This is a genomic window from Mycobacterium sp. SP-6446 (assembly GCF_001954045.1).
Lineage (GTDB): Bacteria > Actinomycetota > Actinomycetes > Mycobacteriales > Mycobacteriaceae > Mycobacterium.
In genome coordinates this window covers 1-42,835 of record NZ_MBEM01000143.1, presented here as the reverse complement: position 1 = coordinate 42,835, position 42,835 = coordinate 1, and the positions used below count along the sequence as shown (strand labels likewise).

44 protein-coding genes and 2 pseudogenes are annotated in these 42,835 nt (G+C 67.5%); 30 read left to right on the top strand and 16 right to left on the bottom strand.

Going from position 1 to position 42,835, the window contains the following annotated elements; all coding sequences use genetic code 11:
- Positions 1-175: 175 nt before the first annotated feature.
- The 8 genes from A5736_RS13685 to prfB form a co-directional block, all read right to left on the bottom strand.
- Positions 176-1,021 (bottom strand): maleylpyruvate isomerase family mycothiol-dependent enzyme, encoded by an 846-nt coding sequence (locus A5736_RS13685; RefSeq protein WP_076246782.1) that lies wholly within the window; start codon positions 1,019-1,021, stop codon positions 176-178.
- Positions 1,022-1,046: 25 nt separating this feature from the next.
- A complete protein-coding gene (locus A5736_RS13680) occupies positions 1,047-1,796 on the bottom strand; it encodes an EamA family transporter (RefSeq protein ID WP_175611265.1) in 750 nt (249 codons plus the stop codon).
- Between the two features lie 92 nt (positions 1,797-1,888).
- Entirely contained in the window at positions 1,889-2,398 is a 510-nt protein-coding gene (smpB, locus tag A5736_RS13675; protein ID WP_076060733.1) for an SsrA-binding protein SmpB, read from the bottom strand.
- Between the two features lie 5 nt (positions 2,399-2,403).
- Positions 2,404-3,297 (bottom strand): permease-like cell division protein FtsX, encoded by an 894-nt coding sequence (ftsX, locus tag A5736_RS13670; RefSeq protein WP_076246779.1) that lies wholly within the window; start codon positions 3,295-3,297, stop codon positions 2,404-2,406.
- Positions 3,298-3,987, bottom strand: coding sequence for a cell division ATP-binding protein FtsE (ftsE, locus tag A5736_RS13665; protein ID WP_076246777.1), 690 nt, complete (start codon positions 3,985-3,987; stop codon positions 3,298-3,300).
- Between the two features lie 43 nt (positions 3,988-4,030).
- A complete protein-coding gene (locus A5736_RS13660; RefSeq protein ID WP_076246775.1) occupies positions 4,031-4,510 on the bottom strand; it encodes a hypothetical protein in 480 nt (159 codons plus the stop codon).
- Complete coding sequence (locus tag A5736_RS13655; protein WP_139333302.1) at positions 4,507-5,511, bottom strand: mechanosensitive ion channel family protein; 1,005 nt, start codon at positions 5,509-5,511, stop codon at positions 4,507-4,509. Before A5736_RS13655 ends, A5736_RS13660 begins: the two co-directional genes overlap by 4 nt.
- Positions 5,501-6,613: a peptide chain release factor 2 gene (gene prfB, locus A5736_RS13650; RefSeq protein WP_076246772.1), complete on the bottom strand. Its 1,113-nt coding sequence runs from the start codon at positions 6,611-6,613 to the stop codon at positions 5,501-5,503. Before prfB ends, A5736_RS13655 begins: the two co-directional genes overlap by 11 nt.
- Before the next feature lie 155 nt (positions 6,614-6,768).
- Here prfB and A5736_RS13645 point away from each other — a divergent pair, with 155 nt between their 5' ends.
- The gene (locus A5736_RS13645) at positions 6,769-8,130 is read left to right on the top strand and encodes an FAD-dependent oxidoreductase (protein ID WP_076121841.1); all 1,362 of its coding nucleotides are present in this window, start codon (positions 6,769-6,771) and stop codon (positions 8,128-8,130) included.
- Here A5736_RS13645 and A5736_RS13640 read toward each other — a convergent pair whose 3' ends face one another.
- A complete protein-coding gene (locus A5736_RS13640) occupies positions 8,131-9,714 on the bottom strand; it encodes an FAD-binding oxidoreductase (protein WP_076246770.1) in 1,584 nt (527 codons plus the stop codon).
- A gap of 10 nt (positions 9,715-9,724) precedes the next feature.
- The gene (locus A5736_RS13635; RefSeq protein ID WP_076121846.1) at positions 9,725-9,928 is read right to left on the bottom strand and encodes a hypothetical protein; all 204 of its coding nucleotides are present in this window, start codon (positions 9,926-9,928) and stop codon (positions 9,725-9,727) included.
- A 91-nt stretch (positions 9,929-10,019) separates the two neighbouring features.
- On the opposite strand from A5736_RS13635, the gene A5736_RS13630 reads away from it, so the two are divergent.
- The 3 genes from A5736_RS13630 (at position 10,020) to A5736_RS13620 (ending at position 12,592) form a co-directional block, all read left to right on the top strand.
- Positions 10,020-10,982 carry an NAD(P)H nitroreductase gene (locus A5736_RS13630; protein ID WP_076246768.1) on the top strand — a complete coding sequence of 321 codons (963 nt, stop codon included), beginning with the start codon at positions 10,020-10,022 and terminating at the stop codon, positions 10,980-10,982.
- A gap of 50 nt (positions 10,983-11,032) precedes the next feature.
- Positions 11,033-11,461 (top strand): pyridoxamine 5'-phosphate oxidase family protein, encoded by a 429-nt coding sequence (locus A5736_RS13625; protein WP_076121851.1) that lies wholly within the window; start codon positions 11,033-11,035, stop codon positions 11,459-11,461.
- Between the two features lie 138 nt (positions 11,462-11,599).
- The gene (locus A5736_RS13620; RefSeq protein WP_076246766.1) at positions 11,600-12,592 is read left to right on the top strand and encodes a nitroreductase family protein; all 993 of its coding nucleotides are present in this window, start codon (positions 11,600-11,602) and stop codon (positions 12,590-12,592) included.
- Here A5736_RS13620 and A5736_RS13615 read toward each other — a convergent pair.
- From A5736_RS13615 to A5736_RS13605, 3 genes are read right to left on the bottom strand one after another with little or no spacing between them, the layout of a single operon-like run.
- Complete coding sequence (locus A5736_RS13615; RefSeq protein WP_076246764.1) at positions 12,572-14,278, bottom strand: GAF domain-containing sensor histidine kinase; 1,707 nt, start codon at positions 14,276-14,278, stop codon at positions 12,572-12,574. The genes A5736_RS13620 and A5736_RS13615 overlap by 21 nt on opposite strands.
- Positions 14,271-14,921, bottom strand: a complete 651-nt coding sequence (gene devR / locus A5736_RS13610) for a two-component system response regulator DevR (RefSeq protein ID WP_076121859.1) — start codon at positions 14,919-14,921, stop codon at positions 14,271-14,273. The genes A5736_RS13615 and devR overlap by 8 nt, the downstream gene beginning before the upstream one ends.
- 24 nt (positions 14,922-14,945) lie before the next feature.
- Positions 14,946-15,752, bottom strand: coding sequence for a universal stress protein (locus A5736_RS13605; protein WP_076121862.1), 807 nt, complete (start codon positions 15,750-15,752; stop codon positions 14,946-14,948).
- A gap of 424 nt (positions 15,753-16,176) precedes the next feature.
- Between A5736_RS13605 and A5736_RS13600 the strand changes: the two genes are divergently transcribed.
- Positions 16,177-17,313 carry a PPE family protein gene (locus A5736_RS13600; RefSeq protein WP_076246762.1) on the top strand — a complete coding sequence of 379 codons (1,137 nt, stop codon included), beginning with the start codon at positions 16,177-16,179 and terminating at the stop codon, positions 17,311-17,313.
- Between the two features lie 98 nt (positions 17,314-17,411).
- Positions 17,412-18,530, top strand: a complete 1,119-nt coding sequence (locus A5736_RS13595; RefSeq protein WP_076246760.1) for a PPE family protein — start codon at positions 17,412-17,414, stop codon at positions 18,528-18,530.
- Positions 18,531-18,537: 7 nt separating this feature from the next.
- On the opposite strand, the gene A5736_RS13590 is transcribed toward A5736_RS13595, so the two are convergent.
- On the bottom strand, positions 18,538-18,864 hold the full coding sequence (locus A5736_RS13590; RefSeq protein WP_076246758.1) for a hypothetical protein: 327 nt from the start codon (positions 18,862-18,864) through the stop codon (positions 18,538-18,540).
- A gap of 58 nt (positions 18,865-18,922) precedes the next feature.
- Here A5736_RS13590 and hisN point away from each other — a divergent pair, with 58 nt between their 5' ends.
- From hisN to A5736_RS13575, 4 genes and pseudogenes are all read left to right on the top strand, one after another.
- A complete protein-coding gene (gene hisN, locus A5736_RS13585) occupies positions 18,923-19,726 on the top strand; it encodes a histidinol-phosphatase (RefSeq protein ID WP_076246757.1) in 804 nt (267 codons plus the stop codon).
- Between the two features lie 80 nt (positions 19,727-19,806).
- A pseudogene (locus tag A5736_RS27235) lies at positions 19,807-20,410 on the top strand (acyl-CoA dehydrogenase family protein); the annotation flags it as partial.
- A 102-nt stretch (positions 20,411-20,512) separates the two neighbouring features.
- Positions 20,513-21,304: pseudogene (locus A5736_RS27230) on the top strand (acyl-CoA dehydrogenase family protein); the annotation flags it as partial.
- A 65-nt stretch (positions 21,305-21,369) separates the two neighbouring features.
- Complete coding sequence (locus A5736_RS13575) at positions 21,370-22,578, top strand: acyl-CoA dehydrogenase family protein (protein WP_076121876.1); 1,209 nt, start codon at positions 21,370-21,372, stop codon at positions 22,576-22,578.
- Here A5736_RS13575 and A5736_RS13570 read toward each other — a convergent pair.
- On the bottom strand, positions 22,571-23,095 hold the full coding sequence (locus tag A5736_RS13570; RefSeq protein WP_076246755.1) for an arsinothricin resistance N-acetyltransferase ArsN1 family B: 525 nt from the start codon (positions 23,093-23,095) through the stop codon (positions 22,571-22,573). The two genes, A5736_RS13575 and A5736_RS13570, sit on opposite strands and share 8 nt — an antisense overlap.
- On the bottom strand, positions 23,095-23,949 hold the full coding sequence (locus A5736_RS13565; RefSeq protein ID WP_076246754.1) for an oxidoreductase: 855 nt from the start codon (positions 23,947-23,949) through the stop codon (positions 23,095-23,097). Before A5736_RS13565 ends, A5736_RS13570 begins: the two co-directional genes overlap by 1 nt.
- Positions 23,950-23,971: 22 nt before the next feature.
- Between A5736_RS13565 and A5736_RS13560 the strand changes: the two genes are divergently transcribed.
- The 20 genes from A5736_RS13560 to A5736_RS13465 form a co-directional block, all read left to right on the top strand.
- Complete coding sequence (locus A5736_RS13560; protein WP_076246752.1) at positions 23,972-24,970, top strand: acryloyl-CoA reductase; 999 nt, start codon at positions 23,972-23,974, stop codon at positions 24,968-24,970.
- A 22-nt stretch (positions 24,971-24,992) separates the two neighbouring features.
- On the top strand, positions 24,993-25,964 hold the full coding sequence (locus A5736_RS13555; RefSeq protein ID WP_076121915.1) for an NADPH:quinone oxidoreductase family protein: 972 nt from the start codon (positions 24,993-24,995) through the stop codon (positions 25,962-25,964).
- Between the two features lie 191 nt (positions 25,965-26,155).
- Positions 26,156-27,262, top strand: a complete 1,107-nt coding sequence (locus tag A5736_RS13550; protein WP_076246751.1) for a homogentisate 1,2-dioxygenase — start codon at positions 26,156-26,158, stop codon at positions 27,260-27,262.
- Positions 27,259-28,443: a S9 family peptidase gene (locus A5736_RS13545; protein ID WP_076246749.1), complete on the top strand. Its 1,185-nt coding sequence runs from the start codon at positions 27,259-27,261 to the stop codon at positions 28,441-28,443. Before A5736_RS13550 ends, A5736_RS13545 begins: the two co-directional genes overlap by 4 nt.
- On the top strand, positions 28,440-29,645 hold the full coding sequence (locus A5736_RS13540) for a CaiB/BaiF CoA-transferase family protein (protein WP_076123995.1): 1,206 nt from the start codon (positions 28,440-28,442) through the stop codon (positions 29,643-29,645). The genes A5736_RS13545 and A5736_RS13540 overlap by 4 nt, the downstream gene beginning before the upstream one ends.
- On the top strand, positions 29,642-30,535 hold the full coding sequence (locus A5736_RS13535; RefSeq protein ID WP_076246747.1) for a hydroxymethylglutaryl-CoA lyase: 894 nt from the start codon (positions 29,642-29,644) through the stop codon (positions 30,533-30,535). The genes A5736_RS13540 and A5736_RS13535 overlap by 4 nt, the downstream gene beginning before the upstream one ends.
- 14 nt (positions 30,536-30,549) lie before the next feature.
- Positions 30,550-31,161, top strand: coding sequence for a TetR/AcrR family transcriptional regulator (locus A5736_RS13530; RefSeq protein WP_076246746.1), 612 nt, complete (start codon positions 30,550-30,552; stop codon positions 31,159-31,161).
- A 24-nt stretch (positions 31,162-31,185) separates the two neighbouring features.
- A complete protein-coding gene (locus A5736_RS13525; protein ID WP_076246744.1) occupies positions 31,186-32,424 on the top strand; it encodes an acyl-CoA dehydrogenase family protein in 1,239 nt (412 codons plus the stop codon).
- Entirely contained in the window at positions 32,421-33,419 is a 999-nt protein-coding gene (locus tag A5736_RS13520; protein WP_371328381.1) for a phosphotransferase family protein, read from the top strand. The genes A5736_RS13525 and A5736_RS13520 overlap by 4 nt, the downstream gene beginning before the upstream one ends.
- Positions 33,416-33,787: a DUF6285 domain-containing protein gene (locus A5736_RS13515; RefSeq protein ID WP_076246742.1), complete on the top strand. Its 372-nt coding sequence runs from the start codon at positions 33,416-33,418 to the stop codon at positions 33,785-33,787. The genes A5736_RS13520 and A5736_RS13515 overlap by 4 nt, the downstream gene beginning before the upstream one ends.
- A gap of 11 nt (positions 33,788-33,798) precedes the next feature.
- A complete protein-coding gene (locus A5736_RS13510; protein ID WP_076246740.1) occupies positions 33,799-34,197 on the top strand; it encodes a nuclear transport factor 2 family protein in 399 nt (132 codons plus the stop codon).
- A gap of 7 nt (positions 34,198-34,204) precedes the next feature.
- Positions 34,205-34,753 (top strand): YceI family protein, encoded by a 549-nt coding sequence (locus tag A5736_RS13505; protein ID WP_076124202.1) that lies wholly within the window; start codon positions 34,205-34,207, stop codon positions 34,751-34,753.
- 30 nt (positions 34,754-34,783) lie between these two features.
- On the top strand, positions 34,784-35,203 hold the full coding sequence (locus A5736_RS13500) for a response regulator transcription factor (protein WP_076124010.1): 420 nt from the start codon (positions 34,784-34,786) through the stop codon (positions 35,201-35,203).
- A 257-nt stretch (positions 35,204-35,460) separates the two neighbouring features.
- The gene (locus A5736_RS13495; protein WP_076124012.1) at positions 35,461-35,838 is read left to right on the top strand and encodes an NADH-quinone oxidoreductase subunit A; all 378 of its coding nucleotides are present in this window, start codon (positions 35,461-35,463) and stop codon (positions 35,836-35,838) included.
- A gap of 8 nt (positions 35,839-35,846) precedes the next feature.
- Complete coding sequence (locus A5736_RS13490; protein ID WP_076246739.1) at positions 35,847-36,401, top strand: NADH-quinone oxidoreductase subunit B family protein; 555 nt, start codon at positions 35,847-35,849, stop codon at positions 36,399-36,401.
- Complete coding sequence (locus A5736_RS13485; RefSeq protein ID WP_076124014.1) at positions 36,398-37,126, top strand: NADH-quinone oxidoreductase subunit C; 729 nt, start codon at positions 36,398-36,400, stop codon at positions 37,124-37,126. Before A5736_RS13490 ends, A5736_RS13485 begins: the two co-directional genes overlap by 4 nt.
- On the top strand, positions 37,126-38,454 hold the full coding sequence (gene nuoD / locus A5736_RS13480) for an NADH dehydrogenase (quinone) subunit D (RefSeq protein WP_076124016.1): 1,329 nt from the start codon (positions 37,126-37,128) through the stop codon (positions 38,452-38,454). The genes A5736_RS13485 and nuoD overlap by 1 nt, the downstream gene beginning before the upstream one ends.
- A complete protein-coding gene (gene nuoE, locus A5736_RS13475) occupies positions 38,451-39,233 on the top strand; it encodes an NADH-quinone oxidoreductase subunit NuoE (RefSeq protein WP_076124018.1) in 783 nt (260 codons plus the stop codon). Before nuoD ends, nuoE begins: the two co-directional genes overlap by 4 nt.
- Positions 39,233-40,570 (top strand): NADH-quinone oxidoreductase subunit NuoF, encoded by a 1,338-nt coding sequence (gene nuoF, locus A5736_RS13470; protein ID WP_076124022.1) that lies wholly within the window; start codon positions 39,233-39,235, stop codon positions 40,568-40,570. Before nuoE ends, nuoF begins: the two co-directional genes overlap by 1 nt.
- Positions 40,567-42,835 (top strand): NADH-quinone oxidoreductase subunit G (locus tag A5736_RS13465; RefSeq protein WP_076246737.1); only part of this gene is annotated, 2,269 nt, incomplete at its 3' end. The genes nuoF and A5736_RS13465, both read left to right, overlap by 4 nt.

Below are 42,835 nucleotides of genomic sequence, written 5' to 3'. Positions count from 1 at the left end.
CGGTGGTCTCTTGCCTGCACCGGCACGCTTCCCTTGATTCGATGCGCGAAGTCGAAACCGTTCAGCCCCTTGTCTATGCGTTCTTCGCTCATCCCCGCCGACTTTCGGCAGGACAATCCATGGTACGCCGTGTTCAACCAGCGGCAACGGAATTATCTTCCGGTCCAGGCTGCGGTCAGATCACGAAGTTCAGGTGCTCGACGACCTGGGTGGCCACCTCTTTGTCGCCGTCGAGTTCGATGTCCTGGCTGCGGGCGGGGCTCATCGGGCGCCCGCCGGAAAGCCTGGTGAACTGCAGCCCGTCCATCCGGATCGTCGCCGTCGGTTCCTGGCCGCCGAAATCGTCGACCAGCTGAGCCCGGCCCTCCACGCTGACGTGGATGGTGCGGGCCACCGGACCGGTCAGCTCGAACACAATGCGGGAACCTTCGGGCGCTTTGGCGAGCTTGCCCACCACGTATCCCATGGTCGCCGCGACCTCGTCGAGGGAAAGCTGCGACGCCGGGCCGTCGAGCTCGTCGTCGGACGACGGCCGCGACAGCGCCTCGCGCATGTCCTGCTCGTGCATCCAGCAGTCGAACACCCGCACCCGCATGAACCGCCCGTAACTCTCGGGGCCTACCGGCGTCGCGGTGACCGCGTTCCACTCCTCGTCGGACAGGCTGGTCAGCGCCTTGCGCCGATTGTTAGTGATGTCCCTGAACCGGGCCAGCACCTCCCCGCCCGGTTCACCGCTGAGATGGCGCACCCAGCACTCGTTCATCACGCCGATGTCGTTGCGCACGTGGTCGAGGGCGGACACGTCGACGTCGGGTTGCGGCGGTGCGATGCCCGCCAGGAATGACTCGGTGCCGATGATGTGCGACGCCAGGGCCTTGACGTCCCATCCGGGCAGCGGACTGGCCGCCTGCCACTCCGTCTCGGCGATCCCGTCCAGCAGCGTGTCGATGTCGTCCCACACGGCAAAGAGCCCGGGCAGGACGTCAGATTTATCGAGTTCGGTGACGGGACGAGTGGCCATGGACGGATCCTAAGCCGATCGGTGCCTAGCTTGCGGCGATCATCGCCACCGAGCCCATGGCCAACACCATGCCGACCCCCTGGCAGCGGCTCAGCCGCTCGCGCAGCACCACCATGGCCAGCACGACCGTCGCCGCCGGGTATAGCGAGATCAGGATGCTGGCCAACGACAGCAGCCAGGTGTGCAGCGCGAGCAGCATCGTGATGTTGGCGCAGATGTCCAGCAGGGCGACACCCAGGGCCAGCTTCAGCGGCTGCCCGCCCGGCAGTCGCAGATTCCTGCTGGCCGCGGCCATGGCGAACACCACCGCGGTAGCCGACACCCGGGCGAACAACAGTGGCCAGAGCTTCGAATCCTGGGGCGCCTGATGGAGGAAAACCAGGTTCAGCCCCATCGCCGATCCCGCGAGGAGCGTGAGCCAGCCCACCTTGGGTGTGAACCGATACGGTGTGACGCCCTCTACACTGGCCTCGCGGCTGACCAGTAAGACCGCGACCAGGGCCAGCACCACGCCCAGCGAAGCCGCCTGGCCGGGCCGCTCCCCCAGCGCCACACCGACCGCCACGGGCACTGCGGCATTGAGCACGGCCGCCAGCGGTGAGACCACCGAGATCGGCCCGGCCGCCAGCGCGGCGAACAATGCCCACACGCCGAACGCCATGCCGATGCCGTACAGACAGCCCCACACGACCGCGCCCGTCTGGATTGGTCCGCCCACGGCGACGGCCAGCGCGGCGGTCAACACTGTCTCGATCGGGTAGGCCACGAGCATCACTCGCAGCGCGGCCACCCGTCGAGCGGCTACTCCGCCCACGAAATCGCTGACGCCGTAGGTAACGGCCGACAGCTGGGCGTAAGCCGCCCCGATCAGTTGATGCCCTTGGCTCGCCGGCCCAGCTCGCGATGCACTTCACGTTGCGCATCGCGGCGGGCCAAATCCTGGCGCTTGTCGTACGCTCGCTTGCCGCGGGCAAGCGCGAGCTCGACCTTGACCTTTCCTTCGGAGAAATACAGAGACACCGGCACGAGGGCGAGGTTACCATCACGTATCTTGCCGACCAGCCTGTCGATTTGTTGCCTATGTAACAACAACTTTCGATTGCGGCGTGGGTCATGGTTGGTCCAGCTACCATGCTCGTACTCGGGAATGTGCAAGTTGCGCAACCACACTTCGCCGTCGTCGACGGTTGCGAACGCATCGGCCAGCGACGCGTGGCCCTCCCGAAGGCTCTTCACCTCGGTGCCCTGCAAAGCAACTCCGGCCTCGAAAAGTTCGATGATCGAATAGTTGTGTCGCGCTTTGCGATTGGTGGCCACAATCTGTTTGCTGCCACGCTTGCCGCCCGCGGCCTTGTCCCGGCCGGAGTTATTGGCCACAGCTACTACCGCCGCACGTAGAGACGCAACGTCGCGTAGGCGGTCAGGCCGGCCATCGACACGCCGAGCAAAAACAGAATCGGCGAGATGTAAAGGATGTCGGCGTAGTCGACCCGTGCGATCAAATTGGCTTGGTAGAACTGATTTAGCGCGTTGTCGAGGAAGAACGCACGCACCACGATCAAGCCGAGGATCGCGATGCCCACACCGACAGCCGCGGCGACCATCGCCTCCACCAAGAAGGGCAGCTGGGTATACCAGCGGCTGGCGCCGACAAGTCGCATGATCCCGATCTCGGTGCGCCGGGTATACGCCGCCACCTGAACCATGTTGGCAATCAACAGAATCGCGCCGACGGCCTGCACCAGGGCGACGGCGAACGCGGCGTTGCTCAAGCCGTCGAGGACCGCGAACAGCCGGTCGATCAGATCTTTCTGGTTGAGCACCGAAAGCACGCCGGGCTGGCCCTGCATCGCGGTGTCAAAGTCCTTGTGCTGCTCGGGGTTTTCCAGCTTGACGATGAACGACGCTGGGAAGGAATCCTTTCCCGCAACGTCCTTGTACTGCGGGAACTTCCGGATGGCGTCGTCGTAGGCGTCCTGGCGATTGAGGAACCGCACTGATTTGACGTCCTGGCGCTTCTCGATCGTCTCCCGCAGCGCCTTGCACGGGTTGGTCCCGCAGCCCGGGTCGTTGGCGGAGACGTCTTCGGTGAGGAAGACCTGCGTTTCGACTCGGTCGAGGTAGATGGCGCGCGAGTGGTCGGCCAGCAGGACGACCAAGAGCCCGCCGCCGAACAGGCCGATCGAGATCGCGGTCGTCAGAATCATCGCAACCGTCATGGTGACATTGCGACGAAGGCCGGTGATGACTTCGTTGAGCAGGAAACCGAAGCGCACTTAGCGATCCATTCCGTAGATACCGCGCTGTTCGTCGCGGACCAGCCGGCCCAATGACAGCTCGACGACGCGCTGCCGCATCGAGTCGACGATGTGGTGGTCGTGCGTCGCCATCAGCACCGTCGTGCCGGTGCGGTTGATCCGCTCCAACAAATCCATGATGTCCTTGCTGGTGTCGGGGTCGAGGTTGCCGGTCGGCTCGTCGGCCAGCAGGACCAGCGGCCGGTTGACGAACGCGCGGGCAATCGCGACGCGTTGCTGCTCGCCACCGGACAATTCGTGCGGCAGCCGGTTGGCCTTGCCGGACAGCCCGACCGTCTCGAGCACGTCGGGCACCACCCGATTGATCGCATCCCTGCGTTTGCCGATGACTTCGAGCGCGAAAGCAACGTTTTCGAACACCGTCTTTTGCTGAAGCAGCCGGAAGTCCTGGAACACGCAGCCGAGCACCTGGCGCAGCTTCGGCACGTGCCGGCCCGGCATCTTGTTGACGTGGAACTTCGAGACCCGGATGTCGCCGCTGTTCGGCGTCTCCTCGGCCAGCAGTAACCGCATGAACGTCGATTTGCCCGAACCCGACGGGCCGATCAGGAAGACGAATTCACCCTTGTCGATTTTGACGTTGATGTCGTCCAACGCCGGGCGGGCCGACGCTTTGTACTTCTTGCTGACATGGTCCAGGGTGATCATCACGGCACGCCAGTGTAGCGGTGAATTTCGCTGGCCCGGACGATCAGCTGGCCGGTGGCGCGGATGTCGGCACCGGACCGGGTCCCGGCTGGGGTTGCTGCGGCGCCGGCGACGGGCTCGTACTCGGCGGGCAGAAGGGCGGCGGCAGCAAACACGGCGGAGTCGGCAGCACGAACGGCGGCGTCGTCGTCGTGGTGACCGGCGGCGGCGGTGGCGGGGGCGGCGGCGTGGACGTGGTCGGTGTCGGCGTGACGGTCACGGTGGGCGCCGGCTGCTGCACCCTGCTGCGCGGCACCCAGGTGTAGTTCGGGTCCGGCACGAATCCGGGCGGCACCACCTGCGGCGCCGCGGGCTTGGGGGGCGGTTCCGGACGATAGGTGTCATAGACCCACCACACCGCCAGGAACGCCACGATCAACACCACGGTCGAGGTGCGGACCCGCCCGCCGAACAGGTGGCTCAGCGGCCGGCGCTGTTGGGCCTCGTCGTCGCCCTTCTCGAAAATATTCAGGGTCAGCTTCACCGCTGATGCACCCGGCCCTGGGTCTGTTCTCCGGCTTTGTCGGCTTGTTCGCCGTCGGCCGCACCCGCCTCCGCGGCGGGGACACCCGCATCGTCGACGACGCCGACGGTCGCGTCGGCCGCGGTCACGATTCCGGCGCGGGCAAGCGCCCGGATGACCAGCACACGCAGCTGGCGGCCTACCTCGAACTGCTTGCCGGGCAGCGTGCGGGCCACCACACGCAGGGTGACCGTGTCGACGGCGATGCTCTCGACCCCCATCACGGTCGGAGCGTCTAACAGCAATTCCCCCAATACCGGGTTGTCGAGCGCCCGCTCGCATTCCTGGTGCAGGACCTCATTGACCCGGTTGAGGTCGGCGCTGGTCGACACCGGGATGTCCACCACCGCGCGTGCCCAGTCCTTGGACAGGTTCGTCGCCTTGACGATCTGGCCGTTGGGAATGGTCAACACCTCACCGTCCGGTGAGCGCAGCCGCGTCACCCGCAAGGTCACGTTCTCGACGGTGCCGCTGGCTTCCGTCGCGGAAACGATGGTGAGGGTGACCAGGTCACCGAAGCCGTACTGCTTCTCGACGATGATGAAAAAGCCCGAGAGCAGGTCCTTGACGAGCTGCTGAGCACCGAAACCCAGGGCGGCACCCAACACGGTGGCCGGCGCTACCAGCCCGCCGAAGGAGAACTGCAGCACGCCACCGATTTGCATGATGACCCAGATCGCGATGACCACGATCGACACCCACTGGATCACCGACGCGACGGCCTGGCGGTGCTTGGTCGCCTCCGAGCGCACCAGCGCGTCGCTTTCGGTGAAGCCCACGTCGAGTTGCCGGGTCACCTGCTGTGCGATCCAGCTGACGAAGCGTGCCGCCAGCACCGCGGCGATCAGCAGCATGATGATGTGCAGGCCCCTGCCGAGGATCCATTCGCCGATCGCACCGCGCCAAAAGCCGTGCCAGCGATCCGCCATCGATGCAGCGAGAACAGTTGTGTTAGTCGTCATCTTTTCGGTTGCGCCACCGGATTCCCGCTTCCAGGAACCCGTCGATGTCTCCGTCCAGAACGGCCGCGGGATTGCCCACCTCGTACTCGGTTCGCAGATCCTTGACCATCTGATACGGGTGTAGTACGTAGGAGCGCATCTGGTTTCCCCAGGAACTGCCGCCTTCGCCTTTCAAGGCGTCCAGCTCGGCACGCTCTTCTGATCGCTTGCGCTCCAACAACTTTGCTTGGAGCACTCGCATTGCCGAAACTTTGTTCTGCAGTTGCGACTTTTCGTTCTGACAAGTTACGACGATACCCGTTGGGATGTGGGTTAAGCGAACCGCGGAGTCGGTGGTGTTCACCGACTGGCCGCCGGGCCCGCTGGAGCGGTAAACGTCCACTCGCACATCGCCTTCCGGAATGTCGATGTGATCGGTGGTTTCGACCACCGGAAGCACCTCGACTTCGGCGAAGGATGTCTGACGCCGGCTTTGGTTGTCGAACGGGCTGATTCGCACCAGTCGATGAGTGCCCTGTTCGACGGACAACGTGCCGTAGGCGAACGGCGCATGCACGGCGAACGTCGCGCTTTTGATCCCCGCTTCCTCGGCGTAGGAGGTGTCGAACACCTCGACCGAATACTTGTGCTGCTCGGCCCACCGGATATACATCCGCATCAGCATCTCGGCCCAGTCGGCGGCGTCCACCCCGCCGGCGCCGGAGCGAATGGTGACCAGTGCCTCGCGCTCGTCGTACTCACCCGAGAGCAGGGTGCGCACCTCGGCGGCTTCGATGTCGGCGCGCAGGGCCTTCAGCTCGGCATCGGCCTCGGTCAGCGCTTCGGCCGCGCCTTCACCCTCCTCGGCCGCCAGCTCGTACAGCACCGGCAGGTCGTCCAGGCGCTGCCGCAACTCCTCGATCCGGCGCAGCTCGCCCTGCGTGTGGGATAACTCACTCGTGACGCGCTGCGCGCGGGCCTGGTCGTCCCAGAGGTGCGGGTCGGACGCCTCGTGTTCGAGCATCTCGATGCGGCCGCGCAGACCGTCGACATCGAGCACCCGCTCCACCGTGGTCAGGGCGGAGTCAAGGGCGGCGATGTCGGCTTGACGGTCGGGTTCCACAGCCGCCCACGTTACCGGGGGCTTTGCGCTCGGCGAGTGCTCAGGTCACGACCAGCGGTCATGCGTTTAGCATCGAGTCACGATCATGTGCAGCCCCGACTGCGCCGCGACAGCCCCTCTGCGCGCAGGCCGGGCACTAAACAGAAGGCTCGAGTATGCGCCCATACCATGTCGCCATCGTCGGCTCCGGACCGTCGGGGTTCTTCGCCGCAGCATCGTTGCTGAAAGCCGCCGACACCTCCGACGAGATCGACGTCGCCGTCGACATGATCGAGATGCTGCCCACCCCGTGGGGGTTGGTGCGCTCCGGTGTCGCTCCCGATCACCCCAAGATCAAATCGATCAGCAAACAATTCGAGAAGACCGCCGAGGACCCCCGCTTCCGCTTCTTCGGCAACGTCGTGGTGGGCGAGCACCTCGAGGCGTCCGAACTCGCCGAGCACTACGACGCCGTGATCTACGCCGTCGGGGCGCAGTCAGACCGCTCGCTCAACATTCCCGGTGAGGACCTGCCGGGCAGTGTCGCGGCCGTCGATTTCGTGGGCTGGTACAACGCCCATCCCAACTTCGAGCAGATCTCGCCCGATCTGTCCGGCAGTCGCGCGGTGGTGATCGGCAACGGCAACGTCGCGCTCGACGTCGCGCGCATCCTGGTCACCGACCCGGGCGAGCTGGCGCGAACCGATATCGCCGATCACGCGCTGGAATCGCTGCGCCCATGCGGTGTGGAGGAAGTGGTGATCGTCGGCCGGCGCGGTCCGCTGCAGACCGCGTTCACGACGCTCGAGCTACGCGAGTTGGCGGACCTCGAAGGCGTCGACGTGATCGTGGATCCCGCCGATCTGGAGGGCATCACCGACGAGGATGCGGCCGCGGTCGGCAAGGTCTGCAAGCAGAACATCAAGGTGCTGCGCGACTACGCGGGCCGTGAGCCCCGCCCGGGACACCGTCGAATGGTTTTCCGGTTCAAGACATCCCCGATCGAGATCAAGGGTGACGGCAAGGTGGAGCGGATCGTGCTGGGCCGCAACGAATTGGTCACCGATGAGAACGGGCGGGTGGCCGCCAAGGACACCGGCGAGCGCGAGGAACTGTCCGCGCAGCTGGTGGTGCGGTCGGTCGGTTACCGCGGCGTGCCCACCCCGGGACTGCCGTTCGACGACAAAAGCGCGACCATCCCCCACGCCAACGGCCGGGTCGAGGGCAGCCGCAACGAATACGTCGTCGGATGGATCAAGCGCGGGCCGACCGGTGTGATCGGCACTAATAAGAAGGACTCCCAGGACACCGTCGACACGCTGCTGGCCGACCTGACCGGGACCGACGAATTGGCCGACTTCGGCGAGGACCATGCCGACAAGTTGGCCGACTGGCTGGCCTCGCGGCAGCCGAAGTTGGTCACCTCCGCTCACTGGGAGATCATCGATCGCCACGAGCGGGCCGCCGGTGAGCCGCACGGGCGCCCGCGGGTCAAGCTGCCGAGCCTGGCCGAGCTCTTGCGCATCAGCCACGGCTGATCACGCGTCGATAAGCACCCCGGGGTTGAGAATTCCGGCCGGGTCCAGCGCGGACTTCGCCCCGCGCAACGCCGCCGCGAACGGGTCAGGGCGCTGCAAGTCGTACCACGGGCGGTGATCGCGGCCGACGGCGTGGTGGTGAGTGATGGTGCCGCCGGCGGCGATGATCGCCTCGGACACGGCGGCCTTGATCTCGTCCCATTGCGCATCCAGGGAGTCCCACCGCCCGCCGGCATAGATGCCGTAATACGGAGCCGGGCCGTCGGGATAGACGTGGGTGAACCGGCAGGTCACCACGCCGGTCCCGCAGATCCGTTCGACCGATGCGCGCGCCGCCCCGGTCACCGCGTCGTGCAGGGCCTCGAATGCGTCCCAGGTGCACGCCGTCTCGAACGTCTCGGCGATGACGCTGCGGCGGGCCAGCGCGTCGCGCTGGTACGGCATCCGAAGAAAGGCCGAACGCCAATTCCCGGAAGCATCCGATTTGCTTGCATCGCTGGTGTTTTCGCGGTCGCGTCGCGCGGTAAGGACGCCGCCGTGTTCGGCGGCGATCGCTACTGCACGGTCGAGCCACGCGTCGACGGGGTGATCGGCGGATTCAAAAGCCAGCACCAGCATCCCTCCCCCGACCGCGGCTCCGGCGTTCAGGAACGCCTCGGCCGGATCCAGCAACCGGCAATTCGACGGGTGAAGGCCGGCCTGCGCGATCGTTCGAGTCGCGGCGAGCGCGTTCGCCCAGTCGTCGAACGCCAAAGACGCGGTGACCTGCCACTTCGGCCGGTTTTGCAAGCGCATCCACGCCTCCGTGATGATGCCCAACGCGCCCTCGGAGCCGAGGAACAACCGATCGGGGGACGGCCCGGCGCCGGAGCCCGGGAGCCGCCGCGATTCGCTCACCCCGGCCGGGGTGACGACGCGCAGCGATTCGGTCAGGTCGTCGATGTGGGTGTAGAGCGTGGCGAAGTGCCCGCCGGCACGGGTGGCCAGCCAGCCGCCCAGGCTGGAAAATCCGAACGACTGCGGATAGTGGCGCAGCGTCAAATCGTGTGGGCGTAACTGGTTTTCGATCTCCGGCCCGAGGGCTCCGGCCTGGATGCGGGCGGATCGACTGGTCCGGTCGAGCTCGAGCACCGCGTCCATGGCGGTGGTATCCACCGTGACCGCCAGCCCGTCGAAGCGCGGTTCGACGCCGCCGACCACCGAGCTGCCGCCGCCGTAGGGGATCACCGAAATTCCCTGGCGCGCAGCCCAATCCAGGACATCGATCACATCCTGCTCGCGGCGGGGTCGCACTACGAGGTCGGGAACGTGGTCGAGGCGGCCGTGCAGGTTGCGCACGACGTCGCGGAAAGCCTTGCCGTGCGCGTGGGCGGCCCGATCGACGGAGTCAACGGAGCACAGATCGGCCAGCGACGACGGCGGGGCCACCCGCGGCTCGGCCAAGCCGAGCGTGTGGGGATCCGGGGGCGGGTGATCGGTTAGGTCGTGCCCGGGGAGCAGCGCCGCCACGCGTGCGATCAGCTCGCGTGTCTCGTGCTCCGAAAGCGCGTCCTCGACGGTGCCCCAGCCCCACCACGAACGCATGCTGGCGGCGTCAGCGTTTCAAGACGACGACGGCGGTTCCGGCGATCAGCAGCAGGATGGCCGCGGCGATGGCCCAGCCGGCGCCGGCGAGCCACCAGATGACGGCGAGCGCCACGAGTCCCGGTGAGACCGCGAAGAGCGCTATCCCAGGGTTCTGCCTGATCACCGCCAGAGCGCTCTTTGCCCGGATCGGATCGATTTCTCCGCGTGCCATGCCCTCAGAATGCCAGACAAGTGCCTTCTGCGGGTTGATAAAGGACGAAGGCCCCTAGGGGTCCACGCCCGCTCGCCATAGCGTCGACGGTGTGGAAGTCGAGGCGCTCAAGACGGCGGTCCTGCTGGCCTGCCGCGCTCCGTCCGTTCACAACAGCCAGCCGTGGCGGTGGGTGGCGCAAGGCGACGTCATCGATCTGTTCGTCGACCGGCACCGAACGGTGCCCGCCGCCGACCGGTCCGGCCGGGAAGCGGTGTTGAGTTGTGGCGCCGCGCTCGATCACTTTCGCGTCGCCATGACCGCGTCCGGTTGGCTGCCGAGCATTACTCGGCTGCCCGACCCGATCGATCCCACTCACTTGGCCTCTGTCGAATTCAGCCCGATGGATCAAGTCACCGCGGCGCAGCGGCAACGCGCGCGGGCGATCCTGCAACGTCGGACCGACCGGCTCGCGTTCGGCATGCCTACCTACTGGTATGCGTTCGAACCCGAGCTGCGAAGCGCGTTGGGCGAAAGCGTTGCGACGCTTGACGTTCTGGCCGACGATCAACGCCCGCTCCTGGCGGAGGCCTCGCAGCTCAGCGAATCGCTCCGGCGCGAAGATTCGTCGTATCAGCTCGAACTGCAATGGTGGACTTCGCCATTCGCGTTGGCCGAGGGCGTGCCGCCGAGCGCGCTGGCATCGGATATCGAGCGCCACCGAGTCGACGTGGCCCGTGACTTCCCGGTCCGAAGCCACCAGGATCGACGCCCGGAGATCGGCGCGGACTGGTCGAAAATCCTTGTGCTGTCGACCCCTGAGGACACGCGGGCCGAGGTGTTGGCGTGCGGCGAGGCGCTGTCGGCCGTCCTACTCGAATGCACCGTGGCCGGAATGGCGACTTGCACGTTGACGCATCTGATCGAATCGGAGGAAAGCCGCGATGTCGTCCGCAACCTCGTCGGCCACGGCGAACCCCAGGTGCTGGTCCGCGCCGGGATCGCGCCGCCCCTGGAAGCGATTCCGGCACCGACACCGCGGCGGCCGTTGGACGACGTTCTCGAGTTTCGCTAGCTCTCCCGACGGCTTGAAATCGTGGCGGTGCGCAGGGAAAGGTTGGAACCATGACCGATGAGCCAGTCACCATCCTGTCGGAGGACGAGAGTTGGCGCCGCTTGGGCGGCGTCGCGCTGGGCCGGCTGGTAACCAGCTTTGCGGGTGAGCCCGAGATCTTCCCGGTCAACTTCGGCGTACAGGGCCGGACCGTGCTGTTTCGGACTTCCGAAGGCACCAAACTGTTCTCCGCCGTGGCCAACAGCGTCGTGCTGTTCGAGGCCGACGACCACAATGTCGCGGAAGGCTGGAGCGTGATCGTCCGTGGTCGCGCAAAGGTGCTACGCACCGACGCCGAGATCGAGGAGGCCGACAGGGCCCAGCTCCTGCCGTGGACCGCGATACCCAAGGTTCACTACGTCCGCGTCACCGCGTCCGAAATCACGGGCCGCCACTTCAGGTTCGGACCGGAGCCAGAACCCGCCGCGGGCCCTGCCTGACGCGGGGGCTTGCGGCAGGGCCAAAGGTCCCCCGATGCCGATGGCTTCCTGCTCTGCTGGCGACGGTGGCGCCGCGCGATCCTGGAAAACATGACCACACTTCTCGACAGCAAGGTTTGTCGGACCGGAGAGGCAGACATGAACGCCCTTTTCCCAGACACCGACACCCTCGAGGCGGTCCTTACCCTGGCCACCCGGGCGCCCTCTATTCACAACACGCAACCGTGGCGGTGGCGGGTCGGCGCGGCGAGCCTGGATCTCTACTCCGAGCCCGACATGCAGCTGCGCAACACCGACCCCGACGGGCGGGAGTTGATGCTCAGCTGCGGAACCGCGTTGCATCACTGCGTTGTGGCGCTGGCCGCCATGGGCTGGCAAGCACGGGTCCATCGCTTTCCCGACCCCGCCGACCCCAGCCACCTGGCGACCGTCGGGGTCGCGCCGCACACCCCCGACCACGCCGACATCACCCTGGCGGCCGCCATCCCGCGGCGCCGCACCGATCGGCGCGCCTACGGGCCGTGGCCGGTAGCGGGGGGCGACATCGCGTTGATGGCCGCCCGTGCCGCGCGATGCGGGGTAATGCTTCGGCAGGTCGACGCCCTCGAACGGATGAACAAGATTGTCGCCCAAGCGGTCTGGGACCACGCGACCAATCGCGACTACCTTCGCGAACTCACCATGTGGAGCGGCCGGTACGGTTCGGTGGCCGGGGTCCCGGCCAGGAACACACCACCGTCCGAGCGAACCTCCCCGATCCCGGGCCGCCTCTTCGCGGGACCGGGTCTGGCTCCGTCGGCCGCCCCACCCGCCGACGACGGCGCCGCGATCGTGGCGTTGGGCACCGAGGGCGACGACCGCTTGTCCCGGCTGCGCGCCGGGGAAGCCACCAGCGTCGTGTTGCTGACGGCGACGGCACTGGGATTGGCGTGCTGCCCGATCAGCGAACCTCTGGAAATCCGCGAAACCCGCGAGGCGGTACGCGCCGACGTGTTCGGGTCCAGCGGATACCCGCAGATGTTGCTGCGGGTGGGGTGGGCGCCGGTCAACGCGGATCCGTTGCCGCCGACGCCGCGGCGCCGGCTGTCCCGGGTCGTCGAGTGGGCCGGGCTATTGGAGCAGCGGGGCTGACCACCGCAACACGGTTCCGCCTGTGCCGCGCGCGCTTTCGATCGTGAACTGACCGCCCGCCTGCTCGGCCCGACGCCGCAGGTTCGTCAGGCCGCTGCCGGTGAACTCGTCGGGCATCCCCCGCCCGTTGTCGCTCACCTCGATGCACAAGTCGTCTTCGACGCTGACCCGGACCGCAAGCGTGGTGGCGTCCGCGTGCCGAACGGCATTGCTGACCGCTTCGCGGACCACCGCCTCGGCGTGGTCGGCCAGCGCACCGTCGACCACCGACAGCGGCCCGACGAATTGGACCGTCGTGCGCAGCCCCGAGCCGGCGAATTGGGTGACCGCGGCGTCGATCCGTTGCCGGAGCCGAGTGATGCCCTGCGCGGCACCGTGCAGGTCGAAGATGGTCGTCCGGATGTCCTGGATGACGCCCTGCAGGTCGTCGACGGCCTCCGAAAGCCGTTGCTGCACTTCGGAATCGCGTGCTCGCGGCACGGTACCCTGCAGCGCCAGGCCGACGGCGAAGAGCCGCTGTATCACGTGGTCGTGCAGGTCGCGCGCGATGCGGTCGCGGTCGGTGAGCACGTCGAGCTCGCGCATCCGGCGCTGCGAGGTGGCCAGCTGCCAGGCCAGCGCGGCCTGATCGGCGAATGCGGCCATCATTTCGAGCTGTTCGTCGGTGAATGCCCCCGGACCGCGTTGGCGCACAACGACAACGACTCCCGCGACCGTATCGGTGGCCCGCAACGGCAGTATCAGCGCCGGCCCCAGTTCGTGTGCGCCGTCGAGGTCGATCCGGTCGACCCGTCGCGGGGTGCTCGTGGTGAAGGCGTCTCCGATCGCCGTGCCCCCGATCGCGACGGTTCGGCCGGCGATGGAAGCTGCTGCGCCGCCTACTGTTTCGACCACCAGCAGCTCGTCGGAGCTCGCTGCATTTTCGTCGGCGGGAACCGCCACCAGGGCCGCTTCGGCGGCCGTGAGTTTGAGCGCTTCCTCGGCGACCAGGCGGAACACCGTCGCGGGTTCGGTGCCGGACAGCAATTCGGTGGCGATGTCACGGGTGGCTTCGATCCACGACTGCCGCTGCTGGGCCTCCTGATAAAGCCGGGCGTTCGCGATGGCGATGCCCGCGGCCGCGGCCAGCGCCTGGACCAACACCTCGTCGTCATCGCTGAACGGCTGCCCGTTGATCTTGTCGGTGAGATAAAGAGTGCCAAACGATTGGTCGCGCACCAGAACCGGCACCCCGAGGAAAGTCCGCATCGGCGGGTGGTGTGCCGGAAACCCGATCGAGGCGGGGTGTTGCGAAAGGTCGTCCAGACGTAGCGGTTTGGGTTCGTCGATCAGCAGGCCGATGACGCCGAGGCCTTCGGGTAGGTGGCCGATGCGCCGCACGGTTTCCTCGTCGATGCCCTCGTGGACGAAGCGCACCAAGTGATTGTCCCGGTCGTGCATCTCCAGGGCGCCGTATCGAGCGTCGACGAGTTTGGTGGCCGAGTGCACGATGGTGCGCAGCGTGGCTTCCAGATCCAATCCGGACGTGACCACGAGCATCGCCTCTAACAGCCCGTCGAGGCGGTCGCGGCCTTCGACGATCTGCTCGACGCGATCCTGCACCTCGACCAACAGCTCGCGCAGCCGCAGTTGGGAAAGTGTTTGACGCAGCGGGCCCATGCCGGCGTCTCCGGTGTCGCTATTCATCACCGGGCGGCCGCGAGCGCTTCAGTTCCGTTGCGAACACCGCGGCTTGGGTTCGCCGCTCCATGCCCAGCTTGGCCAGCAGCCGAGACACGTAGTTCTTCACTGTTTTTTCGGCCAGAAACATGCGGTCGGCGATCTGCTTGTTGGTCAGCCCCTCGCTGAGCAGGCTGAGCAGCGTCCGTTCCTGATCGGTGAGACCCGACAACGGGTCGGACTTCTCGGTGGCGCCGCGCAACTTGGCCATCAGCGCCGCGGCTGCGCGATTGTCGAGCAGCGACCGCCCGGCGCCGACTTCTTTGACGGCGTGTGCCAGCTCCATCCCCTTGATGTCCTTGACGACGTAGCCGCTGGCGCCCGCCAGGATCGCGTCCAGCATCGCCTCATCGGAGGTATACGACGTCAGGATCAGGCAGCGCAGCTCCGGCATGCGCGACAACAGATCACGGCACAGTTCGATGCCGTTGCCGTCGGGCAGCCGGACGTCGAGTACCGCGACATCCGGGCTCGCGGCCGGAATCCTGGCCATCGCCTCGGCGACGGAGCCCGCCTCACCGACGACGTCGAGGTCGGGATCCGCCCCGAGCAGGTCGATCAGCCCGCGCCTCACCACTTCGTGATCGTCGACCAAGAAGACCTTTACCAAGGCGCCACTCCCGACATCCGCTGCCTACAAGTTGCCGCACCGAACCGTGAGTATTGAGCATCCCACGTTGTACGCCCCGCACACGTCATTGGCGGCGTGCATATCGGTGACGAAGAGCTGCCCGGTGTCCGCGTTGGCCTCCAGGTATCCGCCGACACCTCCGCGGATGACCGTGGACTCGACCGGCACGTCGGGGTAACGCGGCGTCCAGCGGGCCAGCCGGCGATTCAGTTGCGCTTGCACCAAGCGGTTTCCGTCGCCGACATCGTCGGGGGTCTCGGCGACGTGTGCGGCCAGTGCCCGCAGCGGAACTCGGCGCAACCTCGCCTCGTCGAACGCGTGTCGCAGCACCGAACCATTGTCCACTTGCACGACGACCTCGTTGACCTCGGGGCTTGCCGGACCGCCCGGCGAGCGGTGCACCACCGCAACTGGGCACAACGCCGATTCGGCCAGGGCAGCTGCGACGGTGCCACCGATGCGGCGCGCGTGGTTGAGCCCGATCGACCCGACGCAGATCAAGGCCGCCGACCTCGATTCGGCCATCAGCTTGGCCAGCGGCCGCCCCCACAGGATCTCGGTTTCGATCTTGACCGGCTTGTCCGTGGCGTCGACGGCCCGGTAGGCGGCGTAGAGCGCCGCGCGGGCAACGCTTTGCGGGTCGTCCTGCGAGCCCGCCGCGGGGGTGCACAGCGGATCGACGACGTACACCAGTCGCAGCGGGATGTCCCGGGCGACCGCCTCGTCGACGGCCCACAAGGCCGCGTGAGTCGCCGCCCTTGATCCGTCGATGCCGACGACGACCGACGGAGCTGGGTAGATGTCGCTCATCGGAGTCTCCTTTGCGGGAGTGTTCATCGTTGCTAACCCGTACGTTATGGGCCGGGCACGCCGTTTCCGCAGAGGCGATGGTCACCAACCGAGTGCCATTGGTCCCTTTCAATCCGGGATTGGGCGTTACCTCGCGTCGGGAAATTTCCTGGACTTGCTCCGTTAACGGGACCAAAACGCGATACTGGGCCTCTCGGGCCCACGACGATTCATAGCTGAAGGCTGCAGAGATGCCCCGTGCGCATGCCCCGCCAGCTCTTTTACTGGCGACGCCGGCCGCGACCCTAGCGGCCCCCGTGCAGCCACCGAGTCTGCGATAACGCAGGACCAACTCACTTCTTTAGACCACCGCCGACACGGCGGTGGTGCGTTGTCGACGCCGATGAATCTCACCGCAAACAACTCACGAAGGAGATGCGACACAATGGATTTCGCATTTTTGCCACCGGAAATCAATTCGGCCCGAATGTACGCCGGGCCGGGGGCCGTATCGCTGTTGGCCGCAGCGGGCAGCTGGGACGCGCTGTCGGCCGAGTTGAGCGCCACAGCCGAGTCCTACGAGTCGGTGCTCTCCGGCCTGGACTTGCAGTGGCGCGGGCCCGCATCCGAAGCGATGGCGGCCACCGCCGCACGCTACGTAGGTTGGCTGCAAACGACCGCCGAACAAACAAAGCAGACCGCCATGCAGGCCAGGACGGCGGCGGCGGCCTATGAGCAGGCCTACGCGATGACGATTCCGCCGCCGGCGGTCACCGCCAACCGGACACAACTGGCCTCGCTGATCGCGACGAATGTGCTAGGCCAGAACACGGCGGCGATCGCGGCCACCGAGGCGCAGTACGCCGACTATTGGGCTCAGGACTCCGCTGCGATGTCCGGCTACTCCGCCTCGTCGACAGCCGCGACGACGGGGCTACCTAAGTTCTTCTCCCCGAACCGCACCACCAACGAGTCCGGGCTGGCCGCTCAGAGCGCGTCGGTCGGCCGAGCCAATGCGACCGCAGCGGTCACACGGTCGGCTGCGCAGGCGGTTTCCGCGGCCGCCCAGCAGGCGCCGGCGGCCGCCGCGCCAGCCCCCGCGGCCGCGGGCGACTCGACCGCCTTCCGCATCCTTGACGCCATTCAGGCAACCAATGTCGCGCTCACCGCCCCCTACAACATGGAAGCGTTCGCTTCCGGCGTCATTGGGGCCGAGAACAACCTCGGCATTTTGCCCAAGGCGGCGGCGGCTCCCGCCGCGCTGGCCCCCGCACTGACCGCAGCTCCCCAGCTGGGCGGTGGCGCGGGACTGGGCAACGTCACTGCAACGTTCGCCCGCGCGGGGACCATCGGCCCGATGTCCGTCCCGGCGAGCTGGTCGGCGCCGTCGACCGGTCAGATCGCGCGGTTGGAGCCCGCCGGCTTCACCACGATTCCGGGCACCGAGGAGGCGGTCGCCTCGGGTTACCCCGGCTACCCGGGGATGCCGGCGGGGAACGTCGCTCGCGGCGCGGGCGTGGGCGGTCCGCCCCGCTACGGTGTCCGGCTCACGGTGATGCCGCGCCCGCCCGCGGCCGGCTAACGGACAGCTGATCCTCAGCAGTTGAGGTCGCGAATGTTTCGCGACCCGGCCGCCGCAGCGCTGTTCGCTGCGCAGGACGCCTATCGAGATGTGACCCAATGGATTTCGTGTTCTTGCCACCGGAGATCAACTCCGCCCGGATGTACACCGGCCCGGGCTCGGGCCCGCTGCTGGCCGCCGCGGGAAGCTGGGACTCCCTGTCGGCCGAGTTGGGCATCGCGGCCGGGGTCTATGAGTCGGTGCTCTCGGGTCTGACGAGCTTGCACTGGCGCGGGCCGGCATCCGACGCGATGACGGCCGCCGCTATCCCCTATGTGGCCTGGCTGCACGCGGCCGCGGAACGGGCCGAGCAGACGGCGATCCAGGCCCGCGCCGCCGCGGCGGCCTACGAACTGGCATATGCGATGACGGTGCCCCCGGCGGCGGTCGCGGCCAACAGGATGCAGTTGGCGCTGCTGATAGCGACGAACTTCTTCGGCCAGAACACCGCGGCGATCGCGGCCACCGAGGCGCAGTACGCCGAATACTGGGCCCAGGACGTCACCGCGATGTCCGGCTACGCGACCAGCTCGCTCGCGGCCACGCGGTTGACGCCATTCTCGTTGCCGAAGCAGGCCACCAAGCCCGACGGGATCAGCGCTCAAACCGCCGCGGTCGCGCAGGCCAACGCCGGCGCCGCGTCCGCAACCCCAGCCGCGCAAGCGGTTTCGGCTGCGCCCTCGGCCGCTTCGAGCACCTCGGGCAGTTTCGCGCTGTTCGACGCCATCATGGCCACCGGCACCGCTCTGAAAGCTCCTACCAGTTTCGAGGGGTTTGTTTCCGGGATCGTCGGAGCCGAGAAGGACTTGGGGATTTTGCCCGCGCTCGGGTCGACAACGGCTCAGGTGGCCGCGACACCCACGCTCGGCGGCGCCTCGGGCCTCGGAGGCGGTCTGGGCAACGTCACCGCAACGCTGGCGCGGTCCGGCACCATCGGATCGATGTCCGTGCCGGCGAGCTGGAGCGCACCGTCGGAAGGCACCGTTACGGCGTCTCCAGCGGCCCCCACAATCGCATTGGCGGGCAACGGATTACCGACGCCCGACGGGACCGGCGGGCCGACCGGTATGGCGGGCGTACCCGGGATGCCCGGAGGAAGAGTCTCGCGAGCCACGATTGTCGTCCCCCGATACGGCGCTCGGGTCACGGTGATGGCGCGCCCGCCGGCGGCCGGATGACGGTCGGCTACGCGGTGGGTTCCGGCGGCGCGAACTTCCAATTGTCGGGATTCTTGGTCGAATACAGCACCGGCATCAGCTGGCCCACGGTCGGCCACGCCTCGACGTCGACCGCCATGCGTTGATACACGGAGTACTCGTCGACGGTGGGCCCGTTGATCACCCCCGCAATCGTGACGTATTGCTCACCAGTCACGTCCGGCCGCGGGCTGACGCCTGTCACCAACAGCGTGCCGCTCGCCAGCTCACCGCGCGGGCCACGCGGGATGAACCGCTGGGCAAGGAAGACCGCCAGGACGGCGACGAGTAGGAGCAGCAATCCGAATTCCCACACGCATCCAGGTTAGGGCTTTCGAAGAGTCGTTTCTGAAAGTCGTGATAGGACTGCTGGCATGGCCCGGGATGATCTGGCGCTGGCGCTCGTGCTGGCCGACCGTGCGGACACACTGACTCGCGCCCGGTTCGGCGCCCTCGACCTGCGCATCGACACCAAACCTGATCTGACTCCGGTGACCGACGCCGATCGGGCGGTCGAGGCCGACCTGCGCGCGGCGCTCGGGCGCGAACGGCCGGACGACAGCATCGTCGGCGAGGAGTTCGGCGGCACCACATCCTTCACCGGGCGGCAATGGATCATCGACCCGATCGACGGAACCAAGAACTTCGTGCGCGGAGTGCCGGTGTGGGCCAGTTTGATCGCGATGCTCGAGGACGGCGCGCCCTCGGTCGGCGTGGTGAGCGCGCCCGCGCTGCAGCGTCGGTGGTGGGCCGCCCGCGGCCGCGGCGCGTTCGTCGCGGTCGAGGGATCCCCGCCGCGGCGGCTGTCGGTTTCCTCTGTCGCACAGCTGGATTCGGCCAGTCTGTCGTTCGCGAGCCTGTCGGGATGGGCGCAACGCGGTTTGCGCGAACGCTTCGTCGAGCTGACCGACGTGGTGTGGCGGGTGCGCGCCTTCGGCGACTTCTGGTCCTATTGCCTACTCGCCGAGGGGGCCATCGATATCGCCGCCGAGCCGGAGGTGTCGGTGTGGGACTTGGCGCCCCTCGACATCCTGGTCCGCGAGGCGGGCGGGACGTTCACCGGCTTGGACGGGAGCGCGGGCCCGCACCGCGGCAGCGCCGTGGCGACCAACGGGCTGCTGCACGACCAGGTGCTCGCTCGCATCGGCTCGCATCCGAAAGCACGCGGTGTGAATTAGTTAACAGGGCATTTCCGCGCTATCTTACTCCGGAGTAAGATAGCGTCATCCGCATCGCCCCAACGACCGAGGCTGCCGAAATGACCGGTTCAAAGAAGACTCAATCGTCGAAATCCACGCGTTCGCGCTTCCGGCGGCGCGGCCGCAAGACCGGCGTCGGGCTGCAACCGCACCGGCGGACCGGGATCGATATCACCATGGCGCTACTCACCCCGCTCGTCGGGCAGGAGTTTCTGGACAAATACCATCTGCGCGACCCGCTCAACCGGGCCCTGCGCTACGGCACCAAGACGATCTTCTCCACTGCCGGCGCCACCAGCCGGCAGTTCAAACGGGTTCAGAACCTTCGCGGCGGACCCACCCGGCTCAAGTCGAGCGGCAAGGACTACTACGACCTGACGCCCGACGATGAGCAGAAGATGATCGTCGAGACCCTCGAGGATTTCGCCGAAGAGGTGCTGCGGCCCGCGGCGCCCGACGCCGACGAGGCCGCGACCTACCCGCCGGATCTGATCGCCAAGGCGGCCGAGTTGGGCATCACCGCGATCAACATCCCCGAGGACTTCGAGGGGATCGCCGCGCACCGCTCCAGCGTCACCAACGTACTGGCGGCGGAGGCCCTCGCCTACGGCGACATGGGTCTAGCGCTGCCGATTCTGGCGCCGGGAGGAGTGGCGGGGGGCGGGGGGGCCGGGGGGGGGGGGGGGCGGCCCCGCCCCCCGGCCGCGCCGGGGGGGGCGGGCGCACCGCGCGCCCCGGGGGGGGGGGCGGGGGGGGGCGCCCCAATGGGTCAGCGCGGACCAGCAGGCCACGTACCTGCCCGAGTTCGCCGGCGAGAACGTCCCGCAGGCGTGTGTGGCCATCGCGGAGCCACAGCCGCTGTTCGACCCCACCCGGCTGAGGACCACTGCCGTGCGGACACCGAGCGGATACCGGCTCGACGGGGTGAAGTCGTTGGTCCCCGCCGCGGCCGACGCCGAGCTGTTCATCGTCGGCGCGCAACTGAACGGCAAACCGGCGCTGTTCATCGTCGAGTCATCCACCAAAGGCCTTACCGTCAAGGCGGATCCGAGCATGGGGATTCGTTCGGCGGCCCTGGGCCAGGTCGAACTCTCCGGCGTGTCGGTTCCGGCCAACGCCAGGCTGGGCGAGGACGAGGCGACCGACGACGACTACTCCGAGGCGCTCGCGCTGTCCCGGCTGGGCTGGGCGGCGCTGGCAGTCGGCACATCGCACGCGGTTCTCGACTACGTCATCCCGTATGTGAAAGAGCGCGAAGCGTTCGGCGAGCCGATCGCCCACCGCCAAGCCGTCGCGTTCATGTGCGCCAACATCGCGATCGAACTCGATGGGCTGCGGCTGATCACCTGGCGCGGCGCAGCGCGCGCCGAGCAGGGCCTTCCGTTCGCCCGCGAGGCGGCGCTGGCCAAGCGGCTCGGCGCCGACAAGGGCATGCAAATCGGGCTGGACGGCGTGCAACTGCTCGGCGGCCACGGCTACACGAAGGAACACCCGGTCGAACGCTGGTACCGGGACCTGCGGGCCATCGGTGTCGCCGAGGGCGTCGTCGTCATCTAAGTCGTCATCTAAGTCGTCATCCAAGTCGTCATCTAGCTCGTTACTTCTGAAGCGAAAGACCAATCATGGCAATCAATCTGGAACTGCCCCGCAAGATGCAAGCGGTGATCGACAAGGCGCACCAGGCCGGCGCGGAGCTGATGCGACCGATCGCCCGCAAGTACGACCTCAAAGAGCACGCCTACCCCGTCGAGCTGGACACGCTGGCCAGCCTGTTCGCCGGAGCAGCCGAGTCCAACGCCCTGGGCCTCGCCGGAGCCGATGCGTTCCGCAGCGGTGAAAGCAAGGAGGAAAACCGCAACGGCGCCAACATGGCCGCGGTCCTGCAGACGTTGGAGGCCTGCTGGGGGGACGCGGCGATGATGCTGTCGATCCCCTATCAGGGCCTGGGCAACGCGGCGATCTCCGGGGTGGCCACCGATGAACAACTGCAGCGGCTGGGCCGGGTCTGGGCCGCGATGGCCATCACCGAACCGAGTTTCGGATCCGACTCCGCGGCGGTGTCCACCACCGCGAAGCTGGACGGCGACGAATACGTGATCAACGGCGAAAAGATCTTCGTCACAGCGGGTTCGCGGGCCACGCACATCGTGGTGTGGGCAACGCTGGACAAATCGCAGGGACGGCCGGCGATCAAATCGTTCATCGTGCCGCGCGAACACCCCGGCGTCACCGTCGAGCGGCTGGAGAACAAGCTCGGCATCAAGGGCTCCGACACCGCCGTCATCCGGTTCGACAACGCCCGCATTCCGAAGGACAACCTGCTCGGCAACCCGGAAATCGAATCGGGCAAGGGCTTTTCCGGGGTAATGGAGACGTTCGACAACACCCGTCCGGTGGTGGCCGCGATGGCCATCGGGATTGCCCGGGCAGCCCTGGAGGAACTGCGCAAGATCCTGACCGAGGCCGGTGTCGAGATCTCCTACGACAAGCCCTCACACGTCCAAAGCGCCGCCGCGGCCGAGTTCCTGCGGATGGAGGCCGACTGGGAGTCCAGCTACCAGCTGACCCTGCGGGCGGCGTGGCAGGCGGACAACCAGATTCCCAACTCCAAAGAGGCGTCCATGGCCAAGGCCAAAGCGGGGCGGGTGGGTAGCGACATCACCCTCAAGGCCGTCGAATTGGTTGGCACCACAGGCTATTCCGAGCACACGCTGTTGGAGAAGTGGGCACGCGACTCCAAGATCATGGACATCTTCGAGGGCACTCAGCAGATCCAGCAGCTGGTGGTCGCGCGTCGCCTGCTGGGCCTGTCGTCGGCCGAGCTCAAGTAGCGATCGGCCGCGGCGGGTCGTCCCCGTCGTTCGGCAGGTCGAGCTGCCACCACGAGACGTCATGCCACGCGCCGAGTTTCCATCCGACCCTGCGGTAATGGCCCGCGGGCCGAAAGCCGAACGCCCGATGTAACGCATTGCTGGCGTCGTTGGGTTGGGCGATGCCGGCGAACGCGCGCCGGAAACCACGCTCGGTGAGCCGGTGCAGCAGTTCGGCGTAGAGCATTCGGCCACCGCCCTTCCCTCGCCGGCCCTGGGCGAGGTAGACGCTCGTCTCGACCGACCACTGGTAGGCGGCGCGCGAATTGAACTGGTGCGCATAGGCGTAACCGATGACGTCCCCGTCAACGTCGAGCACCAGCCATTCGTGCGTCACCCGCGCGTCGACGATGCGTGCCGCCATTTCCTCGACCGTCGGGACCTCCGTTTCGAACGTGATCACGGTGTCCAGCACGTACGGGCGATAGATCTCGACGCACGCCGCGGCATCGGCGGCGGTCGCGGGTCTGACGCGCATCAACGGACCGCGTTCAGCCGTTCGCGGCTTTCGTCGTCGAGCTCGATCGAGGCGACGTCGAGGTTCTCCTCCAGGTGCCGCACGGACGAGGTGCCCGGGATGAGCAGCACATTGGGCGCCACGCTCAGCGTCCACGCCAACGCGACCTGGGCCGGGGTGCGCCCGATCCGCTCCGCGATCTGCTGCACCAGCGGGTTGGTGAGCACCGGGTTCGGCTGGACGAAGGCGGCCCCTAGTGGGAAGAATGGGACGAACGCGATTCCCCGGGCCGCGCATTCGTCCAGCACCCCGGCCGACTCCCGGTGGATCAGGTTGAAAGCGTTTTGCACACAGGCGATCTCGGTGCGCTCCAGCGCGTGCAGTAGGTGATCGCGGTTGATGTTGCTCAGCCCGATGCCGCCGATCAATCCCTCGTCACGGGCTTGGATCATGACCGAGAGCTGGTCGTCGAACAGTTGGTCCGGCCCCTCGCTCTCGAACACCCGCAGGTTGACCGCGGCTAGCTGGTCCACGCCGAGAGTGAGCAGATTCATTTCGATGTCACGGCGCAAGTCGGCGGGCTCGGTGAATGGCAGCCAGGCGCCGGTGTCGTCGCGGTGGCCGCCGACTTTGCTCACCAGGGCCAGGTTCTCCGGGTACGGATGCAACGCCTCGCGGATGAGCTCATTGGCGACGTCGGGGCCGTAGAACTGAGCGGTGTCGATGTGGTTGACGCCGAGCTCGACGGCGCGGCGCAGCACCGCCAGCGCCTCGTCGCGATCCCGCGGCGGCCCGAACGCGTTCGGGCCGGGCAGTTGCATCGCGCCGAAGCCGATGCGGGCGACGGAAACGCTACCGAGTGGAAAGGAATCCATACGGTGAGGTTAGCGTCGAGGAATGGACACTTTTCACGCGCTGGTCGCGCGGCAAGACGGTGACCGGATCACCGCGTCGGTCGAGACACTGAGCCAATCCGACCTACCGCCCGGTGAGGTGACCATCCGGGTCTTGTATTCGAGCGTCAACTTCAAAGACGCGCTGGCGCTGACGCCGAAGGGCGGCGTGGTGCGCGACTACCCGGTCGTGCCGGGCATCGATCTGACCGGCGAAGTGGTCGGGTCGCAGTCGGCCGATTTCGCCGTCGGCGACCAGGTGCTGGCCCACGGGTACGCGATCGGCACCGGTCATCACGGCGGCTACGCGGAATACGCGCGGCTGCCGGCCGACCACGTGGTGGCGCTCGGCGCCCTGAGCGCGCACGAGGGCGCCGCGATCGGCACCGCCGGGTTCACCGCCGCGATGAGCGTGCAGGCGCTGATCGATTGGGGCATCAAGCCCGACGCCGGATCCGTCGTCGTCACCGGCGCCTCCGGCGGGGTCGGCTCCGTCAGCGTGGACCTACTGTCCGCCGCCGGCTATCGGGTGGTGGCCTCGAGCGGCAAGGAAGAGGCCACCGAGTTGCTCAAAGAGCTTGGCGCCGCGGAGGTTATCGGGCGGCTGCCCGAGGATCCCGACGCCAAACCGCGGCCGCTGGCCAAGGCGCGGTGGGCCGGGGCGGTGGACTGCGTGGGCGGCGCGACGCTGGCCGATGTGCTCAGCGCCGTCGACTACGGCGGGGCGGTGGCCGCCAGCGGCCTCACCGGGGGTCCGGCCCTGCACACCACGGTGATGCCATTCATCCTGCGCGGCGTCGCCCTGCTGGGGATGGACTCGGTGCTGATGCCGATCGCCCGGCGCCGGAAGTTGTGGGCGCTGCTGGGTGACTCGTTGCGGCCGCGTCATCTGGACGCGGTCGTCAGCGACGTCGACGTCAAAGACGTCGTCGGCGTGATCGATCGGGTACGTGCCGGCGCATTCACCGGCCGGGCGGTGGTGCGGGTCGCCGGCGGATTTTGAGCTGAAAGTAGGCTTTCCGACCATGCGCGCTGCACGGGTGACTCGGCTGGATGGTCCGGACGCGATCGAGGTAAGCGACGTCGACGAACCCTCGGGTGACGGCGTGGTGGTCGAGGTGCACGCGGCCGGGGCGGCATTCCCCGACGCGCTGCTGACCCGTGGCCTCTATCAGTACCGGCCGGAGCCGCCGTTCGTGCTCGGCGCGGAGATCGCCGGCGTCGTGCGCTCCGCGCCGGACGGCGCTCACGTGGGTCCCGGCGACAGGGTCGTCGGCCTGACGATGCTGTCCGGCGGCATGGCCGAGGTCGCGATCCTCTCACCCGATCGGGTGTTCAAGCTCCCGGACAACGTGAGTTTCGAGGCGGGCGCCGGCCTGCTGTTCAACGACCTGACGGTGTACTTCGCGCTGACCGTGCGTGGCCGGCTGGGCCAGGGTGAGACGGTGCTGGTGCACGGCGCCGCCGGCGGGATCGGGACGTCGACGCTGCGGCTGGCGTCGTTGCTCGGGGCGTCGCGGACCATCGCGGTCGTCAGCACCGAAGACAAGGCGGACGTCGCGACGGCGGCCGGCGCCACCGATGTGGTGCTGGCCGAAGGTTTCAAGGACGCGGTCAAGGAGCTCACCGGCGGCCGCGGCGTCGACGTGGTCGTCGACCCGGTCGGGGGCGATCGGTTCACCGATTCATTGCGCTCGCTCGCCCCGGGCGGACGGCTGCTGGTCATCGGGTTCACCGGCGGGGAGATTCCGACCGTGAAGGTGAACCGCCTGCTGCTCAACAACATTGACGTCGTCGGCGTGGGCTGGGGCGCCTGGACGGCCACGCACCCGGACGCCCTCGCCGAGCAGTGGGCCGGCCTCGAGGGCCTGCTCAGCTCGGGCCGGCTGACGCCGCCCACGCCCGAGGTCTACCCGCTGGAGCAGGCCGCCGCGGCGGTCGCGTCGCTGGAGAACCGCACCGCCAAAGGGAAGGTCGTCGTCCGCGTCCGCGATTGACGCGCGCCCGCGACGTTTGATCGGGCCGCGTTGGTCGGCGACACATAAACGTCAGCGAAAACACGCCGGGGCGGTGCGCAATGGTTTATGTCTCGCGGATACGAGACGTGCCCTTGTGCGAGCGCAAAAGAAAAAGTAATGTCACTTTCAGTTTTGCGTGGTTTTGTGTCCTACCCGAGCCTGGAGCCGCCATGGAATCCTTCGTTCACCTGCGAAAAGGGAAAACGCCACGCCGGCTGCACGCCGATCTTGACGGCCTCAAGGACGACGAGCTGGGCCGCGGCGGATTCACCGGCCGGACCGCCAACATCTACCGCCGCAACGACCCCACCGCCTACCGCGCGGTGGGCCCGCTGCGCCCCCTCGACGTGTTGTCCAGCGAATTGAAACCCAGCGACGCCACCGACGCCAACGGTGGCCCGCTGCTGATGTTCAGCAACGCCGACTGCCGCATCCTGCTGAGCCGCCGGCATGAACCGATGCCGTTCTACACCCGCCACATCGACGGGGATCTGCTGTGCTTCGTCCACGACGGCACCGGGCTGCTGGAGACCGAGTTCGGACCGCTGCGCTACCGCGAGGGCGACTGGGTCTACCTCCCTAAGGCATGCACCTGGCGCCAGGTGCCCGATCGTGAGACCACACTGTTGATGATCGAAGCCAGCGACGAATTCCGGGTGCCGCCGCCCGGCTCGCTGGGCCGCCACTTCCCCTTCGACCCGTCACAGGCGACGATCCCCGAACCGGAACCGATCGACGATGATGGGCGTGACGAATACGAGGTCCGGCTGATGCACCGGCCTATTGAGGATGGCGGCCCGACAACGCTTTACTACCAACACAATCCGATCGATGTCGAGGGCTGGCGCGGCGACAACTTCGCCTTCACATTCAACATCGCCGACTACAACGTCATCACCTCCGACAGCGTCCACCTGCCGCCGACCGTCCATCTGTTCATGCAGGCCACCGGCGTCTACGTGATGAACTTCTTGCCCAGGCCCGCCGAAGGCATCCCCGGCACCGAGCGCACACCCTGGTATCACCGCAACGTCGACTACGACGAGATCGCGTTCTTCCACGGCGGCTCCCTCTACGGCATCCCGATGCCGCCCGGCTTGATTTCCCATGCGCCGCAAGGGGTTCACCATGGCGCGCCGGAAAAGGCCCGGGAACGGGCCCGCCGCAAATTCGACGAGCACTCGCGCGTCGACTGGCAAGTCATCGCCATCGACACGCGCCGGCGCCTGACACCCTCGGCCGAGGTGCTCGCACACGACCTGGGACAGCACTCGTGAACTCCGCCGCGAAACACGACTACGACCGAATCCCGTATCTCGTTGCTTTCCAGAACAATTCGAGCGTCCGCGATGTCTACGGCGGGTTGGCCGAGATCACCGTGCTGGAGAGCTATCTACTCAAGCCCCACAAGCCGTCGGATACCGTGCTGGTGTTCATGCACCCGATCGGCGGCGGCGCGTACCTGCCGATGATCAACGGCCTGGCCCGCGCCGGCCACCACGTCATCTACTGCAACAGCCGGTTCCGCGGCACGGATTCGGCCCTGCTGATGGAGAAGGTGGTCGAAGATCTCGGCGAGTGCATCAAGGACGCCAAGAAACGCCTGGGCTACGAGAAGGTTGTGCTGGCCGGGTGGAGTGGCGGCGGCTCACTGTCGGTGTTCTATCAGCAGCAGGCGCAGCACGCGACCATCACGTCGAGCCCGTCCGGCGACGGCCCCGACCTCACCGCGCTGGACCTGCCCGCCGCCGACGGGATCATGTTGCTCGCCGCGCACATCAGCCGGCACGGCACGCTGACCGAATGGCTGGACGCATCCATCCTCGACGAATCCGACCCCACCAAGCGTGATCCCGAGCTCGACCTCTACAACCCCGACAACCCCAACCAGCCGCCCTACAGCCAAGAGTTCCTCGCCCGCTACCGGGAGGCTCAGATCGAGCGCAACCGTCGGATCACCGCGTGGGTCCGGAAAAAGCTCGACGAACTGAAGGCCAGCGGCCGCCCCGACGACGAGTTCGGATTCGTCGTGCATGGCACCATGGCCGACCCGCGCTGGCTGGACCCCACCGTCGACCCCAACGAACGCACGCCGGGGACCTGCTACCTGGGCGATCCCCGAGTGGTGAACATGAGCCCCGTCGGGTTGGCCCGCTTCTCGACGCTGCGCGGCTGGCTCTCGCAGTGGAGCTACGACGAGGCCCGCGGCGACGGCGTGGAGTGTGGGCGCGATATCGCGGTCCCCGCCCTGGTGATCGGCAACCTGGCCGACGACGCTTGCACGCCCAGCCACACCCGGCGGCTGTTCCAGGCGATCGGGCACCCCGACAAAGAGATGCACGAAATCCCGGGCGCCACGCACTATTACGCCGGCCCCGACCAGCGCGATAAGCTGCGGCAGGCCGTCGAGATCATCACCGACTGGCTGATACGCCACAACTTCGCGGAGACTGCATGACTCCTACCGGCCCACTGGCCGGCATCCGGGTGCTCGAGCTGGGCACCCTGATCGCCGGACCGTTTGCGGGCCGGCTACTGGGCGACATGGGGGCCGATGTCATCAAGGTGGAGCCACCCGGCGCCCCGGACCCGTTGCGCACCTGGGGCCAGGCCGAGCTCGACGGGCACCACGTCTTCTGGACCGTGCACGCGCGCAACAAGCGGGCAATCACGCTCGACCTGCGCCGGCCGCGCGGGCGTGAGCTGTTCCTCGATCTCGTCGAGAAATCCGACATCGTGGTGGAGAACTTCAGGCCCGGCACGCTGGAGAAGTGGAACCTGGGCTACGACGTGCTCAGCGAACGCAACCCGGGCATCATCCTGGTTCGGGTCTCCGGCTACGGGCAGACAGGGCCGGACGCACACAAGGCGGGTTACGCCTCGGTGGCCGAGGCCGCCAGCGGGCTGAGGCACCTCAACGGCTTCCCGGGCGGGCCGCCGCCCCGGCTCGCGCTTTCGCTCGGCGACAGCCTGGCCGGGATGTTCGGCGCCCAGGGCGCGCTCGCGGCCCTGTATCGCCGCGGCGTGACCGGACGCGGCCAGGTGGTCGACGTCGCGCTCACCGAATCATGTTTGGCCGTACAGGAATCCACGATTCCCGACTACGACGTCGGCGGCGTGGTACGCGGGCCGTCGGGCACCCGGCTGGAAGGCATTGCGCCGTCCAACATCTACCGCAGCGCCGACGGTTCGTGGGTGGTGATCGCCGCGAACCAGGACACCGTGTTCGCGCGCCTGTGCGCGGCGATGGGCCGCCCGGAACTGGCCACCGACGATCGCTTCGCCACGCATGGGGCGCGCGGCCGCAATCAGGACGAGCTCGACAAGATCATCGGCGCGTGGGCTGCCGAACGGCAACCCGGCGAAATCATCGAAACGCTGTCCGCCGCAGGCGTGATCTCGGGGCCGATCAACACGGTCGCCGAGGTGGTCGACGACCCACAGCTGCGGGCCCGCGGCATGCTGGTTGAGCACTACGACGAACGCGTCGGGCGTAACGTTCTGGGACCGGGGATCGTTCCGGTGCTGTCCGAATCCCCGGGTGTGGTCCGCAACGCCGGCCCGGCCCGGCCCGGACAGCACAACGACGACATCTACATCGGGCTGCTGGGCAAGACCGCCGAGGAACTCGAGCAGCTAAGGGCCGAGGAGGTGCTATGACTCACGTGGACATCCGCGAGGTGTCGCTGCGCGACGGCCTGCAGATCGAAAAGCCAATCCCGTTGTCGGCCAAGCTGGAACTGCTCGCGGCCGTGGCCGCCACCGGGGTTCGGGAGGTCGAGGCCACCGCGTTCGTCTCCCCCACCAAGGTGCCGTCAATGGCGGACGCGGCCGAATTCGCGGCACAGCTGCACAACTACCCCGACATCGAGTTCTCGGCCCTGGTCGCCAGCCCCGGCGGGGCCAAGCGGGCCGTCGCCGCCGGCCTGCGGTCGATCGAGTACGTCGTGGCGGCAGACGACACGTTCAGCAAGGCCAACGTGGGGCGCACTAGCGCCGAGGCCACCAACGAGATCGGCGAGATCGTGGCCATCGCGCACGGCAGCGGGGTCACGGTCGAGGTGATCGTCGCCACCGCGTGGGACTCCCCGTTCGAGGGCCCCACCCCGCCGCAGCGGGTGCTCGACATCGCCGCCGCCGCTCGCGAGCGGGGCGTGGACCGCTTCTCGATCGCCGACACCATAGGCACCACCACCCCGCGCAGGGTGAGTTCGCTTGTCTCGCAACTACGTCCGATTCTCGGCGACATGCCGCTGGGCGGGCACTTCCACAACACCCGCGGCGCCGGGCTGGCCAGCGCCTACGCGGCGGTCAGCTCCGGCGTCACCCGCCTGGACGCCTCGGTCGGCGGCCTGGGCGGCTGCCCGTTCGCTCCGGGCGCCACCGGCAACATCGCCACCGAGGATCTGGTGTACCTACTGCGGGACAGCGATATCGATGTCGACGTCGACCTGCAGGCCGCCATCGCTGCGGCCGAAGTCGCGAAGTCGGTTGTCGGCCATGATCTGCCGAGCGCCCTGCTGCGTGCCGGCGACCGACAGAGACATTAAGTGCCGGGGGCCTGATGCCGTCGGGAGAGCTGACCTCCAAGGGCCGCCAGACCAGGCAGGCCATCGAGCAAGCTGCCCGTAAACTGTTCGCCGAGCGCGGCTTTCACGGCACCACCCTGGCCGACATCACCTCCGCCGCCGGGAAATCGCCGGCCGTGTTCTACCGGTACTTCGCCGACAAAGAAGACCTGCTGGCCGCGCTGGCCGAGTCGTTTTTGCACGAGGTCGTGGCGCCGTCCGGGCTGAGTGTTCGGTTGCCGGAGTCACCCGACGACGACGGGTTCTTCACCTCGGTGGTCACCGGCTACTGGAACATCTTCAAGCAGAACATCGGCATCATGATCGCCGTCGCCCAGCTCGGCGCCACCCAGCAGCGCTTCGCGGCCGTCCAGAACGAATTTCGGCGTTTCGGCATGGACATCGTGGCCGCCTCGGTCCGCCGCGCCCAGGAACAGGGTTACGGGGCCGAGCTCAACCCCGAACACATTGCGACCGCCATCGCGCTGCTGTTCGAAAACTTCACCACCGTGGTCGTGGGGCCGTCCGGCCTGGGGTTGGAAGTCAGCGACCAGGAAGCCATCGCAACGCTGTCGACGGTCTGGAAGAAAACGCTCTACGGGTCGTAACGAAAAAATCTCGAGGAGATCATTGTGGATTTCACTCTGCCGGAACACCTTCCGGGACTGCTCGCCGACATGGACGCGTTCATCGAGCGCGAAATCGCTCCGCTGCAGGCCGAGAACATGCAGTACTTCGACCAGCGCCGAGAGCATGCCCGCACCGATTGGGACAACGACGGCATCCCGACACGCGAGTGGGAGGACCTGCTGGCCGAGATGCGCCGGCGGGCCGATGCGGCCGGCTGGCTGCGTTACGGGTTACCCGCCTCGCTGGGCGGGCGCGACGGCTCCAATGTCGACATGGCCGTCATTCGGGAACACCTGGCGCACAAGGGCCTTGGCCTGCACAACGACCTGCAGAACGAATCCTCGATCGTTGGGAACTTCCCGCAGGTGATCATGATGGAGCGCTTCGGCACCGACGAGCAACGCCGGGCCTGGTCGGAGGCGCTGATCACCGGGGAACGCTCGATGGCGTTCGGCCTCACCGAGCCCGCGCACGGCTCCGATGCGACCTGGCTGGAAACTCACGCCAAACCCGACGGAGACGAGTGGGTGATCAACGGCTCCAAGCGATTCAACACAGGCGTGCATCGCGCCACCCACGATCTGATCTTCGCCCGCACGTCCGGTGAGCCGGGGCAGGCCCGCGGCATCACCGCGTTCCTGGTCCCCACCGATGCGCCGGGATTCAAGGTGCCGTACTACTGGTGGACCTTCAACATGCCCACCGACCACGGCGAGGTGGAGTTGACCGATGTGAGGGTGCCCGCCGACGCGGTGCTCGGCGAGGTGGACCGCGGCCTGGAGGTTGCGCAGACGTTCTTGCACGAGAACCGAATTCGCCAGGCCGCCAGCAGCCTGGGCGCGGCGCAATACTGCATCGACCGGGCGGCGGAATACGCCGGCCGGCGCACGGTGTTCGGCAAGCCGCTGTCGGTCAACCAGGCCGTGCAATGGCCCCTGGCCGAGCTGCAGACCGAGGCCCAGATGGTGCGGCTGCTGGTGCAGTACGCGGCCTGGCACCTGGACCGCAATCATCACATGGAGGTCTCCGACAAGGTGTCGATGGCGAATTACCGCGCCAACCGGCTGGTCTGCGACGCCGCCGACCGTGCGATGCAGATCTTCGGCGGCCTCGGCTACAGCCGGCACGAGCCGTTCGAGCACATCTACCGCCATCACCGCCGCTACCGGATCACCGAGGGCGCCGAAGAGATCCAGATCCGCCGAGTTGCCCAGCGGCTATTCAAGTTTGGCAGCAAGTGACGGTCAGCGCAGAACCGTTGGCGTCCAAACTGGCCGGGGTGCTGACGACGGCCCTGGGCACCGGGAGTTTGGAGATCGCCAACCTACGCGCGCTCACCGGTGGCGCCAGCCGAGCCACGTGGGCCTTCGACGCGGTCACCGACGACCAACGCCGTTCGCTCATCCTGCGCACCGGTGCACCCGACGACATGCACGCCGGCATGGAACTGGAAGCAAGAGCGCAGGCCGCGGCCGCTGCCGCCGGGGCGCCCGTCCCGCACATCCTCGTCGCCGACGATTCGCCTGCCGCACTGGGCAATCCGTACCTCGTCTGCGACGAGATCAAGGGCGAGACCATCGTCCGCCGCATCCAGCGTCAGCTCGACAACACCGATGGGCAACGGGGCCGGGCGCGGCTGCTCCAACAGTGCGCCCGCGCGCTGGCGGCCATCCACCGCGCCGAGAAGAACCTGCCCGGCCTCACACACGAGGGCCAGCTGGAGGAATGGCGCGAGCGCCTCGACGCGATGGGCGATACCACGGCCACCTTCGAGTGGGGGTTTCGCTGGCTGACCGCCCACCGGCCGCAACCCTCGCCCAACGTGCTGGTGCACGGCGATTTCCGGATGGGAAACCTGATCGTCGACGGATCCGACCTTGCCGCCGTTCTGGACTGGGAGCTGGTGCACGTCGGGCAGGCCTACGAAGACCTGGCCTGGTTTTGCATCCGGGCCTGGCGTTTCGGCGCGCCGCCGAGCCTCGGCGCCGGCGGGCTGGGCAGCATCGAGAGCTTTCTCCTCGCCTACGAAGAGGCCGGCGGGGCTAGCGTCGATCGCGCGGCGTTTCACTGGTGGCTGGTGCTGGCCACGCTGCGCTGGGGCGTCATCTGCCGGCACCAGGCCGAGCGCCACCTGAGCGGGCAGGTCCGCTCGGTGGAATTGGCGGCGATCGGGCGCCGCGTCTGCGAAACCGAGTGGGATCTGCTTAACCTGCTCGAGGAAGGGGCCCGCACATGACGTCCGGTGAGCAGCTGCATGGGCGGCCGACGGCGGCCGAGCTGGTGGCGGCGGTGGCCGAATTCATCGAACGCCTCATCCAAGCCGATGTGCGAGAGGCGACCACCGGGCAGGTCAACTTCCACGCCCGGGTGGCCGCCAACGTCTTGCGCATCGTCGAGCGCGAACTGCTCGACGACGGAGCGGCGGAGGCCCGCGCGGCGCTGGCCAGCCTGGGTTTCGACGACGAGGCCAGTCTGGCCGCCGCGATCCGGGCCGGTGAGCTCGACGAAAACGCCGGACACGTCACGGCTTGCCTGCGGACCCTGGTGCGCCACCGACTGGCGGTCGCCCATCCCGGATACGACCGTGAATATGACGGGGAATAGGAGCCAGAGCCATGCCCGCTACCGCCGAGGCCATCGTCGACGTGGCCGACCGCCTGTTCGCGGCGATCGAACAGGGCGACCAGGCGACCGTCGACCGAATGTGGAGCGACGACATCGCCGTCTGGCGCGTCGGCGCCCGCCGGGATGACGATAAGGCCCGCGCGCTGCGCGTCATCGACTGGTTCATCGACGTCACAACCGAGCGGCACTACGAGATCCTCGACCGCCAGGTCTTTGATGACGGATCGGCGGGGGGCTTCGTCCAGCAACACGTCCTGCACGCCACCGGCCATGCCGGACAATCGATCTCGCTACGCGTCTGCATCGTGATCAAGGTGGGCACCGACGGGCTGATCCATCGGATCGACGAGTACTTCGACCCCGCGGAGATCGCTCCCCTGATGAGATGAGGTGACGATGACGACGTTGGAAACGCTGCTCAACGATCCCGAGATGGCCGGCGTGTGGAACATCGTTCCGGATCGCTCGGCCATCACCTTCAAGGTCAGAAACTTGTGGGGACTGCTGAACGTCAAGGGCCGCTTCACCGAGTTCAGCGGCGACGGACAACTCACCGGCAAGGGCGCGGTCTTCGGCCGCCTCGACATCCGCGCCGCGTCGCTGAGCACCGGAATCAGACGCCGCGACAGGCACCTGCGCTCGGCCGACTTCTTCGACGTCGAGCGCTTCGGCGAGATCAGCGTCGTCGTCACCGCCGTGCACCCCACCGAGGGCCCGCCGAAAGGCAAAGCCGCCGATCTGCGGGCAAACTTCACCATCAAAGGCGTCACCGCACCGCTACCCCTGCCCGTAACCATCACCGAGCTCGAGGACGGCTCCATCCAAATCAGCGGACAAACCAAGGTCGACCGATCCCAGTTCGACTTGGGCTGGAACAGGTTCGGCATGATCGGCGCGACGGCAACGGTGGCGGCGGATGCCATCTTCGTGCGGGCGCCCCGGTAAGACCGCCGAGCCACCAGTAGCATCTGCACCGTGCCCGCCTCGAGCCCCAATACCGAATCCAGCGAGGCCCTGCGGATCCTCGTCTACAGCAACAACGCCCACACGCGCGATCAAGTGATGCGGGCGCTGGGCAAGCGGCTGCACCCGGATCTGCCGGAGCTGAGCTACGTCGAGGTCGCGACCGGCCCGATGGTGATCCGCACGATGGACGAGGGCGGCATCGACTTGGCCATCCTCGACGGGGAGGCGACCCCGACCGGCGGCATGGGCATCGCCAAGCAACTCAAAGACGAACTCGCGACCTGCCCACCGATCCTGGTCCTCACCGGGCGCCCGGACGATGCGTGGCTGGCCAGCTGGTCGCGCGCCGAGGCCGCGGTCCCGCATCCCGTCGACCCCATCGTGTTGGGCCGCACGGCACTCGGCCTGCTGCGCACGCCCGCCCGGTAGCAATTACCTCTGCCACCTGCGCCGACACGGAAATCTAGACCGTGTGGGCGGTCGCTCAGCACCCTAGCGACGACGCGCCCGGATGCGGGGACGTTAAGACCGGGCTAATAGCAGCACCCCGGGCACGTGCGCCCGCGCCGACGACGCTATGTTGAAAGTCACTGTGGCGCACTCCAGACCCGGTTCGTCACAGCAGCCCGTTACCGCCGGCCGCCGCTGCGCATCAAGGCGGCCCACACGACGGATCATGGAGCGAGTTGAACGTCTACATACCCATCCTGGTGCTAGGCGCGATCGCCGCCGCGTTCGCCGTCGGCTCGGTCGCGATCGCGAGCCTCGTCGGCCCGTCGCGGTACAACAAGTCCAAGCTGGCCGCGTACGAGTGTGGGATCGAGCCCACGGAATCGTCGGTGAGCGGTCCAGAGGCGAGGCCCGGGCAGCGGTTCCCGGTGAAGTACTACCTGACCGCAATGCTGTTCATCGTCTTCGACATCGAAATCGTGTTCTTGTATCCGTGGGCGGTCAGCTACGACGCCCTGGGGACGTTCGCGCTGGTCGAGATGGTGGTGTTCATGCTCACGGTCTTCGTGGCCTACGCCTACGTGTGGCGCCGCGGCGGCCTGACGTGGGATTGAGGTAAGACGTGGGCCTGGAAGAACAACTGCCCGGCGGCATCCTGCTGTCTACCGTCGAGAAGGTCGCCGGTTATGTCCGCAAGAACTCTTTGTGGCCGGCGACGTTCGGGTTGGCCTGCTGCGCGATCGAGATGATGGCGACGGCGGGGCCGCGATTCGACATCGCACGCTTCGGGATGGAGCGCTTCTCGGCGACGCCGCGGCAAGCCGATCTGATGATCGTTGCCGGGCGGGTCAGCCAGAAGATGGCGCCGGTGCTCCGGCAGATCTACGACCAGATGGCCGAGCCGAAATGGGTGCTGGCCATGGGTGTCTGCGCATCGTCGGGCGGGATGTTCAACAACTACGCGGTCGTGCAGGGCGTGGACCACCTCGTCCCGGTGGACATCTACCTCCCCGGCTGCCCCCCGCGGCCGGAGATGCTGCTGCACGCAATCCTCAAGCTGCACGAGAAGATTCAGCAAATGCCGCTCGGCGTCAACCGCGAGCGCGCCATCGCCGAAGCCGAGGAGGCGGCCCTGGCGGTCAGGCCGACGATCGAAATGCGTGGACTGCTGCGATGAGCTCACCGGATCACGACCCGAAGGTAGCCGCCAGCGAGGTGGGAGGGTCCGTCCCCGCTCCCGGCGAGGAAGTCATCAACGTTCGCCGCGGCATGTTCGGCGCGTCCGGGTCCGGTGACACGTCCGGGTACGGGCGGCTGGTGCGCGAGGTCACGCTGCCGGGCAGCAGCCCCCGGCCCTACGGCGGCTACTTCGACGACGTCGTCGACGGGCTGGCCGACGCGCTCGAGTCCGGCGACACCGAATTCACCGACGCCATCGAGAAAGTCGTGGTGTACCGCGACGAACTGACCCTGCACGTGCGCCGCGAGCTGCTACCGCAGGTCGCCCAGCGGCTCCGCGACGAGCCGCACCTGCGCTTCGAGCTCTGCCTGGGCGTCAGCGGGGTGCACTACCCGCACGAAACCGGGCGCGAGCTGCACGCCGTCTACCCGCTGCAGTCGATCACCCACAATCGGCGCGTCCGGCTGGAAGTGTCTGCGCCGGACAGTGATCCGCACATCCCGTCGCTGTTTTCGGTCTACCCGACCAACGACTGGCACGAGCGCGAGACCTACGACTTTTTCGGCATCATTTTCGACGGACACCCATCGCTCACCCGCATCGAGATGCCCGACGACTGGCACGGACATCCGCAACGCAAGGACTACCCACTCGGCGGGATTCCCGTGGAATACAAAGGCGCGCAGATACCCCCGCCCGACGAGCGGAGAGCCTACAACTGATGAGCACAATCACTGATTCGACGCACGATGACGGCGCCGCCGAGACGATCGTGGTCGCCGGCGGCCAGGACTGGGAACGGGTCGTCGACGCCGCTCGCGAAGCCGACCCCGGGGAACGCATCATCGTCAACATGGGGCCGCAGCACCCGTCCACCCACGGCGTGTTGCGGCTGATCCTCGAGATCGAAGGCGAAACGGTCACCGAGGCCCGCTGCGGGATCGGCTACCTGCACACCGGAATCGAGAAGAACCTCGAATACCGCTACTGGACCCAGGGCGTCACCTTCGTGACCCGAATGGATTACCTGGCACCATTTTTCAACGAGACCGCCTACTGCCTGGGCGTGGAGAAGCTGCTCGGCATCACCGACGAGATTCCGGAGCGCGTCAACGTCATCCGCGTCATGACGATGGAGCTCAACAGGATCTCGTCGCATCTGGTCGCCCTGGCGACCGGCGGCATGGAGCTGGGCGCCATGACCCCGATGTTCGTCGGCTTCCGCGGGCGCGAGATCGTCCTGAACTTGTTCGAATCGATCAGCGGGCTGCGGATGAACAGTGCCTACATCCGGCCCGGCGGCGTCGCGCAGGACCTGCCGCCCAACGCGGAAACCGAAATCGCCGCAGCCCTCGAGGAACTCAAGAAGCCCCTGCGCGACATGGGCGATCTGCTCAACGAGAACGCCATCTGGAAAGCGCGCACCCAGGGCGTCGGCTACCTGGACCTGGCCGGCTGCATGGCGCTGGGCATCACCGGCCCCATCCTGCGCGCGACCGGCCTGCCGCACGACTTGCGCAAGAGCGAACCTTACTGCGGATATGAAAATTACGAATTCGACGTAATCACCGACGACACGTGTGATGCTTACGGGCGCTACATGATTCGCGTCAAGGAGATGTGGGAGTCGATCAAGATCGTCGAGCAGTGTTTGGACAAGTTGCGACCCGGACCGATCATGGTCGACGACCGCAAGATCGCCTGGCCGGCCGACTTGAAGGTCGGGCCCGATGGCATGGGCAACTCGGAAGAACACATCGCAAAGATCATGGGCAGCTCGATGGAGGCGCTGATCCACCACTTCAAACTGGTCACCGAGGGCATTCGCGTTCCGGCGGGCCAGGTTTACGTCTCGGTGGAATCGCCGCGCGGCGAGCTGGGCGTGCACATGGTCAGCGACGGCGGCACCCGCCCCTATCGCGTGCATTACCGGGACCCGTCCTTCACCAACCTGCAGTCGGTCGCCGCGATGTGCGAGGGCGGAATGGTCGCCGATCTGATCACCGCGGTCGCCAGCATCGACCCGGTGATGGGCGGGGTCGACCGATGACGGTGCCCGAAGTCGGTAGCAGCGGCGGGGAGCGGGTCTTCATCCGGCTCGGACCGCCCCCCGAAGAACCCAGCCAATTCGTCGTTGAGGGTGCGCCGCAATCGTATTCGGCGGAGGTGCGGGCGCGGCTGGAGGTCGACGCCAAGGAGATCATCGGTCGCTACCCCAACAAGCGCTCGGCGCTGCTGCCGCTGCTGCACCTGGTGCAGTCCGAGGACACGTACCTGACGCCCGCGGGCCTCGAGTTCTGCGGCGAACAGCTCGGATTGACGGGCGCCGAGGTGTCGGCCGTCGCGAGCTTCTACACGATGTACCGCCGCGGCCCCACCGGCGACTACCTGGTCGGTGTCTGCACAAACACGCTGTGCGCGGTGATGGGCGGCGACGCCATTTTCGAAACACTGGTGAACCATCTCGGCGTCCGCAACGACCAGACCACCCCCGACGGCAAAATCACGCTGCAACACATCGAGTGCAATGCCGCTTGTGATTTCGCGCCGGTGGTGATGGTCAACTGGGAGTTCTTCGACAACCAGACGCCGGAGTCGGCGCGCGAACTCGTCGATTCGCTGCGCGAGGGCAACCCCGCGCCGCCCACTCGCGGCGCCCCGCTGTGTCCCTTCCGCGAGACCTCACGCATCCTGGCGGGTCTGCCCGATGAGCGCCCCGACCAAGGGCAGGGCGGCGCCGGTGCCGCGACGCTGGCCGGTCTGAAGGTGGCGAAGGAACTCGGCATGGAGGCACCGCCAGCGTCGGTCGCTCCCGGGGAGGAGCGCTAATGGGTGCTCCCACGATCCAGGCAACGCCGCTCACCCCGGTGATCAGCCGCTACTGGGACGACCCCGAGTCCTGGACGTTGGACACCTATCACCGCCATGACGGCTACCAGGCGATGAAGAAGGCCCTGGCCATGGAGCCCGACGCGGTGATGGGCACCGTCAAGGACTCCGGTCTGCGCGGACGTGGCGGCGCGGGCTTCTCCACGGGCACGAAATGGTCGTTCATTCCGCAGGGCGACACCGGGGCGGCCGCCAAGCCGCACTACCTGGTGGTCAACGCCGACGAGTCGGAACCCGGGACGTGCAAAGACATTCCGCTGATGCTGGCGACGCCGCACGTGCTCGTCGAGGGCGTCATCATCGCCGCCTACGCGATCCGGGCCAGTCACGCGTTCATCTACGTGCGCGGCGAGGTGCTACCGGTGCTGCGCCGCCTGCAGAACGCGGTCGCCGAGGCCTACGCCGCCGGTTACCTGGGTCGCGACATCGCGGGGTCCGGCTACGACCTGGAATTGGTCGTGCACGCCGGAGCCGGCGCCTATATCTGCGGCGAGGAGACCGCGCTGCTCGACTCGCTGGAGGGCCGGCGCGGCCAGCCCCGGTTGCGGCCGCCGTTTCCCGCGGTGGCGGGGCTGTACGGCTGCCCCACAGTGATCAATAACGTCGAGACCATCGCCAGCGTGCCGTCGATCATCCTCAACGGGGTCGAATGGTTCCGGTCGATGGGCAGCGAGAAATCGCCTGGCTTCACGCTGTATTCGCTGTCCGGGCACGTCACCCGCCCGGGCCAGTACGAGGCTCCGCTGGGAATCACGTTGCGCGAGTTGCTCGCCTACGCCGGCGGCGTCCGCGCCGGGCACCGGCTCAAATTCTGGACGCCCGGCGGGTCCTCGACCCCGCTGCTCACCGACGAGCACCTCGATGTGCCGCTGGACTACGAGGGCGTGGGCGGCGCCGGGTCGATGCTGGGCACCAAGGCGCTAGAGATCTTCGACGAGACCACCTGTGTGGTGCGCGCGGTGCGCCGCTGGACCGAGTTCTACAAGCACGAGTCGTGCGGAAAATGCACGCCGTGCCGGGAGGGCACCTTCTGGCTGGACAAGATCTACGAGCGACTGGAAACCGGCGGGGGCACCCACGAGGACATCGACAAGCTGTCCGACATTTCCGACACCATCCTGGGAAAGTCGTTCTGCGCGTTGGGCGATGGCGCCGCCAGCCCGGTGATGTCGTCGATCCAGCATTTCCGCGACGAGTACGTCGCGCACGTCGAAGGCGGCGGCTGCCCCTTCGACCCCCGGGACTCGATGCTTACGCCAGACGGAGGTAACGCGTGACGCAGGCGGCCAAACCTCAGACCGGCGACGGGGTGAGCCAGCCCGAGATGGTGACGCTGACCATCGACGGCGTCGAAATCAGCGTTCCCAAGGGAACTCTGGTGATCCGCGCCGCCGAATTGATGGGCATCCAGATCCCCCGGTTCTGCGATCACCCGCTGCTGGATCCCGTCGGCGCCTGCCGGCAGTGCCTCGTCGAGGTGGAGGGGCAGCGCAAGCCGATGGCGTCGTGCACCACCGTGGCCACCGACGACATGGTGGTGCGGACGCAGCTGACCTCCGAGGCCGCCGACAAGGCGCAGCACGGCGTGATGGAGCTGCTGCTGATCAACCATCCGCTGGACTGTCCGATGTGCGACAAGGGCGGTGAATGCCCGCTGCAGAACCAGGCAATGTCCAACGGCCGCGCCGATTCTCGCTACACCGACGTCAAGCGCACCTTCGCCAAGCCGATCAACATCTCCTCGCAGGTGCTGCTGGACCGCGAACGCTGCATCCTGTGCGCCCGCTGCACGCGATTCTCCGAGCAGATCGCCGGGGATCCGTTCATCGACATGCAGGAGCGGGGCGCCCTGCAGCAGGTCGGCATCTACGCCAACGAGCCGTTCGACTCGTACTTCTCGGGCAACACGGTGCAGATCTGCCCGGTGGGCGCCCTGACCGGGATGGCCTACCGATTCCGGGCCCGCCCGTTCGACCTGGTCTCCAGCCCCAGCGTGTGTGAGCACTGCGCGTCGGGGTGCGCACAGCGCACCGACCACCGCCGCGGCAAGGTGCTGCGCCGGCTGGCCGGCGACGACCCCGAAGTCAACGAGGAGTGGAACTGCGACAAGGGCCGGTGGGCCTTCACCTACGCCACCCAGCCCGACGTCATCGCCACACCCCTGATCCGGGACGCCGACGGCACGCTGCAACCCGCGTCCTGGTCCCATGCGCTGGTGGCCGCGGCCCAGGGCCTCGAGGCCGCCCGGGGACGCACCGGCGTGCTGGTCGGTGGCCGGGCGACGTGGGAAGACGCCTACGCGTATTCGAAGTTCGCGCGAATGGTGTTGGACACCAACGACATCGACTTCCGGGCCCGCCCGCATTCGGCCGAGGAGGCCGACTTCCTGGCCGCCCGCGTCGCGGGCCGGCCGGTGACGGTGAGCTATTCCGATCTGGAGTCGGCGCCGGCGGTGCTGCTGGTCGGGTTCGAGCCAGAAGACGAGTCGCCCATCGTGTTCCTGCGACTGCGCAAGGCGGCCCGCAAGAACGGTGTTCCGATATACGCCGTCGCCCCGTTCGCCACCCGCGCGCTGACAAAGATGTCGGGCCGGTTGCTCAAAACCGTTCCGGGCGGCGAGGCTTCGGCGCTGGACCGCCTGGCCACCGGTGAGGTCGGGGATCTGTTGTCCAGTCCGGGCGCGGTCATCATGGTCGGGGAACGCCTGGCCACTGTGCCCGGCGGATTCTCGGCGGCGGCCCGGCTCGCTGAGGCCACGGGGGCGCGGCTGGTGTGGGTGCCGCGCCGGGCCGGGGAACGTGGTGCGCTGGACGCGGGCGCGCTGCCCACGCTGCTGCCCGGAGGCCGCCCCGTTACCGACGACACCGCCCGCGAACAGGTCGCCGCGGCGTGGCATGTCGACGAATTGCCTTCTGCCGCTGGGCGTGACGCCGCGGGCATTGTGGCCGCCGCCGCGGACGGGACGCTGGGCGCGCTGCTGGTCGGCGGTGTCGAACCGGCCGACTTCGCCGATCCGGACGCGGTGCTGGCCGCGCTGGACGCCGCCGGCTTCGTGGTCAGCCTCGAGTTGCGGCACAGCGCCGTCACCGAACGCGCCGACGTCGTCTTTCCGGTCGCATCGACGACGCAGAAGGCCGGTGCGTTCGTCAACTGGGAGGGCCGCCATCGGGAATTCGGCCCCGCGCTGCACGGCACCACGCAGCAAGCCCGCCAATCGGACCACCGGGTACTGGACGCGCTGGCCGACGAAATGGGTGTCTACCTGAATGTGACGACTGTCGAGGCGGCGCGCGAGGAGATGTCCGGGCTGGGCGCGTGGGGCGGCAAGCACGCCGCCGGCCCGCAGGTCGCGAGCCCGCAACCGGCCGAGCCGGGCCAGGGCGAGGCCGTGCTGACCGGCTGGCGGATGCTGCTGGACAGCGGCCGGCTGCAGGACGGGGAGCCGCATCTGGCGGGGACGGCGCGCGCACCCGTCGTGCGGCTTTCGGCCGATACCGCGGCCGAGATCGGCGCCGCTGACGGTGACGCCGTCACCGTCAGCA

Excerpts from the sequence above, each read along its gene's own strand:
- A5736_RS13635 (WP_076121846.1), bottom strand. The coding sequence starts at position 9,928 with ATGGCACGCGGAGAAATCGATCCGATCCGGGCAAAGAGCGCTCTGGCG.
- A5736_RS13510 (WP_076246740.1), top strand. The coding sequence starts at position 33,799 with ATGCCCGCTACCGCCGAGGCCATCGTCGACGTGGCCGACCGCCTGTTC.
- A5736_RS13540 (WP_076123995.1), top strand. The coding sequence starts at position 28,440 with ATGACTCCTACCGGCCCACTGGCCGGCATCCGGGTGCTCGAGCTGGGC.
- A5736_RS13570 (WP_076246755.1), bottom strand. The coding sequence starts at position 23,095 with ATGCGCGTCAGACCCGCGACCGCCGCCGATGCCGCGGCGTGCGTCGAG.
- A5736_RS13535 (WP_076246747.1), top strand. The coding sequence starts at position 29,642 with ATGACTCACGTGGACATCCGCGAGGTGTCGCTGCGCGACGGCCTGCAG.
- A5736_RS13605 (WP_076121862.1), bottom strand. The coding sequence starts at position 15,752 with ATGAGCGACATCTACCCAGCTCCGTCGGTCGTCGTCGGCATCGACGGA.
- A5736_RS13565 (WP_076246754.1), bottom strand. The coding sequence starts at position 23,949 with ATGGATTCCTTTCCACTCGGTAGCGTTTCCGTCGCCCGCATCGGCTTC.
- A5736_RS13595 (WP_076246760.1), top strand. The coding sequence starts at position 17,412 with ATGGATTTCGTGTTCTTGCCACCGGAGATCAACTCCGCCCGGATGTAC.
- A5736_RS13640 (WP_076246770.1), bottom strand. The coding sequence starts at position 9,714 with ATGCGTTCGTGGTGGGGCTGGGGCACCGTCGAGGACGCGCTTTCGGAG.
- nuoE (WP_076124018.1), top strand. The coding sequence starts at position 38,451 with ATGACGGTGCCCGAAGTCGGTAGCAGCGGCGGGGAGCGGGTCTTCATC.
- A5736_RS13600 (WP_076246762.1), top strand. The coding sequence starts at position 16,177 with ATGGATTTCGCATTTTTGCCACCGGAAATCAATTCGGCCCGAATGTAC.
- A5736_RS13685 (WP_076246782.1), bottom strand. The coding sequence starts at position 1,021 with ATGGCCACTCGTCCCGTCACCGAACTCGATAAATCTGACGTCCTGCCC.
- A5736_RS13615 (WP_076246764.1), bottom strand. The coding sequence starts at position 14,278 with ATGAATAGCGACACCGGAGACGCCGGCATGGGCCCGCTGCGTCAAACA.
- A5736_RS13625 (WP_076121851.1), top strand. The coding sequence starts at position 11,033 with ATGACCGATGAGCCAGTCACCATCCTGTCGGAGGACGAGAGTTGGCGC.
- A5736_RS13505 (WP_076124202.1), top strand. The coding sequence starts at position 34,205 with ATGACGACGTTGGAAACGCTGCTCAACGATCCCGAGATGGCCGGCGTG.
- A5736_RS13655 (WP_139333302.1), bottom strand. The coding sequence starts at position 5,511 with ATGACGACTAACACAACTGTTCTCGCTGCATCGATGGCGGATCGCTGG.
- A5736_RS13515 (WP_076246742.1), top strand. The coding sequence starts at position 33,416 with ATGACGTCCGGTGAGCAGCTGCATGGGCGGCCGACGGCGGCCGAGCTG.
- A5736_RS13485 (WP_076124014.1), top strand. The coding sequence starts at position 36,398 with ATGAGCTCACCGGATCACGACCCGAAGGTAGCCGCCAGCGAGGTGGGA.
- A5736_RS13620 (WP_076246766.1), top strand. The coding sequence starts at position 11,600 with ATGAACGCCCTTTTCCCAGACACCGACACCCTCGAGGCGGTCCTTACC.
- nuoF (WP_076124022.1), top strand. The coding sequence starts at position 39,233 with ATGGGTGCTCCCACGATCCAGGCAACGCCGCTCACCCCGGTGATCAGC.
- A5736_RS13530 (WP_076246746.1), top strand. The coding sequence starts at position 30,550 with ATGCCGTCGGGAGAGCTGACCTCCAAGGGCCGCCAGACCAGGCAGGCC.
- A5736_RS13575 (WP_076121876.1), top strand. The coding sequence starts at position 21,370 with ATGGCAATCAATCTGGAACTGCCCCGCAAGATGCAAGCGGTGATCGAC.
- A5736_RS13555 (WP_076121915.1), top strand. The coding sequence starts at position 24,993 with ATGCGCGCTGCACGGGTGACTCGGCTGGATGGTCCGGACGCGATCGAG.
- A5736_RS13550 (WP_076246751.1), top strand. The coding sequence starts at position 26,156 with ATGGAATCCTTCGTTCACCTGCGAAAAGGGAAAACGCCACGCCGGCTG.
- A5736_RS13645 (WP_076121841.1), top strand. The coding sequence starts at position 6,769 with ATGCGCCCATACCATGTCGCCATCGTCGGCTCCGGACCGTCGGGGTTC.
- hisN (WP_076246757.1), top strand. The coding sequence starts at position 18,923 with ATGGCCCGGGATGATCTGGCGCTGGCGCTCGTGCTGGCCGACCGTGCG.
- nuoD (WP_076124016.1), top strand. The coding sequence starts at position 37,126 with ATGAGCACAATCACTGATTCGACGCACGATGACGGCGCCGCCGAGACG.
- ftsE (WP_076246777.1), bottom strand. The coding sequence starts at position 3,987 with ATGATCACCCTGGACCATGTCAGCAAGAAGTACAAAGCGTCGGCCCGC.
- A5736_RS13560 (WP_076246752.1), top strand. The coding sequence starts at position 23,972 with ATGGACACTTTTCACGCGCTGGTCGCGCGGCAAGACGGTGACCGGATC.